General features: G+C 62.8%; 61 protein-coding genes and 1 tRNA gene (1 of these 62 only partly in view). 32 read left to right on the top strand and 30 right to left on the bottom strand.

The window, feature by feature from the left end:
* The 3 genes from rpsA to K3136_RS00300 form a co-directional block, all read left to right on the top strand.
* A protein-coding gene (gene rpsA / locus K3136_RS00310; RefSeq protein ID WP_221430953.1) for a 30S ribosomal protein S1 crosses the window boundary here: on the top strand, positions 1-552 show its 3' portion. The gene continues 1,152 nt to the left of window position 1, outside the view; the window shows 552 of its 1,704 coding nt (coding positions 1,153-1,704); its start codon lies off the left edge, out of view; it ends in the stop codon at positions 550-552.
* A 132-nt stretch (positions 553-684) separates the two neighbouring features.
* Entirely contained in the window at positions 685-1,440 is a 756-nt protein-coding gene (gene gloB / locus K3136_RS00305; RefSeq protein WP_221430952.1) for a hydroxyacylglutathione hydrolase, read from the top strand.
* A 2-nt stretch (positions 1,441-1,442) separates the two neighbouring features.
* Entirely contained in the window at positions 1,443-2,417 is a 975-nt protein-coding gene (locus K3136_RS00300; RefSeq protein ID WP_221430951.1) for an NADPH:quinone oxidoreductase family protein, read from the top strand.
* 66 nt (positions 2,418-2,483) lie between these two features.
* Here the strand turns inward: K3136_RS00300 and K3136_RS00295 are convergent, their stop codons facing one another.
* The 8 genes from K3136_RS00295 to K3136_RS00260 form a co-directional block, all read right to left on the bottom strand.
* The gene (locus K3136_RS00295; protein ID WP_221430950.1) at positions 2,484-3,068 is read right to left on the bottom strand and encodes a F0F1 ATP synthase subunit B; all 585 of its coding nucleotides are present in this window, start codon (positions 3,066-3,068) and stop codon (positions 2,484-2,486) included.
* Complete coding sequence (locus K3136_RS00290; RefSeq protein ID WP_221430949.1) at positions 3,061-3,555, bottom strand: F0F1 ATP synthase subunit B family protein; 495 nt, start codon at positions 3,553-3,555, stop codon at positions 3,061-3,063. Before K3136_RS00290 ends, K3136_RS00295 begins: the two co-directional genes overlap by 8 nt.
* Before the next feature lie 82 nt (positions 3,556-3,637).
* Positions 3,638-3,865, bottom strand: coding sequence for a F0F1 ATP synthase subunit C (locus K3136_RS00285; protein WP_040964046.1), 228 nt, complete (start codon positions 3,863-3,865; stop codon positions 3,638-3,640).
* Positions 3,866-3,901: 36 nt separating this feature from the next.
* A complete protein-coding gene (locus K3136_RS00280; RefSeq protein WP_282099973.1) occupies positions 3,902-4,690 on the bottom strand; it encodes a F0F1 ATP synthase subunit A in 789 nt (262 codons plus the stop codon).
* Between the two features lie 54 nt (positions 4,691-4,744).
* On the bottom strand, positions 4,745-5,065 hold the full coding sequence (locus K3136_RS00275; RefSeq protein ID WP_221430948.1) for an AtpZ/AtpI family protein: 321 nt from the start codon (positions 5,063-5,065) through the stop codon (positions 4,745-4,747).
* A gap of 189 nt (positions 5,066-5,254) precedes the next feature.
* A complete protein-coding gene (locus K3136_RS00270) occupies positions 5,255-5,647 on the bottom strand; it encodes a YdbL family probable chaperone protein (RefSeq protein WP_221430947.1) in 393 nt (130 codons plus the stop codon).
* 11 nt (positions 5,648-5,658) lie between these two features.
* A complete protein-coding gene (locus K3136_RS00265; RefSeq protein WP_247711380.1) occupies positions 5,659-5,844 on the bottom strand; it encodes a YnbE family lipoprotein in 186 nt (61 codons plus the stop codon).
* A 65-nt stretch (positions 5,845-5,909) separates the two neighbouring features.
* Positions 5,910-9,131, bottom strand: a complete 3,222-nt coding sequence (locus tag K3136_RS00260; protein ID WP_221430945.1) for an intermembrane phospholipid transport YdbH family protein — start codon at positions 9,129-9,131, stop codon at positions 5,910-5,912.
* A 73-nt stretch (positions 9,132-9,204) separates the two neighbouring features.
* On the opposite strand from K3136_RS00260, the gene radC reads away from it, so the two are divergent.
* Positions 9,205-9,903, top strand: a complete 699-nt coding sequence (gene radC / locus K3136_RS00255; RefSeq protein WP_221430944.1) for a RadC family protein — start codon at positions 9,205-9,207, stop codon at positions 9,901-9,903.
* Between the two features lie 12 nt (positions 9,904-9,915).
* On the opposite strand, the gene K3136_RS00250 is transcribed toward radC, so the two are convergent.
* Positions 9,916-12,726: a DUF3857 domain-containing protein gene (locus tag K3136_RS00250; RefSeq protein WP_221430943.1), complete on the bottom strand. Its 2,811-nt coding sequence runs from the start codon at positions 12,724-12,726 to the stop codon at positions 9,916-9,918.
* A gap of 427 nt (positions 12,727-13,153) precedes the next feature.
* Between K3136_RS00250 and purB the strand changes: the two genes are divergently transcribed.
* The 5 genes from purB to K3136_RS00225 are packed head-to-tail and all read left to right on the top strand — an operon-like array spanning position 13,154 to position 16,712.
* Positions 13,154-14,464: an adenylosuccinate lyase gene (gene purB / locus K3136_RS00245; protein WP_221430942.1), complete on the top strand. Its 1,311-nt coding sequence runs from the start codon at positions 13,154-13,156 to the stop codon at positions 14,462-14,464.
* Between the two features lie 58 nt (positions 14,465-14,522).
* Positions 14,523-14,882 (top strand): hypothetical protein, encoded by a 360-nt coding sequence (locus K3136_RS00240; RefSeq protein ID WP_221430941.1) that lies wholly within the window; start codon positions 14,523-14,525, stop codon positions 14,880-14,882.
* Positions 14,879-15,553 (top strand): orotidine-5'-phosphate decarboxylase, encoded by a 675-nt coding sequence (pyrF, locus tag K3136_RS00235; RefSeq protein WP_221430940.1) that lies wholly within the window; start codon positions 14,879-14,881, stop codon positions 15,551-15,553. The genes K3136_RS00240 and pyrF overlap by 4 nt, the downstream gene beginning before the upstream one ends.
* Positions 15,550-16,059 carry a GNAT family N-acetyltransferase gene (locus tag K3136_RS00230; protein WP_247711379.1) on the top strand — a complete coding sequence of 170 codons (510 nt, stop codon included), beginning with the start codon at positions 15,550-15,552 and terminating at the stop codon, positions 16,057-16,059. The genes pyrF and K3136_RS00230 overlap by 4 nt, the downstream gene beginning before the upstream one ends.
* Positions 16,060-16,070: 11 nt before the next feature.
* On the top strand, positions 16,071-16,712 hold the full coding sequence (locus K3136_RS00225; RefSeq protein WP_221430939.1) for a phosphoribosylanthranilate isomerase: 642 nt from the start codon (positions 16,071-16,073) through the stop codon (positions 16,710-16,712).
* A gap of 66 nt (positions 16,713-16,778) precedes the next feature.
* Here K3136_RS00225 and K3136_RS00220 read toward each other — a convergent pair whose 3' ends face one another.
* Positions 16,779-17,249 (bottom strand): outer membrane protein, encoded by a 471-nt coding sequence (locus tag K3136_RS00220; protein WP_221430938.1) that lies wholly within the window; start codon positions 17,247-17,249, stop codon positions 16,779-16,781.
* Between the two features lie 371 nt (positions 17,250-17,620).
* On the opposite strand from K3136_RS00220, the gene rpsD reads away from it, so the two are divergent.
* On the top strand, positions 17,621-18,235 hold the full coding sequence (gene rpsD / locus K3136_RS00215; protein WP_221430937.1) for a 30S ribosomal protein S4: 615 nt from the start codon (positions 17,621-17,623) through the stop codon (positions 18,233-18,235).
* 143 nt (positions 18,236-18,378) lie between these two features.
* On the top strand, positions 18,379-18,549 hold the full coding sequence (locus K3136_RS00210; protein ID WP_221430936.1) for a hypothetical protein: 171 nt from the start codon (positions 18,379-18,381) through the stop codon (positions 18,547-18,549).
* Here the strand turns inward: K3136_RS00210 and K3136_RS00205 are convergent.
* The 12 genes from K3136_RS00205 to K3136_RS00150 all read right to left on the bottom strand — a co-directional run bounded on the left by K3136_RS00205 (position 18,546) and on the right by K3136_RS00150 (position 29,399).
* Entirely contained in the window at positions 18,546-19,298 is a 753-nt protein-coding gene (locus tag K3136_RS00205; protein WP_221430935.1) for a M50 family metallopeptidase, read from the bottom strand. The two genes, K3136_RS00210 and K3136_RS00205, sit on opposite strands and share 4 nt — an antisense overlap.
* A gap of 26 nt (positions 19,299-19,324) precedes the next feature.
* Positions 19,325-21,301, bottom strand: a complete 1,977-nt coding sequence (locus K3136_RS00200) for an alpha/beta hydrolase family protein (protein WP_221430934.1) — start codon at positions 21,299-21,301, stop codon at positions 19,325-19,327.
* 73 nt (positions 21,302-21,374) lie between these two features.
* On the bottom strand, positions 21,375-22,070 hold the full coding sequence (locus K3136_RS00195) for an SDR family NAD(P)-dependent oxidoreductase (RefSeq protein WP_221430933.1): 696 nt from the start codon (positions 22,068-22,070) through the stop codon (positions 21,375-21,377).
* Positions 22,070-23,203: a tRNA guanosine(34) transglycosylase Tgt gene (gene tgt, locus K3136_RS00190; protein WP_221430932.1), complete on the bottom strand. Its 1,134-nt coding sequence runs from the start codon at positions 23,201-23,203 to the stop codon at positions 22,070-22,072. Before tgt ends, K3136_RS00195 begins: the two co-directional genes overlap by 1 nt.
* A 5-nt stretch (positions 23,204-23,208) precedes the next feature.
* Positions 23,209-24,162 (bottom strand): DUF481 domain-containing protein, encoded by a 954-nt coding sequence (locus K3136_RS00185; RefSeq protein ID WP_221430931.1) that lies wholly within the window; start codon positions 24,160-24,162, stop codon positions 23,209-23,211.
* 18 nt (positions 24,163-24,180) lie between these two features.
* Positions 24,181-24,945, bottom strand: a complete 765-nt coding sequence (locus K3136_RS00180) for an ABC transporter permease (protein ID WP_221430930.1) — start codon at positions 24,943-24,945, stop codon at positions 24,181-24,183.
* Complete coding sequence (locus K3136_RS00175) at positions 24,942-25,883, bottom strand: ABC transporter ATP-binding protein (RefSeq protein WP_221430929.1); 942 nt, start codon at positions 25,881-25,883, stop codon at positions 24,942-24,944. Before K3136_RS00175 ends, K3136_RS00180 begins: the two co-directional genes overlap by 4 nt.
* A 9-nt stretch (positions 25,884-25,892) precedes the next feature.
* Positions 25,893-26,921, bottom strand: coding sequence for a tRNA preQ1(34) S-adenosylmethionine ribosyltransferase-isomerase QueA (queA, locus tag K3136_RS00170; RefSeq protein WP_221430928.1), 1,029 nt, complete (start codon positions 26,919-26,921; stop codon positions 25,893-25,895).
* A gap of 38 nt (positions 26,922-26,959) precedes the next feature.
* Positions 26,960-27,634, bottom strand: a complete 675-nt coding sequence (locus K3136_RS00165; protein WP_221432156.1) for a peptidylprolyl isomerase — start codon at positions 27,632-27,634, stop codon at positions 26,960-26,962.
* Between the two features lie 86 nt (positions 27,635-27,720).
* Positions 27,721-28,233 (bottom strand): pantetheine-phosphate adenylyltransferase, encoded by a 513-nt coding sequence (gene coaD, locus K3136_RS00160; protein ID WP_221430927.1) that lies wholly within the window; start codon positions 28,231-28,233, stop codon positions 27,721-27,723.
* On the bottom strand, positions 28,233-29,123 hold the full coding sequence (locus K3136_RS00155; RefSeq protein ID WP_221432155.1) for a polyprenyl synthetase family protein: 891 nt from the start codon (positions 29,121-29,123) through the stop codon (positions 28,233-28,235). The genes coaD and K3136_RS00155 overlap by 1 nt, the downstream gene beginning before the upstream one ends.
* 21 nt (positions 29,124-29,144) lie before the next feature.
* Positions 29,145-29,399, bottom strand: coding sequence for an exodeoxyribonuclease VII small subunit (locus K3136_RS00150; protein ID WP_221430926.1), 255 nt, complete (start codon positions 29,397-29,399; stop codon positions 29,145-29,147).
* A gap of 62 nt (positions 29,400-29,461) precedes the next feature.
* Here K3136_RS00150 and K3136_RS00145 point away from each other — a divergent pair, with 62 nt between their 5' ends.
* From K3136_RS00145 to K3136_RS00125, 5 genes are read left to right on the top strand one after another with little or no spacing between them, the layout of a single operon-like run.
* Complete coding sequence (locus K3136_RS00145) at positions 29,462-29,857, top strand: DUF2177 family protein (protein WP_221430925.1); 396 nt, start codon at positions 29,462-29,464, stop codon at positions 29,855-29,857.
* A 15-nt stretch (positions 29,858-29,872) separates the two neighbouring features.
* Positions 29,873-30,553, top strand: a complete 681-nt coding sequence (locus K3136_RS00140; protein ID WP_221430924.1) for a hypothetical protein — start codon at positions 29,873-29,875, stop codon at positions 30,551-30,553.
* A 40-nt stretch (positions 30,554-30,593) separates the two neighbouring features.
* Positions 30,594-32,828 carry a phosphoribosylformylglycinamidine synthase subunit PurL gene (purL, locus tag K3136_RS00135; protein ID WP_221430923.1) on the top strand — a complete coding sequence of 745 codons (2,235 nt, stop codon included), beginning with the start codon at positions 30,594-30,596 and terminating at the stop codon, positions 32,826-32,828.
* Between the two features lie 10 nt (positions 32,829-32,838).
* Positions 32,839-33,168, top strand: a complete 330-nt coding sequence (locus tag K3136_RS00130; protein WP_221430922.1) for a DUF6122 family protein — start codon at positions 32,839-32,841, stop codon at positions 33,166-33,168.
* A gap of 4 nt (positions 33,169-33,172) precedes the next feature.
* On the top strand, positions 33,173-33,580 hold the full coding sequence (locus K3136_RS00125) for a DUF3052 family protein (RefSeq protein ID WP_221430921.1): 408 nt from the start codon (positions 33,173-33,175) through the stop codon (positions 33,578-33,580).
* A 4-nt stretch (positions 33,581-33,584) separates the two neighbouring features.
* On the opposite strand, the gene K3136_RS00120 is transcribed toward K3136_RS00125, so the two are convergent.
* Positions 33,585-34,376, bottom strand: coding sequence for a Coq4 family protein (locus K3136_RS00120; RefSeq protein ID WP_221430920.1), 792 nt, complete (start codon positions 34,374-34,376; stop codon positions 33,585-33,587).
* A gap of 90 nt (positions 34,377-34,466) precedes the next feature.
* On the opposite strand from K3136_RS00120, the gene K3136_RS00115 reads away from it, so the two are divergent.
* Complete coding sequence (locus K3136_RS00115) at positions 34,467-35,138, top strand: nitroreductase family protein (protein WP_221430919.1); 672 nt, start codon at positions 34,467-34,469, stop codon at positions 35,136-35,138.
* Position 35,139: 1 nt separating this feature from the next.
* Here K3136_RS00115 and K3136_RS00110 read toward each other — a convergent pair whose 3' ends face one another.
* Complete coding sequence (locus K3136_RS00110) at positions 35,140-35,955, bottom strand: Coq4 family protein (protein WP_221430918.1); 816 nt, start codon at positions 35,953-35,955, stop codon at positions 35,140-35,142.
* A gap of 87 nt (positions 35,956-36,042) precedes the next feature.
* Entirely contained in the window at positions 36,043-36,927 is an 885-nt protein-coding gene (serB, locus tag K3136_RS00105) for a phosphoserine phosphatase SerB (protein WP_221430917.1), read from the bottom strand.
* On the opposite strand from serB, the gene miaA reads away from it, so the two are divergent.
* From miaA to K3136_RS00050, 11 genes are all read left to right on the top strand, one after another.
* Positions 36,920-37,873, top strand: a complete 954-nt coding sequence (gene miaA, locus K3136_RS00100; RefSeq protein ID WP_221430916.1) for a tRNA (adenosine(37)-N6)-dimethylallyltransferase MiaA — start codon at positions 36,920-36,922, stop codon at positions 37,871-37,873. The genes serB and miaA overlap by 8 nt on opposite strands.
* Before the next feature lie 94 nt (positions 37,874-37,967).
* A complete protein-coding gene (gene ilvB, locus K3136_RS00095; protein WP_221430915.1) occupies positions 37,968-39,716 on the top strand; it encodes a biosynthetic-type acetolactate synthase large subunit in 1,749 nt (582 codons plus the stop codon).
* Positions 39,716-40,015, top strand: a complete 300-nt coding sequence (locus K3136_RS00090; protein ID WP_221430914.1) for a hypothetical protein — start codon at positions 39,716-39,718, stop codon at positions 40,013-40,015. The genes ilvB and K3136_RS00090 overlap by 1 nt, the downstream gene beginning before the upstream one ends.
* On the top strand, positions 40,012-40,527 hold the full coding sequence (ilvN, locus tag K3136_RS00085) for an acetolactate synthase small subunit (RefSeq protein WP_221430913.1): 516 nt from the start codon (positions 40,012-40,014) through the stop codon (positions 40,525-40,527). Before K3136_RS00090 ends, ilvN begins: the two co-directional genes overlap by 4 nt.
* Positions 40,528-40,529: 2 nt before the next feature.
* Complete coding sequence (locus K3136_RS00080) at positions 40,530-40,943, top strand: lysozyme inhibitor LprI family protein (protein ID WP_221430912.1); 414 nt, start codon at positions 40,530-40,532, stop codon at positions 40,941-40,943.
* A 63-nt stretch (positions 40,944-41,006) separates the two neighbouring features.
* Positions 41,007-42,041 (top strand): ketol-acid reductoisomerase, encoded by a 1,035-nt coding sequence (ilvC, locus tag K3136_RS00075; RefSeq protein ID WP_221430911.1) that lies wholly within the window; start codon positions 41,007-41,009, stop codon positions 42,039-42,041.
* Positions 42,042-42,087: 46 nt separating this feature from the next.
* On the top strand, positions 42,088-42,690 hold the full coding sequence (locus K3136_RS00070) for a DUF6151 family protein (protein WP_221430910.1): 603 nt from the start codon (positions 42,088-42,090) through the stop codon (positions 42,688-42,690).
* A gap of 61 nt (positions 42,691-42,751) precedes the next feature.
* Positions 42,752-43,348, top strand: coding sequence for a DUF4329 domain-containing protein (locus K3136_RS00065; RefSeq protein WP_221430909.1), 597 nt, complete (start codon positions 42,752-42,754; stop codon positions 43,346-43,348).
* Complete coding sequence (locus K3136_RS00060; RefSeq protein ID WP_221430908.1) at positions 43,345-44,493, top strand: alpha-hydroxy acid oxidase; 1,149 nt, start codon at positions 43,345-43,347, stop codon at positions 44,491-44,493. Before K3136_RS00065 ends, K3136_RS00060 begins: the two co-directional genes overlap by 4 nt.
* Positions 44,494-44,674: 181 nt before the next feature.
* Complete coding sequence (gene leuA / locus K3136_RS00055; protein ID WP_221430907.1) at positions 44,675-46,351, top strand: 2-isopropylmalate synthase; 1,677 nt, start codon at positions 44,675-44,677, stop codon at positions 46,349-46,351.
* Between the two features lie 142 nt (positions 46,352-46,493).
* Positions 46,494-47,309, top strand: coding sequence for a hypothetical protein (locus K3136_RS00050; protein WP_221430906.1), 816 nt, complete (start codon positions 46,494-46,496; stop codon positions 47,307-47,309).
* On the opposite strand, the gene K3136_RS00045 is transcribed toward K3136_RS00050, so the two are convergent.
* Both K3136_RS00045 and K3136_RS00040 read right to left on the bottom strand, forming a co-directional pair.
* On the bottom strand, positions 47,298-47,672 hold the full coding sequence (locus K3136_RS00045) for a hypothetical protein (RefSeq protein WP_221430905.1): 375 nt from the start codon (positions 47,670-47,672) through the stop codon (positions 47,298-47,300). The two genes, K3136_RS00050 and K3136_RS00045, sit on opposite strands and share 12 nt — an antisense overlap.
* A gap of 2 nt (positions 47,673-47,674) precedes the next feature.
* Positions 47,675-48,538: a M28 family metallopeptidase gene (locus K3136_RS00040; protein ID WP_221430904.1), complete on the bottom strand. Its 864-nt coding sequence runs from the start codon at positions 48,536-48,538 to the stop codon at positions 47,675-47,677.
* A gap of 196 nt (positions 48,539-48,734) precedes the next feature.
* Between K3136_RS00040 and K3136_RS00035 the strand changes: the two genes are divergently transcribed.
* The gene (locus tag K3136_RS00035; RefSeq protein WP_221430903.1) at positions 48,735-49,796 is read left to right on the top strand and encodes an amidohydrolase family protein; all 1,062 of its coding nucleotides are present in this window, start codon (positions 48,735-48,737) and stop codon (positions 49,794-49,796) included.
* Between the two features lie 80 nt (positions 49,797-49,876).
* Complete coding sequence (locus K3136_RS00030; protein ID WP_221430902.1) at positions 49,877-50,845, top strand: NAD(P)H-dependent flavin oxidoreductase; 969 nt, start codon at positions 49,877-49,879, stop codon at positions 50,843-50,845.
* Here K3136_RS00030 and K3136_RS00025 read toward each other — a convergent pair.
* The 3 genes from K3136_RS00025 to K3136_RS00015 all read right to left on the bottom strand — a co-directional run bounded on the left by K3136_RS00025 (position 50,842) and on the right by K3136_RS00015 (position 52,775).
* Positions 50,842-51,363: an AHH domain-containing protein gene (locus K3136_RS00025; protein ID WP_282099968.1), complete on the bottom strand. Its 522-nt coding sequence runs from the start codon at positions 51,361-51,363 to the stop codon at positions 50,842-50,844. The two genes, K3136_RS00030 and K3136_RS00025, sit on opposite strands and share 4 nt — an antisense overlap.
* Before the next feature lie 12 nt (positions 51,364-51,375).
* Positions 51,376-52,197 (bottom strand): hypothetical protein, encoded by an 822-nt coding sequence (locus K3136_RS00020; RefSeq protein WP_221430901.1) that lies wholly within the window; start codon positions 52,195-52,197, stop codon positions 51,376-51,378.
* 92 nt (positions 52,198-52,289) lie between these two features.
* On the bottom strand, positions 52,290-52,775 hold the full coding sequence (locus K3136_RS00015; protein ID WP_221430900.1) for a flavodoxin family protein: 486 nt from the start codon (positions 52,773-52,775) through the stop codon (positions 52,290-52,292).
* Between the two features lie 84 nt (positions 52,776-52,859).
* Between K3136_RS00015 and recJ the strand changes: the two genes are divergently transcribed.
* The gene (gene recJ, locus K3136_RS00010) at positions 52,860-54,644 is read left to right on the top strand and encodes a single-stranded-DNA-specific exonuclease RecJ (RefSeq protein WP_221430899.1); all 1,785 of its coding nucleotides are present in this window, start codon (positions 52,860-52,862) and stop codon (positions 54,642-54,644) included.
* Between the two features lie 85 nt (positions 54,645-54,729).
* Positions 54,730-54,804 (top strand) — tRNA-Glu (locus K3136_RS00005).

Below are 54,804 nucleotides of genomic sequence, written 5' to 3'. Positions count from 1 at the left end.
GAATTCGGCCTCTTCATCGGCCTCGATGGCGACGTCGACGGCATGGTCCACATGTCGGACATCGCTTGGGGCATCTCGGGTGAAGACGCGCTCGCACTGCACCGCAAGGGCGAGCAGGTCGAAGCCGTCGTTCTCGACGTCGACACCGACAAGGAGCGCATCAGCCTCGGCATGAAGCAGCTCGAAAAGGGTGCACCGACCGAAGCCGGCGCACAGAGCGACCTGCGCAAGAACCAGGTTGTCACCGTCACCGTCCTCGAAGTCCGCGATGGCGGCCTCGAAGTCCAGGTCGGCGAAGATGGCGCAACCGGCTTCATCAAGCGTTCGGACCTCGGCCGTGACCGTGACGAGCAGCGCTCGGATCGTTTCCAGCCGGGTGCCAAGGTCGACGCCATGGTCACCGGTTTCGACCGTTCGAAGAAGCCCACCTTCTCGATCAAGGCGCGTCAGATCGCCGAAGAGAAGGAAGCAGTTGCACAGTTCGGTTCGTCGGACTCGGGTGCATCGCTCGGCGACATCCTCGGCGAAGCGCTGAAGAAGAAGGAAGACTAAGCTCTTCCACCCTTCTCAAGGGTAATCAGGAAGGCCCGCTTGCTCACAGGAGCAGGCGGGCCTTTCCCTTTGGCGCTGGCAGGACTAGCCTTGCCGTCCTCGAGTAGCGAAGCGGTAAGACAGACAAAACTCATGCTAGAAGTTCACCAGTTCCCCTGCCTGTCCGACAATTACGGGTTCCTCCTCCACGATCCCGACAGCGGCGAGACCGCTGCGATCGATACGCCTGATGGCGCGGAATACCTCCGCCAGGCTAAGGCCAGGGGCTGGACGATCACGCAGATCTGGAACACCCACTGGCATCCCGACCACACGGGTGGAAACAAGGCCATTGTCGAAGCGACGGGCGCGACGGTGATCGCACCGCAAGAGGTCGAGAAAATCAGCCCTATCGACCGCGTGGTCGGCAATGGCGACAGCGTATCGCTGGGCGACTGGACCGCGCGCGTGATCGACGTGTCGGGCCACACCAACGGCCACATCGCTTATCACATTGCCGAGGCCGATACGGCTTTCGTGGGCGACAGCGTCTTTGCGCTCGGGTGCGGGCGCATGTTCGAAGGCGAGCCGGAACAGTTCTGGCACAGCCTCGACCGCATCCGGCAGCTGCCGGAAAACACGCAGCTCTATTGCGCCCACGAGTATACGGAGGCCAATGCCAGGTTCGCGCTGCACGCCGATCCCGACAATGCAGCGCTCCAGCTGTATGCAGCGCGCGTCGAGGAAAAGCGCGCCAAGGGGCAACCGACGGTGCCCACCCTGCTCTCCCGCGAGCTCGAAACCAACCCGTTCCTGCGCGCCGATAATGCCGATTTGCGTGACCGCTGGGGCGGGACCAATCCGGCAGAAACCTTCGCCGCACTGAGAGCCGCCAAGGACAATTTCTGACCATGAAGGCGCTCCAGGTCGGTAGCCTTAGTCCCGATCTATCGGGGACCGGACTGGTCGACATCCCCTGCCCTTCACGCGGTGCAGGCGAGGTCCTGGTCCGCGTTCGCGCCGCATCGCTCAACTACCCCGACTTGCTGATGACGCGCGGGGACTACCAGTTCAAACCGGAGGTCCCGTTCATTTCCGGGCTGGAAATGGCAGGCGAAGTCATTGCCGCCGATCCCGACAGCGGATTTGCGGAAGGCGACCGTGTGATGGGCGGCGCCAAGACAGGCGCTTTTGCCGAACAGGTCGCGCTTCCCGCCACGTCGCTTCGTGCGATCCCCGAGGGCCTGGACTTTGCGCAGGCGGCCGCAATGGGCGCGGCCTATCACACGGCTTATGTTGCGCTGGTTGAACTGGGTGGCCTTGAGCCGGGTCAGACCGTCCTCGTCCATGGAGCGAGTGGCGGCGTGGGGCTTGCCGCCTGCGATCTCGCCAGGGCTCTCGGTGCCACAGTCATTGCCGCCACGCATCGCGAGGACAAACTCAAGCATCTGCGGGATATTGCCCGGCCCAGCGCCGCAATCCTCAACACCGGCCGTTTCCGTGAAGAGGTTTCCGAGCTGACCGATGGCCGGCTTTGCGATCTCGTCTTCGATCCGGTCGGCGGCGACGTCTTCGACGAGAGCACGCGCTGCGTGACCTTCGGCGCAAAGCTGCTCGTGGTGGGCTTTGTGGCTGGAAGGATTCCCGAAATCGCGGTCAACATTCCGCTCATCAAGGGGTTCTCAGTTGTCGGCGTGCGCGCAGGCGAATACGCGAGGCGCTTCCCCGAGCGCGGGAAGCGTATTGCCGCTGCATTGGACAAGCTCGCTAGCGAGGGAAAGATTACCCCTCACATCGATCGCACCCTGCCCCTTGCCGACTGGCGCGAGGCTTTCGAGGCGATGGAACGGGGCGAGATCATCGGAAAAATCGTGCTCACCCCCTGACACGGGCACGCAAACGAAAAAGGGCGACCCGAAGGCCGCCCTTTCAAATTCGCTTGTGTCCGGAAATCAGATCCCGGCGATCAGCTTGTCGGCCAGCGCCTTGTCGGCCTCGGCATCGTGCTTTTCAGCGATCAGCTTGCGGCTTGCGCCGGTGGCAGCGGCAACGGCGCGGTTGCGCACGTCTTCGACGGCTTCGCGCTCTGCAGCGGCGATCTTGTCTTCGGCCATGCGCTTGCGGCGCTCGACCATTGCCTTGCTGTCGGCTTCCGCCTTCTCGAGGATCGCGTCGGCTTCGACCTGCGCGTTCTCGAGCATCGCTTCTGCGTCCTTTTCGGCGCCAGCGATCTTGTCGGCATATTCCTTGCGCAGCACCTCGGCTTCGGCACGAAGCTGCTTGGCTTCCTCGAGCTGTTCCTTGATCGCAGCGATCTTGCTGTCGAGGCCGCCGGCGATGGTCTTGTGAACCTTGGCGCCGAAGATCGCGAGGACCAGCAGGACGAACATCGAGACCGAGACAACCTGGAAGGGCGCGAGGCCCCACAGCTCGGGTTCGACATGCTTGCCAGCACCGGCGTCGATTTCAGTCGAAGCTTCCGGGGCCTCCGTAGTGAAGACTTCCGGCATCTGGTCGGTATTTGCAGGATTAGCCATGAGCCATCTGCTCCTTCACCGCCTTGGTGGCGACAGGCTTGGTCACCTTCACGCCGGCGAGCGTCTTGACGATGTCCTGCGCAGCTTCGACAGCCACGGTCTCGACTTCGGCCAGCGCCGCGGTGCGTGCTTCGGCGATACGTGCTTCGGCATCGGCAAGTTTCTTGTCGATACGGGTCTGGGCGGCCTTGAGCTTGGTTTCGCTCTTCTTGGCGCCTTCTTCCTTGGCCTTGGCAACGATCGCCTGCGCCGCAGCGCGGTTTTCGTTTTCCTTGACCCGCCAGGCTTCTTCCTGCTCGTCGGCGGCATCGCGCGCGGCCTTGGCAGCGGCGAGGTCGGCGGCGATCTGGCCGTCACGCTGGGCAACGGTGTCCATCACCTTGGGCACCATGCCCTTGCCGATGACGAAGAAGGTAATACCGAAGAAGACCAGCAGCCAGAAGACCTGGCTGGACCATGTATCGGCAAGCTGTGCTATCTGGGGCATTGCAGCTCTCGAAAAGCGGGTGACAGAAAAATTGCGGGCCGGTCAGGCGAACCCGACCGGCTCCGGAACATGATTTCGTCGATTAGGCGACGAAGATCAGGATCATGGCAACGACGAACGCCAGCAGGCCGAGAAGTTCGGCAGCGGCGAAGCCGATGAACAGGCGGCCCTGCTGGCCGTCGGCAGCACCCGGGTTGCGCAGTGCGCTTTCGAGGAACGAACCGAAGACGTTACCAACGCCGATCGCAGCCATACCGGCACCGATTGCAGCGAGACCAGCGCCGACGAGCTTTGCAGCTTCTACTTCCATGACAAACTCCTTTGGAAAAACTTTTGAATTGAAGACTTAGTGAAGGTTCTCGGCGTCGTTGATGTACAGCGACGTCAGAAGAGCGAAAACATAGGCCTGGATGCCCGCCACCAGCAGCTCGAGAGCGCAGATGCCGATCATCAGGATGAAGCTGGGCAGGCCGACCAGGAGGCCGAAACCGGCGCCAGCATTGGTGCCGTCGATCACGAAGCTCGACAGGACTTCCAGCAGCACGTGCCCGGCCATCATGGCCACGAACAGTCGCAGGCCGAGGCTGAAGGGACGCACCATGAAAGAGATGAATTCGATCGGCGCAATCACGGGGATCATCGGCAGCGGCGTGCCGTGCGGCACGAAGAGGCTGAAGAAGTGCAGGCCGTGGCGCCAGAAGCCGACGATCAGGACGATCGAGAAGCTGATGATCGCGAGCACACCGGTCACGGTGAAGTGGCTGGTGAAGGTGAACGGGTGGATCCCGGCGAGACCCAGCGGCAGCAGGCCGAGGAGGTTCGCGAACAGGATGAACATGAACAGGCTGAAGACATAGGGCACGTACTTGCGCCCGGCCTTGCCGATATTCGCTTCGAGCATGTTGTCGATGAATCCGGTGAAGGTCTCCACCATCATCTGCCAGCGCCCGGGAACCAGTTCACGCTTCATGCCGCCAAGCACGAAGAGGAAGAGCACCACCGTGGTGATCAGCATCCACATTGCGGAATTGGTGAAGGCGATATTGTATCCGGCCAGTTCCCAATTTTCCGAACCGGCAAGCGGTTGGATGGTGAACTGATACATCGGATCGACTTTGGCCTGTTCGGCTGCCACGTCTGAAATTCCCTAAATCCTGTAACGAAAGCCCTGCAATGGCCCCCTAAAGGGTCACTCGCCGGGCTTCTGATTTGCCGCGCGGATAATGTTCCTGAAGGCGACGACTATTCCGAGGAACAGGCCGACCAGCAGACCCCAGGGGTTGGTATCGGTGAAATAGCCAATGGCCCACCCGATAACCGTACCACCTAGAAGCCCCCCGAGCAGGTCGGCCAGAACACGGTTGCCGCTGCGATAGTTCGCATCGGCCCCGGAACCGGTCTTGCGGTTGCGTTGATCTTCGCGCTGCTGGGCGGCACTGAGCCGCTTCTCCAGCGCGTCAATCCGCGCATCCTCCTCGATGGGTTTCCGTGCGGGTTCGTCGTCGCTCATGCCTTACTCCTTAAAGGGGGTTGCGCGGCACGCGCAGGGACTTGCCCGCCAAGGGCGCCGCCCCCTTAGAAGGGGGGCATTTTAGAGTCAACATGGAGAGCCGCCCAAATACCCCTCCCCCGTTGCAAAAAAGCCTCCCCCCGGCACGCAGCAGGGGAGAGGCTCTGAATTCATTACGTCCCGATCGCTTCAGGGACAGCGCGAATCGCGCATCGGCGGCGCGGTCGTGCGGGTCTGCCAGCTGCCATCGGGCGCCTGGTATTTTTCGCCCGGTACGGTCTTCGCAATCGCGATGCATCCGGCGGTCAGCGCGTATTCCTCGAGCGTGGCGTTCGATTCCTGCGCTTTTTCCGAATAAACGGCGCGGCGCTTGATATTGATGTCGTTGACGATCCGGCGCAGTTCGGCCGTTTCCGCCACCACGATGCCGAGATAGCCGTCCATCTTCTCGCCCACCTCGCCCGCTGCGCGTGCAGCGGCATAGGCAGGGTCTCGCTGGGCGTAAGCCGGTGCAGCGATACCGCCGAGCGCTGTCGCAATCGCGGCGCCGGTGAGGATAGCCTTGGTAAGTCGCTTGGTCATAAAATCACCCATCAGAAAATATCCGCATTTTCCTCGATCGTATTGCCCGCATCTTCCGCGAGCCGGTAGATCACTTCCTGGCGAATGTTCACATTGAGCTCGATCACGATCGGCTTATCCGGTGCTTCCACCGTGATGCAGCCTGCCAGCGTGAGCGAGGCCACTGCGGCCACCGCCATCTTCCTTATTCCGCGCATGCCCTGTTTTCCCTGCATTATGCCGGTTGTCGCAAGGCCTCCGCGGTCCGTCAATTCATCGCTTGTCATAGGCCTTGTTCGCTTTCCTCGTCCTGAATGGCGGGTTCATCCGGAATCACGTCTTCCGGATCGATATCGGGTTCCACTTCCTCGCCGGTGATCGATCGGCGCAGCAGCCGCTTGCCATCGTCGCTGAGCAGGCCCAGCTCGCGCGGGTCGCGCACCGAGGCCGGGTCGTACATCGACCTGATGGAGGTCAGCAGCTGGTAGAACTGTGCGCGGATATTGATGCGGAACTGGATCGGCAGGTCCGCGATCTGGCGGGTTATGAAATTGGTTTCGGCCTCTTCGCCCTGGCGCACGCCGTCGAAACGCACCTGCGTCACGATCTCGCCGGTGAGCGGCCCGTTCATGACTACGCGCATCTGCGAATAATCGAGGCTGCGCAGCGCATCGAAGGCGAAGTTGGCAATTGCGGAGAGGTCTTCGTAGGTCAGATCGCCGACATAGGAGATATTGCCCCCCGGCGGCCGCGAGATGAGGATGCTGTCCTCGATCCGGCCATTGCCATCGGTGTCGAAGATGATCGGGACGGTGCCGTCGAAGATGCCGGTCGCCGAGATATTCTCAAGCTCCATCTGGGCGATGAATTGCGCCGCATCCAGCCCGACGATCTCGAAGATATAGGCTCGTTCCTCGCTGACACCGAGATTGAGGTCGACCTCGCGCAGGATCAGCTCGCCGCCCATGAACGGCCAGCTGCCACCGCTTACGGCCAGCAATTCGCCATTCTCGAGGCGGAACTCCACCTCTCCGTCGAAGACCTCGATACCCGGATTGACCGACCCGACGCGGATTTTCTGGCCGGGCGCGGTGGTGAGATTGAGCAGGTCGGTAAACTCCACCGTGCCGCTGGCGCCCTTCACCGGCCCGAATGCCGCTGCGAAATCGAGATTGTCGGAGGAGAAAGACCCGGTGCTGGTCACTTCGCCATCCGAAGCCCAGTCAATACGGCCCTCGCCCGTAATCACGCCCTCCGCATTGGCGATGACGCCCAGCGCAAGCTGGCTCAGGTCTTCGGGTTGCAGCAGCTCGTCGAACCGCAGTCCTTCGATGTCGAGGTCTGCATATCCGCTGCTGGTTGCGAGGTTGTGACGGATATCGACATCGGTCACGACCCTGTCGGAACCGGGGTTTCGGAGGGTCGCTTCGGCGTCGATGATATTGTCGAACAGCACAAGCGACGCGTCCCTCGCGACCAATGGCTCGAAACGCTCTTCTTCATTACGGTCGATCAGGCGGAAACTGGCGTCCCCGATCGCCAGCTTGCCGTCGGTGTAGTCCCAATTGCCCGAGGTGTTGACGAGGGTCATCGGAACAGCGGCAAGCGCGATTTCAGCGTCCGCGTAACTGCCCGAGATGTTTTCACCGATCTCGGCGTCCAGATCCGAGATAACGAAGCGGCTCGCGGTGCCGACTGGTCCGAGCGAGATATCGAGATCACGCGCGCGAACCGTGCCGGGATAAGCGAAGCCGACCGGCCCGCTTGCGATGCGTATCGGGGTGTCACCGAGGCTGCCTGCAAGCTCGAGCGACGGCGCTCCGGCGGCGATTTCCAGCCCGCCCGCACCATTGGTGAGAATGGCTCCACCAGTCGGTGGGCACAGCGTGAGGCCCGGACCTTCTATCGCGAGATCGGCAAAGGCAAGACGGCTGAAGGAAACGCGGGTGCATTCGCGCCAGACAGCCAGCCTGCCACCCGGCTCCCACCGCCCCTTTACCGGAAGCGAAAGCCCTTCCACCGCGCCGCCGGGCAGCGGTCCGCTCGCCTCGACATTGCCTGCAAAGCCGAGCGCCCCGCCAGAGGATTGAGCGATGGTTATCCCGGGAATTGCGATGCGCGAAGGACCGGCCTCGTAAGGGGCCATCGACAGGCGGAACACGGCATCGTCCCCACTGGTGCGCTCCATGCGGCCATTGATGCGCGGGATGCCCGGACCGCCGGTGGCGAGATTTCCGGAGAATTGTGCGGCTTCGTCGCCTGCTGCATTCATTTCGAAGCGAGACAGGGACAGGATGCGGGCGCCGCTGCCACCGATCATCTCGACCCGCGGTATCAGCAAGAGCGTATTGTCCGCGTCCGAGCGGTAGGTGAGTTGACCCGACAGCGAACTCCCGCGGGCCTCCGCCTGCAGCGCGTTGCCGATACGCCTGGCTATCGGTTCGAGCAGCGTGCCTTCACCCGAAGACGCAAGGGTCTGGATCGCGGACACGGACTCGCTTCCGAGCCTCAGCCCATTGCCCTCGATATCGCTTTCGACCTCCATCCGCGCGAAGTTCTCTCGCGCACGCAAGACGCCTTCGGCAGTGACCACGGCGGCGAGCACCTGCGGGCTTTCCGCACCGCGTAGCGCAAGCGTGTAACGCGCATTGGCATCCTCGCCGCGCAGTTGGGCGCGGACAGTGCCCGTCAGCGACTGCGCGGAGAAATCGGCATAGCGCGTGTCGCCTGCCTCGATCCGCGCGGTCAGCGAGGGATCGCTCAGCTCAGAAGTCATCTCCAGCTCGATATCGGCAACCATGTCGGCCAAAGCGAGATCCATCGCTGGGCAGGTTACACCCGAAGAGCGCAGCGGCCCTTTAAAAGACGGCTGCCCCGCCGAGGTTTCGAGCTGTCCGTACAGCGTTGTCGCTTCGGCTTCGCATCCCGCGAAATCCAGTTCAGGTGCCGTGGCCGCAAAGATGCCTGCAAACCCGTCATACAGCCCGCCTTTGCCTTCCAGCTTCAGGCCCACCGGTCCGTAGTCGGTTTCGATCAACCCGCGCCCGTCGACGATCTTGAGGTCTATCCGAGGCAGGCCCGGCGGCCCTCCGCTTTCACCGAAGATGACCGGATCGAGCGAACCGAAGCTCAGTTCGCCGTCGACGTAACGTCCGTAGAGCCGCGGGTTGAAAAGCCTGACTTCGCCGATTTCGGGCAGGCCGATCTTGTGCTGGAGCCGGATAACGACACGGTCGGCCGTGAAATCCGGCTGGTCGGGATCGCCCAGCACGAGATTGGAAATGATCTGGGTTCGGCCCCCGACGCGCGCGATATCATATGCCGCGGGAATGTCGTTCGCTGCCAGCTGGTCGCGGATGAGGTCGTCGACGATGCTTTCGCGGCTCGCCCAGGCCACGAGAAAGACAGCCAATAAGACGAGAATCGACAAGCCGGGAATGGCCCAGCGCTTCTTGCGCCAGCGCGGCCTTCCTGTTTTCAAATCAAGATCTTCGGACCCGTCCATTCAACCCCACACTTGCGCCCATCGCGGCAGGAAGGCAATGTAAGGCATTGAAACGCTTGGGGGGAGAAAAAGGTTGCCGGAAGAGGCCAGCAATGCGGCGGCACATGCCGGCACCGGCCATCGGGAGCGCCTGCGGCAACGCCTTCTCAAGGGCGGCGCCGATGCCTTGGCCGATTACGAACTTCTGGAATTCCTCCTGTTCTCGGCCATTCGCCAGGGCGACACGAAGCCGCTGGCGAAACGACTCATCGAACGGTTCGGCAGCTTTGCCAGCGTGCTGGATGCCGACCCGGGCGCGCTCGCGCAGGTCAAGGGCATGGGCATGGCCAGCGCGGCGGCCCTGCACGCCGTTTCCCTTGCCGCACGGCGCAAGGCCCGCGGAACAGTCGAGCAGAAGCCGGTGCTGGGCAGCTGGCAGGCACTGCTCGACTACCTGGCGATCGACATGGGCGATCTGAAACACGAGCGCGTACGCGTCCTCTATCTCGATACCCGCAACCGCCTGATCGACGATCACCTTGCGGCGGAGGGATCGATCGACGAGGCGGCCATCCATCCGCGCGAAGTGATCCGCCGTGCTTTTGACAAGGGCGCGAGCGCGCTGATCCTCGTCCACAATCATCCCAGCGGCGATCCCGAACCGAGCCGGGCGGACATCCAGATCACCAGCCGGATTGCGGAAGCCGGACGCCTGCTGGGCATCACGGTCCACGACCATGTGATCGTGGGCCGCGGCACTCATGTATCGCTCAGGGCAAAGGGCCTGATCTGATAGCAGGCAGGCCTAGTCGACCTTCACCTCGTGCAGGTCGTAGCGTGCCTTGAGTTCGGGCGAGATGCGCAGGGCGATATCGATGTCTTTACGACCACCCTTGTCGCCCATCGCAAGGCGGACGGCGCCGCGAAGGTAGTGCGATGCGGACAGGCCCGGGCTCAGTTCCAGCGCGCTGTCGAGATCGGCCAGCGCAGCGTCGTAATTGCCCATACGATAGTAGACCATCGCTCGGCTATCGAGCATCGGCGCGCTGTTGTTCGCACGTTCGATTGCGCGGGTGCAGACATCGAGTGCGCCTTCGAGCCCGGTGTTGAAGAGCCCGCGGAACCAGCAGTCGGCATTGAGACCGTCGGCATCCTGCGGCTTGTCGGCGGTTTCCTCGGCAAGCGCGGCGAGCGCGGCTGCAGTATCGCCCTTGAGGCCCATTACGGTCGCATAGGTTCCGGCATAGCCCGAACTGTCGTCATCGGAGATCGGGAGGCTTTCCAGCAGCTCGAGCGCCTCGTCATAGCGGCCTTCGTATGCCATCAGCTCGGCGAGCTGCATTGCGGTCCAGTTTTCCGGCTCGATATCGTAGGCGCTCTGGAGATCGGCAATCGCGTCGTCGGCGCGGCCGAGCGAATAGAGGATGCCTGCGCGCCACTGCAGCACGTCTGCGGAAGTGTTCTTTTCCACCAGCACGTCGACATCGGCCAGCGCGTCCTCGAACCGGTAGATATCGTGGAAGAAGCCCGCGCGCGCGGTGAGCGGCGTGTAATCATCCTCTTCCGCGAATTCGATCGCCTTGCCGTATTCGGCAATGATCGGGGCGACCCGCTTGTCGAGTTCCTTGCGGTCGAGTTCCCAGCGCCACACGACGTCTTCGGGAGCCACGAGGCGGCTTTCCTCGCTGGCGTAGCGGCGCACCGCACGCTTCACTTCGGGCAGCTGATCCGGCGCAATCTCTCCAAGGTTCTGGATGATCTCCACCTCGCCCGAGAAACGGTTGCCCTCAAGGCCCGAGAGCCCGGAAATCCGCGTATTCGCGTAGTTCGCCTCGAGCTTTTCGGCCCCTTCGTAAACGAAGCCTGTCATATCGTCGGGCAGGATCAGTTCGCCGATGATGCGATTGCGCATCGGCCCGTTCGTCGCAACGGGGATATCCCGCCATTCCGGCTTGGCACGGTTCGCATTGAAGGCGGCGTTGGGTGCCACGTCGGAATCGACGACGAGACGTCCCTGCTTCCATTCGAAATCGGAATTGGCGATGCCGGTAACGATCAGCGTTCCGACCGCCTCCTCTTCATCGTATTCGAGCGATACTGCGCTGACCGCACCGCCACCATTGTTGGATGCAAAGCTCTTCGCGACCTGCCGCAGCGAATCCTCGTCGGCTTCGTCAGCCATCTTGCGGAAGCCCGCGCCTTGCGGGCCGTAGAACTGCATCTCGAGCGTGAAGAGCGCCGGCAGGTCGATGCCCGCTGAATAATCCGACACGACCGACATCACCATGGTCGGCGACGGCTGGTCGCGCTGGGTCATCTCAACCAGATCATTGCCTTCGGCGGTCAGCGGCAGCGCGTAATAGAAGGGCGGAACGGCGGCCATGTTCGAGACGCGGGTCGCTGCGCTGGTGCCATCCAGCCAGTAATCCTTCCCGTCGATGGTCGCGCGCACGATCATGTGGTCGAAATTGCCCGGCACCGGCAACAATTCGGGAATTGCGTCGCCGCCGCGGGACTTGACCAGCACGGTCTGCGACTGGATGCCCATCTCGCTGAGCAGAGCATGGAGCAGGACCGACTTGGCCTTGCAGTCTCCGTACCGCTTTTCCCAGGTCAGGTCGGCGTCCTGCGGGAGGTAATTGCCGCCATCGAGGCCGTTGAGGAGGTAGCTCACCTCGTCCTGCACCAGCTGGGTCGCCAGCGCGGCGCGGCGTAGCGGATCGTCGGTTTTCGCCATGATGGCGCGGGCCTGCGCCGCGATCTCGCTACCGGGTTCGACCTGCGCAGCCTTGGTGAAATGCGGCTCCATGGTGCGGGAAAGTTCCTGCCAGTCGGCATAGGTGCCGACACGCAGGACCGGAGCGCGCTTGAAACGCGAGGGCGCATCGTAAGGCATCTCCGGCATTTCGGCGAGCGGCAGCGTGACCTCGATCCGCTTTTCGCCGTCCTTGCTTACCGGATCGCCCAGCGCCGCGTGATCTTCCGCGCGCCAGTAGATCTGCTCGTCCTCGGGCCAGCTGACGATGGTACGCGCGAAACCGACCTGCCACGGCTCGGTCCACAGGTATTGGAGGACCTGCATCTCGTCACCCAGCGCCTGGTCATCGATCGTTACCGAGTGCGTTACGCGCAGGATATCGCCAACCTGAAGGCCCGGGACCGCGAGTGTCGCGGTGAGTTGCCCATCGAGCAGGCGCTGCTCGAGGCCCTGCTCACGCCGGATGACATCGAATTCCGCACCCTGCCCGATCACGTCGATGCTTTCACCGGCGCGCTGGATTTCCACGCGGTGGATGGTCAGGTCGCCCTTGTCCGGCAGCCAGCTGAGCGAGATGGTACCATGCTCCATCAACGCCTGCGGGTTGTCGATGCGGGTCGCGGTATCGCTGTAACTGGTAACGACGCCGTCTTCGAGGCGATGCTGCCAGTCCATGATGAGCGCAGCCGGACCTTCGGACGCGGCCTCTGCCTCTAGCGAGGCGGGTTCGACCCATTCCGACGCCTCTCCGTAGAGGACTTCCTCGCCAGCAAAGGCGGGCGCAGCAATGGCATAAAGGCAAACGCTGCTGGTTAAGGCGGCGAGACGTAGTTTCGAGAGGTTCAGTTGATCGATCATGGAGCACAGTCTACCGCAGGCTGCGGCTCAATCAATGGCATTCCGACTAAAAGCGACGAACCGTTTCAGTCGTAAACCACCGATCACTCGCTGATTACCGGCTTTCCTGAAAAAGTACGGTAAATAAGTCCCCTATACCGTGACCGCCTTTGCTGGTCTGAAAACCGAAGATGGCATCTTCTTAAGCCGGCATACCGCCAATTCTATTTATTCCTCACACAAAGCCGGCACAGGAAATTGGTCTCGTTTGCGCGAGTATCGCGGCCACTTCACTCACGATGGCGGTCGACCGGCGCCGCGTCTCGGAATGGCGCATGGATACGGCTGTGTACTGGCTATTCCAGACCGGTTTGCGGGCTTGAATTTCCGGCCTTCCCGCTCTAGCCGCGCAGGTAATTCCCCGCCTCTTCCCATCCCGGAGTCTCCCATGGTCCCCCGTTACGCCCGCCCCGCAATGACTGCCATCTGGGAGCCGGAGGCGCGCTACCGCATCTGGTTCGAAATCGAGGCACATGCGACCGAAAAGCTGGGCGAACTGGGCGTGGTCCCCAAGAGCGCCGCCAAGGCACTATGGGACTGGTGGGCCACCGACCCGGTCATCGACGTTCCCGCCATCGACGCAATCGAGGCAGTCACCAAGCACGACGTCATCGCCTTCCTCACCTGGGTGGCTGAAAACGTGGGCGAGGAGGCGCGCTTCATGCACCAGGGGATGACCAGCTCCGACGTGCTCGACACGACGCTTGCCGTACAACTTGCCCGCTCGACCGACCTGCTGCTTGAAGACCTCGACGACCTCCTCGCCGCGATCAAGCGCCGCGCGGAGGAGCACAAGTATACGCCGACCATCGGCCGCAGCCACGGCATCCACGCAGAGCCGGTCACCTTCGGCCTCAAGCTGGCGCAGGCCTATGCCGAGTTCGACCGCTGCAAGACCCGCCTGATCGCCGCGCGCGAGGAAATCGCCACCTGCGCGATCTCGGGCGCAGTCGGCACCTTCGCCAATATCGACCCGAGCGTTGAAGAGTACGTTGCGGAAAAGCTGGGCCTCAAGCCCGAACCCGTGTCCACGCAGGTCATCCCGCGCGATCGCCACGCCATGTATTTCGCGACGCTCGCCGTAATCGCCGGTTCGATCGAACGCCTTGCGGTGGAAGTCCGTCACCTCCAGCGTACCGAGGTTCTGGAAGCGGAGGAGTTCTTCTCCAAGGGCCAGAAGGGTTCGAGCGCGATGCCGCACAAACGCAACCCGATCCTGACCGAGAACCTCACCGGCCAGGCCCGCATGATCCGCGCCTACGCCCTGCCCGCGCTCGAAAATGTGGCGTTGTGGCACGAGCGCGATATCTCGCACTCTTCGGTCGAACGTTTCATCGGTCCCGATGCCACGATCACGCTCGACTTCGCCCTCGCACGCCTCACCGGCGTGATCGACAAGCTGCTCGTCTACCCTGAGCGCATGCAGGCGAACATGGATCGTATGGGCGGCCTCATCCACTCGCAGCGAGTGCTGCTCGCCCTCACCCAGAACGGCGTAAGCCGCGAGGATGCCTACCGCCTTGTCCAGCGCAACGCGATGAAAGTGTGGGAATCGGACGGCAAGCTGATGCTGCTCGACCTGCTCAAGGCAGACGAGGAAGTGACCGCAGCGCTGACCGAAGAGCAGCTCGAGGAACGCTTCGACCTCGATTACCACTTCAAGCAGGTGGACACGATTTTCGACCGGGTCTTCGGCTAGACGCGCGCAGCTTGTCGGCCTAGCATCGCGCTACAAGACAATCGGGGAGGCACCCATAATGCAAATCGTAAGGACGATCCTGTGGATCCTGCTGTTGGTGGGCGTGATCGCCTTTTCCTTCGGCAACTGGGATCGCCAGATCGATGTGCGCATCTGGCCCGGCATCGTCTGGGACACGCGCGTTCCGGCGCTGGTCATCGTGTCGTTCCTGCTCGGCCTGCTGCCGATGTGGATCTATCACCGCGGTGTGCGCTGGCGGCAGGGACGCCGGATTACCGCGCTCGAAACCGCGACCCAGAAAATGGCATCGCCCAAGCCTGACGCGAGTATCGAGCCTGCACGTCCCTATCCCCCGAAGAAGGACGTGCCGCCCGAAGCCGCCAATCCCGTCGATCCGGAACCCAGCGAGAATTCATGAGCAACCCCGTCTATCTTGCCCTCGACGTTCCGCGTTTGCGCGATGCGGTCGCGCTTGCCGAGCAGGTCAAGGCGCATGTGGGCGGGATCAAGCTGGGTCTGGAATTCTTCTGCGCACACGGCGCGCATGGCGTGCACATGATCGGGCAGCTGGGCCTGCCCATCTTCCTCGACCTGAAACTTTACGACATTCCCAATACGGTCGCGGGCGCGATGCATGCGATCCACAATCTCGAACCGGCCATCATCACCATCCATGCCAGTGGCGGGCGCGCGATGATGGAAGATGCCAAGGCAGCTGCGGGCGAGAATACGAAGGTCGTGGGCGTGACCATGCTGACCAGCATGGATGATCGCGACCTCGAGCGGACCGGCATCAAGGGCAATGCCCACGACCAGGTCATGCGCCTTGCCGATCTTGCGCAGGAAAGCGGCCTCGATGGGATCGTGTGTTCGGGCCACGAGGTGAATTCGGTCCACGACCGCTGGAAAGGCGGTTATTTCGTCGTCCCCGGCCTGCGTCCGGCAGGAAGCGCGGTCGGCGACCAGAAGCGCGTCGTCACTCCGCGCCAGGCGCGCGACGATGGTGCCAGCGTCCTCGTGATCGGACGACCGATCAGCCGCGCCGAAGACCCGGCCGAAGCCGCCCGCGCAATCGAGGCGACGCTTTGACGGCAATCGTGGTGGCGTCGAATGACGACGCCGGAGAGCTCAAGCAGCTGCTCGAGAGCGCCTATCGCGGGGACAGCGCGCGCAAGGGCTGGAACCACGAAGCCGACCTGCTCGACGACGAACGCGTGTCGCTGGAGGAGGTCGAGCGGTTACTTGCCAATCCCGATGTAGCCATGCTGGCCGCTCGCGATGATGCGGGCGCGATCATCGGCTGCGTCGCGGTGACCCGGCGCGACGAGCGGCTCGGTTATCTCGGCATGCTGTGCGTGTCGCCCACCCTGCAGTCGGGCGGACTGGGTGGCCGGTTGCTGCACGCAGCGGAGCGTCAGGCGCAGGATTTCGGCCTCGGTGCGATGGAGATGACCGTCATCTCGCAGCGCGAGACGCTGATCGCCTGGTACGAGCGCCGCGGATACGTGCGAACCGGCGAAAGGCGCCCCTTCCCCGTCCTGCGTGATCCGCCGCTTGAATTCGTCGTGCTGGAAAAGCCGCTCGGCGCTTCCTAGAAAGCATCTCGATGGCAAGCCGGATCAAGATCTGCGGGATATCGACACCCGAAACACTCGACGCGGTTCTGGCGGCGCGCGCCGAATACGTCGGCTTCAACTTCTTCCCGCCCAGTCCGCGCCATGTCTCGTTCGATCGGGTGGCAGCCCTGGCCTCGCGCGCGGGTGACCGGATATCGAAGGTCGGAGTTTTCGTCGATGCCGATGATGCGCTGATTGCCGCCGCCGTGGAAACAGGGAAGCTCGATGCGATCCAGCTTCACGGAGAGGAAGTGCCGAAAAGGGCCAGCGAACTCAAGGCGCGTTTCGGCAAGCCCGTGTGGAAGGTCATCCCGGTCTCTTCCGCCGCAGACATCGCACGGGGCGCAGACTATCGCGGCGCAGCTGATTTCATCCTCTACGATGCGAAGACGCCCAAGGACGCGGCCCTGCCCGGCGGCATGGGACTGCGCTTCGACTGGTCCCTTCTGCGAGAGGAGAAGAGCCGTCTGCCTTGGGGACTGGCCGGAGGCCTGTCAGCCGCGAACGTCGCGGATGCGATAGCGCAGACCGGCGCGCAGATGGTCGATACCTCCTCGGGCGTCGAAACGGCCCCCGGCGCCAAGGACGGCGATGCGATAGCAGCCTTCTGCTCGGCCGTGCGCAAAGCCTGACACGCAAAGAAAAAGGGGCGGAACCGCATCGGCGGCCCGCCCCTTGCAATCATCTTGCGGCAGACCTTAGAAGGTCAGGCCGACAACTGCGTTGACTGCGTCTACATCGACGAAATCGTCGAAGTAGTGACGGTATTCTGCGCCGAGGTAGAGGCTTTCACCCAGCTTGTGGTGATAGCCGGCACCCAGGTGCCATGCGTCGCCGCCATCGTCGTCGAGCGTGAAGTCGTAGCCGCCGGTTGCGAACAGCTTGCCTTCGTCACCGACCTTGAGGCCGAGGCGTGCGGTGGTGCCGATCAGCACGTCCGCGCCTTCGACGAGGATCTTGTCGCCCGACAGTTCGACGCCTGCGAAAGCGGTCTCGCCGAGGTCGAAATCGTAGCCGACAGCAGCGCCGAGGGTGGCTTCGCTGAAGTCTTCGACCCAGATCACGCCGCCACGGACTTCGGCGCGGAATTCGCCGCTTTCGTCTTCTGCTGCTGCCGGGGTGGCGACAGCGGCTGCGGCCACTGCGGCGAGGAGTGCGAACTTACGCATAGTGAGTATTCCTTTTTTGGTTTTATAGTCCCGCATCGGCGGGGGGCGCGGCCTATTGCCGCCCGCACCGATTGGTTCAAGCACTAGTAACGACAGGTGAACCGGTTGATCTAACATGTTGCCATAACGCCACTTATTGTGCGTGCGGCATGTCATTTGTTATAGGGAGCGGAAAGGAAACTTCGGCGCTCTCCTGCCACCTGCGCCGACTCCGCTTGACGCAGTGCAATATCCTGCTATTCGCGCGCTTCGCTAATTGGCCCCGCACCCCGGTGAAGCGGTGGCCGCGTAGAAATCCGAGGATTTCTACGGTGCGATGCCGGGTTGGATGGCTGCCGATGGGGTAGCTCAGCAAATTGAAGGAAAGACTTATGTCGAAGCGCAAGAGCGCCAAGTACAAACTCGACCGCCGGATGGGTGAAAACATCTGGGGTCGTCCGAATTCCCCGGTCAACAAGCGTTCGTATGGCCCCGGCCAGCACGGCCAGCGCCGCAAGGGCAAGATGTCCGACTTCGGCCTGCAGCTGCGCGCCAAGCAGAAGCTCAAGGGCTACTACGGCGACGTGACCGAGAAGCAGTTCAAGCGCACCTACAAAGAAGCGTCGGCCATGAAGGGCGACACCGGTCAGAACCTGATCGGCCTGCTCGAACAGCGTCTCGACATGGTCGTGTACCGCGCCAAGTTCGCACCGACCATCTTCGCAGCCCGCCAGATCGTGAGCCACGGCCACATCTACCTCAACGGCGTGAAGACCAACATCGCATCGGCCCGCGTCAAGGTCGGCGACGTCGTCAGCCTCGGCAGCAAGGCAAAGGAAATGGCTCTCGTCATCGAAGCGCAGAGCCTGCCCGAGCGTGAAATTCCCGATTATGTCGCGCCCGACGGCAACGACAAGATCACCTTCACCCGCGTGCCGAAGCTCGACGAAGTGCCCTACCCGGTCACCATGGAGCCGAACCTCGTGGTCGAGTTCTACTCGCGCTAATCGGTCCGGTAACGGAACAGCAAAGGGCGGTCCTTCGGGGCCGCCCTTTTCGTTTGTCACACCGGAAAACATCCCCAACGGTTCGTCGCATTTTCAGTGACTTGGCGGAAACCCGATGCCGGATGCCGAGTTTCGATGATACTATGACACAATATCGTTTCGTAACCTGCCAGCGCGCGGGGAAATGGTACGCCAGCCTTGCCGAGGCACAGCAGCAGGCGAACCGTATCGGCGCTGGCTTCACCGATGCTCTGGGCCACTTCATAGCCTATCGCGGGACAATCCTCGAAATGCGAGACGCCTCCGCCAGCTAGCGCCGGTGCGCGATCTTCAGCGAGTAGAAGACCATCGCCAGGATTATCGCGGTGATGAGGCCGCCCCAGAACCAATAGGGCAGCAACAGCGCCTGTTCGATATGGCCGGTATCGGAAATCTGCATCTGGCCTTCCAGGTACCCGCCCTGGCTGAACAGGTAGCCGAAGTCGCTATAGATCGAGATGCAGCCCTGTACGCCGAGGAACTGGACCGCAAACCGCCGGTGAGCCTCGCGTCCATAATAGGCAATGGCAAGGCAGGCCGCGCCAAGAGCGGGCAAGATTGCCCAACCGGTCGTCGACCTCACCCAGATCAGCGTGGAACCGATAAGCGCGATGCCGAGCAGGATGAGTGCCGCTTTGGTCGCCCTATGCGTTCGTGAGGCGAGGATAAGGGCGCAGCCGGCAACGGTTGGACCGAGCAGCCCTGCACCGGCGATGACCGCCCGCGACAGGCGTGATGGCTGCCCTTCCGAAACATGCAGCGCATAACCCGACCCGTTCGGAAAGATCACCAGCCGTTCGAAGTCGTTACCGAAGGCCATGGCAGCCAGCCCGTGTCCCATCTCGTGGAACCAGGTGGCGAGGATGCTGAAGGGATAGAGGACATATCCGCCATAGGGCGAATGCCACAGCAGGATCGAGATCACGCCGATCAGGACGAGCAGCGTGATCTCGCGATTGTCAGCTTGCCTGCTGTGGGAGGCGGGCCGGTTGCGCCATGCGCGGGTATTGTCCTTCCAGCCCACTGATCCTCCCTTGCGTGCTCCGGCAGTTAGTTCGCCAGCTGGGTATCGAGGAACTCACCGATACGCTTGAGCATGATCCGGCGAGCCTGACTGTGTTCGAGGTAGTGGTCGAGCCCGTCGAATTCCAGAAGGTCGACCGATTTACCCTCGCCCTGAAGCCGGTCGCGCATGAGCTTGGAGTGTGCTTCGCTGACATTCACGTCGCGCGAACCGTGCACCAGCAGGACAGGTGCCTTGAACTGGTCCGCGTGACGCGCGGGCGAGCCGGCAGCCACGTGAGGCCCCTCGCCGATCTGGCGCCGACGCGCTTCATAGCCCGTGTAGCCGCGCGAATCCTCGAGAAGCAGGTTGAGGTCCGTCACCGGTGCGATCGCCACGACTGCGCCGAAGAGTTCGGGATCGACGACCTGCGAAAGCAGGGCCGCGTAGCCACCGTAGGACCAGCCCACGATGCCCATCTTCGACGGGTCGGCAATGCCTTCGCTGACGAGCCAGCGACCGGCGTCGTTCACATCGCCCACGGCAACGTCCCATTGCTGGTAGCCATTGCGGCCGAACCATTGGTCACCATAGCCTGCCGAACCGCGGAAGTTCGGCTGGAGGACGGCATAGCCGCGGGCAGCGAAAAACTGTGCGAGCCAGTCGAAGCCCCATTCGTCGCGTGCGGCGGGGCCGCCGTGCGGCATGACGATGGCGGGCAGGTTCTTGCCGTCGCTGCCGACCGGAAGCGTGAGGTAACCCGGGATCTGCGTGCCGTCCGATGCCGAATAGGTCACCGGCTTCATCTCGGCGAGTTGGTAGCCATCGAGCTGGTCACGGATCGGGAGCAGCTCGGAAAGCTGGCCGCTCGCCTTCTCGTAGAGATAGAGCATGCCGGGATTGTCATCGCTCGACGCCTGGATCAGCAGCACGCTTTCATCGTCGCTGGCATCGACGATGCGGATTTGCGGCGATCCGGGCAGTGCCTTGTTCAGCCCCTTGGCGAGACGGTCGATCTCCGGATCGAAATATTCGGCATAGCGCGCGTCAGTCACATAGGTGACGCCGATCACCCGGTTGCTGCGCCCGATGCGAATGAGGCCGTTGACGTCCACACCGTCGACCTGCTTGACCAGCGTCTTGTTGCCCGAGCCATCGAGCGGCATCGAATAGAGGTTGTAGAAGCCGTTCTCGCGCTCGAAACCGTAGACCACGTTCTTCGCGCTATCGACAGCGGTCGGAACGAACCCGTCAAGACGGCTGCCTTCGACTTCGACTTCCGACAGAGGCTGCCACTCATCCGATCCCTGCGGACGATAGAGGTAGCGGATGTCCGAACCTTCGAACCCGCCGCTGCGATCGCTGACCGACATGACACGCACACGGCCGTGTTCGTCGGCAAGGTAGCGATCAGCCATCTTGTTCGGCTTTTCGACCGAACGGCTGCGACCACTTGCGACATCGACCAGGTCGACACCGAGGCCTTCCTTGTTGTTGGCAAGGCGAGTGTTTGCCTTGTCTTCCTTCACATAGTCGCGGGTCATGAGGATGCGGCCGTCTTCACCCTCGATGTCGAGCGCGAGCACGGTCCCGCCGTCCTGCATCAGGCCCCGTGCGTTGTGCGTATCTGCAGACAGGCGGGTCACATCGCTACCATCCGATTTCATGCCGATCACACGGCTGAAGGGCAGGATGTAGGTGCCGACTTTCTGCATTCCGAAGATGTCGCAAACGATGCGCTCTTCATTGGCCCATTGGCAATCGGTGATGCGCGCCATCGCCTCGTTCGAAGTGGTGATTGGCTCGGGCGCAGCCCCGCCCGACAGATCGACCACATAGATGGTCTGGTCGGCCCCGTCGCCCGGCGACACATAAAGCATTTTCGTGCCCGACGGCGAAAGCGCCGAAATCTCGACCGATTCCAGCGCGCCAAAGCGAGCGGCGGTTTCAGCCAGCTCCTCTGCAGAGAGCGCAACGGGAGAAAGCGCCGCGCACATGGCGGCGAGCGAAGTCAGAATACGCATTTGAGCAACCCCTCAAAATCCAAGAACCCAAGTTTAGAGTATTGATAAGGAGTATCAAGGAGAGTCTGTGCTTTCAGGGAAGGATCTCTTCACCATCCCACGCGAATTGCCGGCCGCTTTGTTCGGGGCCGAGATCGCCCAGAACTTCCAGCAGGCGCTCGGCGGAATATTCGGGAGTGAACAGTTTTCCTTCAGGTACATTTCGCTGGAAGGGCTTGCTCAGCGCCGTACCGACGGTGCCGGGGTGGAGCGCGGCACAGAAGGCGTCGGGCTTCTTGCGCGCCAGTTCGACCGAAAGCGTCCGGATGAGCATTACCAGCGCGGCCTTGCTCGCGCGGTAGGAATACCAGCCACCAAGGCGATTGTCCCCGATGCTTCCGACCCGCGCAGCGAGCGCGGCAAAGCCCGCCCTGCCCTCGTCGGGAAGAAGCGGAAGGAAGTGCTTGGCGACCAGTGCCGGTCCTGTGGCGTTGATCGCGAAATTGCGGGCAAGAGCCTCCGCATCCAGCTGTCGCCAGTCCTTCTCGGGCCCCGAGTTCTCACCATGCAGATAGCCGGTCGCCACGAATACGAGATCGACCGGGGCGCCACCACCGATGCGCTCGGCTGCTGCAGCTATGCTTGCCTCGTCCTCCAGGTCCAGATGCGCGTCGCCATCGGCACTGCGCGAGAGCGTGATCGTGTCTGTACCCGCCGCTTCAAGTTGGTTGGCAAGCGCTGCACCGATCCCGCCAGAGGCGCCGATGACAACAGCCCGCCGCCACCGCATCAGGCGCTGGCCCCGAGATAATCGCGCCGGAAGTCTTTCGCGAAACCGGCGAAACGCCCCTCGCCGATCGCATCGCGCATGGCCTGCATGAGTTGCTGGTAGAAGGCGATATTGTGCTCGGTCATCAGCATCGCACCGAGGATTTCCTGCGACTTCACGAGGTGGTGCAGATAGGCGCGGCTGTAAGTGCCGCAAGTGTCGCATTTGCAGCGGCTGTCGAGCGGTTCCTGATCCTCTGCGAACCGCGCATTGCGCAGGTTGATCGGGCCATTCCAGGTAAAGGCCTGCCCGTTCCGCCCCGACCGGCTCGGCAACACGCAGTCGAACATGTCGACCCCGCGCTCCACCGCACCGACGAGGTCGTCGGGCTTGCCCACACCCATCAGGTAGCGCGGGCGATCCTCGGGCAATTGTCCCGGCGCGAAATCCAGTGTGGCGAACATCGCCTCCTGTCCTTCGCCCACGGCAAGGCCGCCGATCGCATAGCCGTCGAATCCGATGTCAGTCAGCTTCTCCGCACTGATCTTGCGCAATTCCTCGTCGAGCGCGCCCTGCTGTATCCCGAACAGCGCAGAACGCTCGGCATGTTCGCCGCCGGCATCGAAGCCGTCACGGCTGCGCTTGGCCCAGCGCATCGACATTTCCATGCTCGCGGCAATCTCGTCACGCGGACGGTCTGCACGCGGGCATTCGTCGAAGGCCATCACGATATCGCTGCCGAGCAGGCGCTGGATTTCCATACTGCGTTCCGGCGTGAGCATGTGCTTCGAACCGTCGATGTGGCTGCGGAACTCGACGCCCTTCTCGGTCAGCTTCCTGAGGTCGGACAGGCTCATGACCTGGTAGCCGCCGCTATCGGTCAGGATCGGGCGATCCCAGTTCATGAACTTGTGCAGACCGCCAAGCTTGGCCACCCGCTCCGCACCCGGGCGCAGCATCAGGTGGTAGGTATTGCCGAGGATGATGTCCGCGCCTGTCTTGCGAACGGTTTCCGGCTTCATGGCCTTCACCGTGGCAGCCGTGCCGACGGGCATGAAGGCAGGCGTGCGGATATCGCCGCGCATCATCGAAATGGTGCCGGTGCGCGCAGCCCCGTCGCGGGCATGGATGTCGAAGGCGAAACGTGTCGTCATGGGTGTCAGAAGCCGTAAATCACGGTGAAGCGGGTGAGCGTATCCGTCGATACCGCTCCAGCAGGCGGGTTGCTGTCATATTCGACGGCATAGGAAAGGCGCGACTTCAGCTTTTCCGAAATCGCGAAATCGAGACCGCTCACAAGGTTGAGGCTGGTGTTGGAGCCATCGACGATGATCTGCACCTCGCCACCCGTTTCGGCGAGCGCATTGGCATCCTGAGTGAAGGTCAGCCCGTCGAAAATTTCCCAGTCGAAATCGGCACCGAACAGCCCGGCCACACGGCTGGCGCTGGTGCCATCGGCGAATTCGGTGATCCGGTAGGCCGGACCGGCCTTGACCGACAGCTTGAGGCCTTCGCGGTCGAAGACCTTGTAGCCAAGGCCGCCGGAGACCGAATACCGCGCATCGAAACCCTGCAATTCGTCGCGCTCGAACTGGGCGAGGCCGTAGATGAAGAGGTTCTCGTCGAACTGCCAGCGCGGCTCGTAGGCGGCGAGGAACTGCTCACGGCTCGTCTCGCCGTTCTGGCGCTGGTAGTCGACGCGCCCACGGATGAGGTGTGTCCAGTCGATGCCTTCGCGCTTCAGCTTGATGCCAGCCGCGACACCGACGGAATCGGTATTGCCCGAGGACTGGAACGCGCCGATCTCGCCCTCGCCGCTCCACAGTTCCAAGATACCGGCCTCGCGAATGGCCTGCTCTTTCGCAGCAGCAGCCTCGGCAGCGGCGGCGGTCTGGGCGGCAGTCCATTCAGCTTCGATGGCGTCGAGCGTTGCAGTCTCGTCCGGATTGGTCGCGCGGGCGAGTTCGAGCACGGTTGCAACCTTGGCCGGATCGCCTGTCGCGATGGCGGCATCGATCATGTCCTGAACGCCTTCGGGCAGTTCTGCAGCAGCAGGCACGGCGCAGGACAGCGCCAGCGCAGGGACGAGGAAACGGATCGGTCGAATAGTCATGACGCGCCGCCTAGCGTGTCAGGCGCGCAGTCGCCACCCTGTCTTGAAGATGTAGGCAATCACGCCGACGCAAGCGGTGAGGAATGCGAGCGTAATCCCGAAGCTGACCCAGATGTTCACATCGCTCGTACCGTAGAAGGTCCAGCGCAATCCGCTGACGAGGTAGACGATGGGATTCGCCAGCGCGATCGTGTCCCAGGGCGCGGGCAACATGTCGATCGAATAGAAGGTCCCGCCGAGGAATGTCAGCGGGGTAAGGAACAGCATCGGAATGATGCCCAGCTTTTCGAAATTGTCGGCCCAGATGCCGAGTATGAAGCCGAACAGGCTGAAGGCGGCGGCTACCAGCATGATGTAGAGCACCGCGAGCAGCGGATGCGCGATGCTGTAATCGACGAACAACCGAGCAGTCAGCAGGATGATCGCAGCAAGGATCAGGCTCTTGGTCATCGCCGCCCCGACGAAGCCGATCAGCGTCTCGGCCACGCCCACAGGTGCGCTCAGCAGCTCGTAAATCGTGCCGGTGAAGCGCGGCATGTAGATGCCGAAGCTGGAATTGCTGGTGGTCTCGCCCAAGAGGGTGAGCATCAGCAGGCCGGGGATGATGAAGGCACCGTAGTCGACGCCGCCAAGATCGGGCATCCGCCCGCCGATGGCCGCACCAAACACGATGAAATAGAGCGAGGTCGTCAGCACCGGCGCCAGCACAGACTGGAAGGCCGTGCGCAGGAAACGCATCAATTCGCGGGTGTAGATTGCCCAGGTGGAACGCCAGCCGATCATGCTGCAGCCTCCTCGCCAAGCAGCGACACGAAGATGTCCTCCAGACTGCTCTCGCGAACATCGATACCGGTGTAATCGACGCCCGCTACGATCAGGGCCTTGGTGATATTGGCAACGTCCGCCTTGCCTTGCCCGGTCCCGTCGCCGCCGCGGTAACAAAGCGACTTTCCGCCCTCCTCGATCTCGATCGGGTAGGCAGCCAGTGAGGCGGGCATTTCGGAAATCGGCTCGGCAAGCGCGATATGCGCTTCGGTCCGGCCCAGCCGCGCCATCATGGCCTCTTTCTCGTCGACCATCAGCAGCTTGCCGCCGTTGATGATGCCCACGCGGTCGGCCATCAGTTCGGCCTCTTCGATGTAATGGGTGGTGAGGATGATGGTGACGCCGCGCCCGCGCATCTCGTCCACGATCGCCCACATGCCCTTTCGCAGTTCGACGTCCACGCCCGCAGTCGGTTCGTCGAGAAACAGCAGGTCGGGTTCGTGCGCCAACGCCTTGGCGATCAGCACGCGCCGTTTCATTCCGCCCGACAGCGCCATGATGCGCTCGTCACGCTTGTCCCACAGGCTGAGCGAGCGCAGGATTTCTTCGATCCGCTTGGGGTCGGGAGCCAGTCCGAACAGGCCGCGCGAATAGGACACCGCACGGTGCACCGGCTCGAACATGTCGGTCGAGAGTTCCTGCGGCACCAGCCCGATCCGCGCCCGCGCCTTGCGCCAGTTCTTCGCAAGGTCATGGCCGAATGCAGTGATAGTGCCGCTGCTGGGGCGCACGAGGCCGCAAACCGCACCGATCAGCGTGGTCTTGCCCGCGCCGTTCGGCCCCAGAAGCGCGAAAATCTCGCCCTTGCGGATAGTCAGGTCGACATCGTCGAGCGCCTTCAGCCCGCCGGGATAGACCTTGGTCAGGCCGTCGAGCTCGAGGATCGTTTCACTCATTTCACCGGCCTAAGGCAGGAGCAGCGAGGAGTCACCATAGGAATAGAAGCGGTACTCGTTCGCGATGGCATGGGCATAAGCTTCCTGCATCCGCTCCCGTCCCATCAGCGCGCTGACGAGCATGAAAAGCGTCGACTTGGGCAGGTGGAAATTGGTCATCAATCCGTCGATTGCGCGGAAGGTGTAGCCGGGGGTGATGAAAATGTCCGTGTCGCCCGCGAAGGGCCGGATCACCTTGTCCTCGCCCGTCGCGCTTTCGAGCAGGCGCAGGCTTGTCGTGCCCACGGCAATGACACGATTGCCGCGAGCACGGGCCTCGTTGAGGCGGTCGGCGACATCCTGCTCGATGCGGCCCCATTCGGAGTGCATCTTGTGGTTCTCGGTGTCCTCGGCCTTCACGGGTAGGAAGGTACCGGCGCCGACATGCAGCGTGAGCGTTTCGGTCGCGATCCCGCGTTCCGCGATCTTCGCCATCAGGCGGTCGGTGAAGTGAAGCGCGGCCGTGGGAGCGGCGACAGCGCCGTCCTCTTTCGCGAACATCGTCTGGTAGTCTTTCTGGTCCCGTTCGTCGGTCGCGCGCTTGCCCGCGATATAGGGCGGTAGCGGCATCGTGCCGGCACGATCCAGGAGCACCTCGACCGGCTCGTCGCCTTCGAAGAATAGGACGAAGCTTCCGTCTTCGAGCCGCTCCTCGGCAATTGCGGTGACGCCGCCGCCGAAAGTAGCCACATCGCCGACACGAAGACGCTTCGCATTGCGGATGAAGGCTTGCCAGCGGCGCAGGTCCACGCGCTTGTGCAGGGTCGCGCCGATCTTGGCCTCGCCACGCCGTCCCTCCAGCTGTGCCGGGATCACCCGCGTGTCGTTGAAGACCAGAACATCGCCCGGCTCCAGCAGGTCGGGCAGGTCGAGCACGGTCTTGTCGGCAAGCCCTTCCTGTCCACGCACCAAAAGCATGCACGCAGCATCGCGCGGGCGCGCCGGACGCAGGGCGATACGCTCGTTGGGAAGCTCGAAATCGAAAAGGTCTACACGCATGGCCGCGCCTTTAGACGCAGCGACGCCGCGAGCAAATCCTAGTTTTCGATCGGTGCGCTCAGCTCGTCGAGGCCGATGACAGGCTCTGCCTCGATCCGCGGCGCTGCGGGAACCGGCTTGTTGTCCGCGGCGATCGATGCCTGCAGGATGCGGGTCGGGTTCGCGGGCGGTTCGCCGCGGTTGATCGCATCTACCCCACCCATGTTCGAGATCACGCGTCCGAAATTGGTGTAGCGCTTGTCGAGGCTGAAACGCGGGTAGAAGACGATGAAGAACTGGCTGTTTGCGCTGTCTTCGGTCTGCGCGCGGGCCATCGACACGGTGCCGCGAACGTGCGGCATCGGGTTGAACTCTTCCTCGAGGTCGGGAAGCGGCGAGCCGCCCTGCCCGGTGCCCGTCGGATCGCCGGTCTGCGCCATGAAGCCATCGATCACGCGGTGGAAAATGATCCCGTCGTAAAAGCCCTGGCGGGTCAGCGTCTTCACGCGCTCGACATGGTCGGGCGCCCATTCGGGCATCAGGCGGATCGAAACGCGCTCGCCATTGGAAAGGTCGAGGACGAGGATATTCTCGAGATCTTCGTTCGCGTCGTAATTGATCGGCACAAAGGTGCGGCGCGGCTCTGCAGGGATCTCTGCATCCTGCGCGCTGGCAGCAATCGGGGCAATCGCGGTGAGGGCCGCGGCAGCAAGGGCAAGCGAAGACTTGAGCATCATATTTCCGTCGAATTGTCCTGTATGTGCCACGCCCTAGCGAGGCGGCGCTGTCGGTTCAATGAATGGTTCGATTTAGTCGACGGTTAGTAATCGCCGAGGCGACCCTTTTCCTCGACCCGCGCGATCACGTCCTCGCACACGTCTTTGCTGACGAAAGGCGATATATCGCCGCCGAACAGCGCGATTTCCTTCACCAGACGCGACGCGATCGGCTGGAGCGAGACATCGGCCATCAGGAACACCGTTTCGATATCATCGTCGAGCTGCTGGTTCATGCCCGCCATCTGGTATTCATATTCGAAGTCCGCCACGGCGCGCAGGCCGCGGATCAGTACCGAAGCCCCCATCTTCTGCGCGAACTTCACCAGCAGGGCGTTGAAACCTTCGACCTCGACATTTTCGAGACCCAAGTTGGCAATCTCGCGCTCGACCATGGCGAAGCGCTCTTCGGTCGAGAACATCGGGTTCTTGGAGGGATTGGTGGTAACGCCAATAATCAGCTTGTCGACCAACTTGCTGCCTCGCCGGATGATGTCGGCATGGCCCAGCGTAATGGGGTCGAATGTCCCGGGGTAAATTCCGATGCGTTCAGTCATCAATGATCCCTCTTCACCACGAAATGCGCCAGTTCGACCAGAACCTGTGCGTCATTTCCGTAGCTGGCAAGGTGCTCTCCGGCCTGGTCGACCAGCATCTTCGCCTGTGCGCGAGCTTTGTCGCGGCCCATCAGCGTGACGAACGTCTGCTTGCCCTGCCCTTCGTCCTTGCGCAGCGCCTTCCCAGCCTTTGCCTCATCGCCTTCGACATCGAGCAGGTCATCGGCGATCTGGAACGCGAGGCCGATGTCGCGGGCGTAGGCGCGCAAATGCGTGCGGCCTTCGGGCGGAACCTTGCCGAGAACCGCGCCCATCTCGACACTGGCGGCCAGAAGCGCGCCGGTCTTGAGTTGCTGCAGGCGTGTCACCTGCCGCAGGTCGTATTCTTCCTCGTCCGAGACGATATCCATCATCTGGCCGCCAGCCATGCCTTCATGGCCGCTGGCCCTGGCGAGCGTCGCCACCAGTTCGGCGCGCACGAAAGGATCGCTGCTGGTGCCGGGCATGGTCAGGATATCGAAGGCGAGCGCATGGAGGCAGTCGCCCGCCAGCACGGCCGTCGCCTCGTCATAGACCTTGTGCAGCGTGGGCTTGCCGTGGCGCAAATCGTCGTCGTCCATGCAGGGAAGATCGTCATGGATCAGCGAATAGGCATGGATCGCCTCGACCGCGCATCCGGCGGCAACGGCCGCATCGCGGTCAACGCCGAACAGCTTGGCCGTCGCGCAAACCAGCAGCGGCCGCACGCGCTTGCCGCCACCGATCACCGCATAGCGCATCGCTTCGACCAACCGGGCGCGCGTGTCCTGCGGAACGGGGAGAAAAGCATCGAAGGCAGCATCGACATCGCGCTGCACCTGCTCGAAGGCATCGGAAAGCAGCTCTGGCATAGCGGTCATCGCGTTCACGCCTCAGCCCTGCGCATCGAAAGGCTCGGTGCCCTGCGGCCTGCCGTCGGCGCCCGACACGATCTTCTCGATCTTGGCCTGCGCCGCATCCAGCCGCGCCTGGCATGCCTTGCGCAATTCCTCGCCGCGTTCGTAAAGCGAAATGCTGTCGTCGAGCGGCACGTCGCCGCTTTCCAGACTGCGGACCACGCCTTCCAGCGCGCGCAGCGCCTCTTCGAAGCTCATGTCCGCGATCGGTTTGTCTTGACCCTCTGCCATGGGGCCGAGCATTGACGGGGCGCGGGCGCGCGGTCAAGAAGGTCAAACAGTGGGGAGCTGATATGACGTGGATTGTCGCCTTTATCGCGGCTGCTCTGGCCTTCGGCCTGCTCGATGCGATGTGGCTCGGCTGGGCCGGAGAGAATTTCTACCGCCCCCGCCTTGGTGACATGCTGGCCGACAGCTTCCGCATGGGCCCCGCCCTCGTTTTCTACGCTGCCTACATCGCCGCGATCGTCTGGTTCGCGGTTCGCCCCGGCCTTGCCGGCGGGCTTGGCGCGGCTGCACTCAATGGCGCGCTTCTCGGCGCCATCTGTTATGCGACGTACGACCTGACCAACCAGGCGACGCTCAAGCAATGGTCCACAACGGTGACCATCACGGACATCTGCTGGGGCGCTTTTGCAACGGCGGTTGCCGCCACCGTCGCGACCTTCGCTGCCAGCAAACTCGCCTGACGGGGAACTTCTGACATGTTTATCGGGCACTTCGCGCCAGCCTTTGCCGCGGGCGCTGTAACGCAGGAAGCACCCAAGCTCGGCCTGCTGTTCGTCGCGGCACAGCTGGTGGACTGGGTCTTTTTCGTCTTTGCACTGGTCGGTATCGAAAGCCTTCGGCTGGTCCCCGGCATTACCGCAATGAACCCGCTCGATTTCTACGACTACCCGATAACACACAGCCTTGTCGGAACCGCGGGTTTCGCGGTGGGCTTCGGAATCCTCGTCGCGATGATCACGCGCAATTCGGTCGCCGCTGTGTGGGCGGCGCTGGTCGTCTTGTCGCACTGGGTGCTCGACTGGATTTCGCATCGCCCCGACCTCACCATTGCAGGGGGCGAACACAGGATCGGCCTTGGCCTGTGGAATTATCCGCTGGCGGCGATGGCGGTAGAACTCGCGCTCCTCGGCCTTGCCATGTGGTGGTACCTGAAGCGGACCAAGGGACCTGTCGGCCCGATCGCCATCCTCATCACCGTTATGCTTGTGTTCCAGGCCATCAACTGGTTCGGCCCCGAACCCAAGGATGTGGGCGCGCCGTTCCTCCTGCTTGGACTGTTTGCCCTGGGTGTCCTCACCGCCATCGCATTCTGGGTCGGACGCACGCGCTGGCACCGCGACGAAATCGGTTTGGGAGTGGCCAGCCCGCCGCTCTAGATATTGCGCCCGCGCGCGCCTGCCGATAAGGGCGCGGGCCATGAGCGAAATCACCCCCGACATCGTCGCCCAGCACGGCCTCTCCGAAGAAGAATACGACCGCGTCCTGCACGCACTCGGTCGCGAGCCCAACCTTGTGGAACTGGGCATCTTCTCGGTCATGTGGAGCGAGCACTGCTCATACAAGTCCAGCCGCCTTCACCTGAAGAAGCTGCCGACCGAAGCGCCATGGGTGATTTGCGGACCGGGCGAAAACGCGGGCGTCATAGATATCGGCGACGGACAGGCTGCCATCTTCAAGATGGAGAGCCACAACCACCCGAGCTACATCGAACCTTACCAGGGCGCGGCGACGGGCGTCGGCGGCATCCTGCGCGATGTCTTCACCATGGGCGCGCGTCCGGTGGCCAATGCCAACGCTCTGCGCTTCGGCCGTCCCGAGCACCCCAAGATGAAGCACCTCGTGCAGGGCGTGGTCGCGGGCATCGGCGGCTATGGCAACTGCGTCGGCGTGCCGACCGTGTGCGGCGAAACCAATTTCAACCCGGCCTATGACGGCAACATACTCGTCAACGCGATGACCGTTGGCGTCGCCGATGCCGACAAGATATTCTATAGCGCGGCGACCGGCGTCGGAAACCCGATCGTCTATGTCGGCTCCAAGACCGGCCGCGACGGTATCCACGGTGCGACCATGGCGAGCGCGGATTTCGAGGAAGACGCCGAGGCCAAGCGCCCCACAGTGCAGGTGGGCGACCCCTTCACCGAAAAGCTGCTTATTGAGGCCTGCCTCGAACTGATGGCGACCGACGCCATCGTCGCGATCCAGGACATGGGAGCAGCGGGCCTCACTTCGTCGAGCGTCGAAATGGCGACCAACGGCAAGGCTGGCATCCGCCTCGACATGGACAAGGTGCCGTGCCGCGAAGAGGGCATGACGCCTTACGAAATGATGCTGAGCGAAAGCCAGGAGCGCATGCTCATGGTGCTGAAGCCCGGCAAGGAAGAGATGGCAGCCGCCATCTTCGAAAAGTGGGAGCTCGATTTCGCAGTGATCGGCGAAGTCACCGATACGCAGCACATGGTGCTCACCTTCGGCGGCGAAGTGGTCTGCGACATTCCGCTCGGCCCCCTCGCGGCCGATGCTCCCGAGTACGACCGCCCTTACCTCTCAAAGGAAGACTACACCGCCTGGGCCGGAATCGCCCCGATGACCAATCGCCCGGACACGGACGATGTCGGCGGCGACCTGATCAAGCTGCTCGCCTCGCCCAACCTGTCCTCGCGCAAGTGGATTAGCGAGCAGTACGACAGCCAGGTCGGCGCGGACACGCTGCAGACCGGCGGCGATGCGGGCGTGGTGCGCGTCCACGGCACGAAGAAGGCGCTGGCGATCAGCACCGACTGCACGCCGCGCTATGTCCATGCCGACCCCTATGAAGGCGGCAAGCAGGCGATTGCCGAGGCCTATCGCAACCTCTGCGCAGTGGGCGCGCGCCCGCTGGCAGTTACCAACTGCCTCAACTTCGCCAACCCGCAGCGCCCCGAAATCATGAGCCAGTTCGTCCACGCGCTGGAAGGCATGGGCCGCGCGTGCCGCGTGCTCGACTTCCCGATCGTGAGCGGCAACGTCAGCCTCTATAACGAGAGCAAGGCAACCGGCGGCGGCAGCGCGATCCTGCCCACGCCTGCCATCGGCGGCGTCGGCCTGATCGACGATTACGACCACATGATGACCATGCAGTTCAAGGCCGAGGGTGAGGCGATCTATCTCATCCACGCCGAGGAATGGGCAACCGCAGATCCGGAACGCTCGCACCTCGGCAAGTCGCTGTGGCTGTCGGAAATCCACGGCCGCGACGAAGGCCGCACCCCGCCGACCGACCTCACGGTCGAAAAGAACGCGGGCAAGATCGTGCTCCAGCTGATCGCCGATTGCCTCGTCAGCGCGGTCCACGACGTGTCGGATGGCGGCCTCGCCATCGCGCTGGCCGAAATGGCCATGGCGGGAGGTATCGGCGCCGATGTCGAGTGGAACGAGGAATATTCGAAGGCCGCGTGGTGGTTCGGTGAAGACCAGGGCCGTTACGTCGTCACCGTCCCCGATACGCAGGCGCTCAACGAAGCGCTCGCCAAGGGCACCGAGAACGACGAGACCGCCTCGATCGGTTTCCGCCGCATCGGCAAGACCGGCGGCACCACGCTGTTCGGCAAGTCTATCGACGAAATGCGCGCCGCCCACCGCAGCTTCTTCGAAGAATGGATGGAAGCCTGAGGCATAGCTGATGGCGATGCTCCAGTTCGCGCTGCATTATGGCGCGCACTGGCTCGCCCCGTTCCTCATCGCGCGGCTGCTGTGGGCCGAGAACTGGCTGCGTGCCGGCCTTGTGATGCTGGCCGCGAACCTGATCGATCTCGACCATTTGCTGGCCGATCCGATTTTCGATCCGAACCGCTGCAGCATCGGGTTCCACCCGCTGCACGGCTGGATTGCGGCGCTTGTCTACCTCGCCATGCTGCTCGTTCCGCGCTGGTGGGTTCGCGCCTTCGGGCTTGGTGCGCTATGGCATCTCGCGGTGGATTGGGGCGATTGCATGATGCAGGGCTGGAATTGAGATTATGAGCACAGGCTATTCGGACACACCGCTCGCCAAGAAACTGAACCTGCGCGACGGGCAGCGGGTGTGGTTCGATGCCATGCCGGAAGACGTGATCGACGAGATCGACGAATATGCGCTGGAGCTGACCTTCGTCGGCGGTCCGGAAGACAATCCCGATGCGAGCCATATTTTCGTGACCGAACGTGCTCCGCTCGAAGAAAAGCTCGCCGTACTACGCGACACGATGGCGAAGGATGGTCACGTCTGGGTCAGCTGGCCCAAGAAGGCTTCGGGCGTGGAAAGCGAAATCACCGAGGATACGATCCGGGAAATCGCCCTGCCGATGGGGCTGGTCGACACCAAGGTATGCGCGGTGGACGAGACCTGGTCGGGCCTCAAGCTGGTGATCCGCAAGGAACTGCGCTGACGCGTCAGGCGGCCTGCGCTTCGGGCGGCATGAAGTCGTCCTCGGAGAGACCCTCGGCCTTCATGATTTCGAGGCACTGGAAGTAGGTCGTCGGCCTGCCGACGCCGAGACGTTCGCGTGCAGCTGCCAGGTCTTCGCGCATCACGCGCTCCACATCCATATGAGCGAGCTTCTGCGCTGCCTTGCCCAGCCTGCGCCCTTCGTTGATCGCGGCGAAGATCGGTGCCGAGGTGCCGGTTTCCTTCTTGATCTGCCGCGCGCCGGCATAGGCAATGAAGAGGATGCCGGGATTGTGGTTCTGCTCGTAGCTGAAGCCGAGCAGCGACGCCTCGCCCAGCGCGTCGCGGCCATAGCCGGTCAGGATGTGAAACAGGTCATGCGTGTCACGCAGCCGGTTGAAATACCACTCGGTCAAATCTTCGTGGCGCTTCTCGCGCGGAAGGAACTTGTAGCTTTCCGCGACCAGCCCCGCAGCAGACAGGCCTTCGCGCTTCATGAAGGATATGTAGGTCGCCGCGACCGTTTCGGGGCCACAATCCGCCCAGCGGTCATGGTCGTCGAGCATGGCGGGAATGTCCGTGCCATCGGCCAGGAATGACTGCCCCTGCTCCGACCGGATGAAGTCCCACGCCTGCTGGTGGCTACGCTTTCCCTTCATCGATTCGATGATGTGAAAGACCTGCGCTGTGTCTTCCTTGTCTTCGACGAGCTTGCGAAAATGCTGCCACGCCTTGATCGGACGCATGCGGCTGGTCTTGCGGGCGGGATGCACGAGCGGGAGATCGGTGTGGGACATGACGTAGCTCCGTATTTCATCGCAACTTACATAAGTGTAAATTGCCTGTCCATCTTGCGGTTCCGCTCCCGCAGTCTAGGAGATCGGGCCATGAGAGAGCACGACACGGTTCCCTATAGACTTGAACGCCTGACAGACGGCCAATCCATCCAGCGCGCGCAGGCGATGCGGGACCGCCTGAAAGAACGCCGCACCTGCCGCTATTTCTCGGATGAACCCGTCCCTCGCGAAGTCATCGAAGCCGCGATCGAGGCGGCCGGAACCGCGCCCAATGGTGCGAACCACCAGCCTTGGCATTTCGCCGTCGTCTCCTCGCCGGACAAGAAGAAGGCGATCCGCGAGGCAGCCGAAGCCGAAGAACGCAATTTCTACGCAGGCAAGGCGAGTGAGGAATGGCTCGAAGCCCTCGCCCCGCTGGGCACCGATGATGAAAAGCCCTTTCTCGAAACGGCGCCGTGGCTGATTGTCGTGTTCGCCCAGCGCAAGGGCGGTATCGAGGAAGACGGCAAGACGCAGAACTATTACGTCAACGAGAGCGTCGGCATCGCCTGCGGCATGCTGATCTCGACCCTGCACGAAGCCGGGCTCGCGACCTTGACGCACACGCCCTCGCCCATGGGTTTCCTGCGCGAGCTTTGCGGCAGGCCCGAATACGAAAAGCCGCTGATGGTGGTTGTGGTCGGTCATCCTGCCGAGGATGCGACCGTGCCGGTACATGCCCTGGAAAAGAAACCGCTGGAGAAAATTTCCAGCTGGCTGTGAGCTAGGCCTTCGGCGCCAGCAGATCGTAAGGGTCGATGCCCTCGGTCCGCCAGATGCTGTGGCAGCGTTCGTACAAACGGGGCCGCGCGATGCCGAGAGCTTCGCGCGCATCCTCCAGATTGAGTTGGAGCAGTTCGCGGATCGACAGCTGCACCAGCGGCGGGCAATTGCGGCCGAGGATTTGCGCTTCCCGCACCGCACGCATGACAGGGGCCTTGCTCCTGACCTGCTTCTTCATGTTAATGGCACCGGCATAGCCGAGCAGCAGGTGCGCGTGGCTCGGGCTCTGGCCGTGGGTGAACAGCAGCACGCACTGCTCGCCCAGCGCATCGCGGCCGTAGCCGGTCAGGACATGCATCAGATCATGCGTGTCGCGCTGGCGGAAACCGAACCATTCGATCAGGTCGCCATATTTCGGGCGGCCCATCTTGTCCGCTTCGGCAACGAGACCGGCGGCGCTCAGCCCTTCGCTCTCCATGAAGTCGCAATAGGCGTGAGCGACCGAACCTTTCGGCGTCTTGCGAAGCGTATCGTGATCGTCGAGCAGGTCGGGCAGGTAGCCTTCGTCCATGCGCAGGCGTTCACCGCGTTCGCTAAGCGTCAGGGAACGGGCGCGCGGAATGAAGCTTTTCGATGGAAGCGCGTCGTAGATATGGAAAACCTGTTCGGTATCTTCCTTGTCCTTGACCAGCTCGCGGAAGTGCCGGAGTGCACGGCGGACGCTGCGCCTGGGCTGCGGACGAGCAGGATCGCGGAACAGCGTTCCGTCACGGGCGCATTCCACGCCATCCTCGATCCTGATCGAATTGCCCTTCATCGTCGTCTGTGCCTTTTGTTAAACACAGACTACGCATTTCTATTCGAAACCGATTGTAAGCAGCCGTCAAAAACCGGCAATTAAGGGCTAACCCTCGACCCAGTCGCTGCGCGGGATTCCAAGAAGAGACAGGATCACGGTCAGGTCTTCGCTGGCGATGCGACCGTTGGCTGCGTCGCGGGCCTTGGGCTTTGCTCGATAGGCGATGCCATAATCCGCGGCCTCGATCATCGGGATGTCGTTCGCACCATCGCCGGTGGCGAGCACGCGGGCACCTTCGCCAAGGCTGGCCCGCTCCTCGACCAGTGTCGCAAGCTTGGTCGATGCATCGCTGACGGGGCCTGCGAGCTGGCCCGTCAACTGACCGTTGGCCACAGCAAGGCGATTGCCGACCACGCGCTCGAAGCCGAGCTGTTCGGCAACCCGGTCCGCGAAATGATGGAATCCGCCGGTGACGAGGACGGTTCGGCAGCCCTTTGCCTTCAGCGTCTGCACCAGCGTGCGCGCGCCCGGCACCGGAGCGATCCGTTCGGCTAGGCAATTGTCGATGGCCCGTTCGCCCAGACCCTCGAGCAGTCCGACGCGTTCGCGGAGCGCGCTCTCGAACTCCAGCTCGCCGCGCATCGCACGCTCGGTGATGTCGGCCACCTTTTCCTTGATGCCGGCGAAATCGGCGAGTTCGTCGATACACTCCTGGCCGATCATGGTGGAATCCATGTCGGACACGAAGAGGCGCGGGATTTCGATGTCGTGATCGGCAACCAGCATGTCGATATCGCCGAAGTGCCCGGCGAGGATCGCTGCGGCCTGTTTGCGATCACCATGCGGCACCGAAATCTGAAGGACGTCGCCGCAAAAATCGAGCATCGTTGCCGCTGCAACCGGCATGCCCGCCTCTTCCAGCGCCTTGCTGGCCGCATCGAGGCGGGTTTCCAGACCGGTCGCCTCTGCTATCAGCCGGGCGATGAGCATTGATAATTCCCCTGAATTGCCACCACTGGCGCTCATTGCAGGGCCGACCGCAAGCGGCAAGAGCGATCTCGCGGTGCGGCTGGCACAACGCCTTGAAGCCCAAGGCAGGCAGGCAGTCGTGATCAATGCCGACAGCGCGCAGGTCTATGCCGATTTGCAGGTCCTGTCCGCGCGGCCGAGCGAGGAAGAAATGGGCGGTATCGAGCACCGCCTTTTCGGAGCCTGGGACGGGGCAACCGCATGTTCGGCGGCAGACTGGGCCGCAGCGGCGAAGCGCGAGATTGCGCGGTTGCAAGAGGATGGCGCCGTTCCGATCCTGTGTGGCGGGACCGGCCTCTATATGCGCACCCTGCTCGAAGGGATTGCCCCGGTACCGCAAATCGATCCGGCAGTCCGCGAAGAGGTGCGCGCCTTGTCGCAAGGTGAAGCCCGCGCTGCGCTGGAAGCAGAGGATCCGGAAGCCGCCGGCCGTCTCGCTCCTGCGGATACGTCGCGAACCTCGCGCGCGCTGGAGGTGGTACGCTCGACCGGGCGGACGCTGAAGGAGTGGCAGGCGCACAAGACTGGCGGGATTGGCGACATGGTCTCGCTGTATCCGCTGGTGCTACTGCCCGAGCGCGAGTGTCTCTACGAGCGATGCGACCGGCGTTTCGAAATGATGCTGAACTGCGGCGCGATAGAGGAGGTCGAGGCACTTATCGCCCGCAATCTCGACCCCAGCCTGCCGGTCATGCGCGCCATCGGCGTTCCGGAGATATCCGCCCTCCTCCAAGGCGAACTATCGCGTGATCAAGCCATCGTCGCTGGCCAGACGGCCACGCGGCGCTACGCCAAGCGGCAATACACCTGGTTCAGGCACCAGCCACCGGGATCGTGGCCGCGCGACGATAACAAAACTATCGATGAATACGATATTTTTGTTTCTTTGTTGCGTGAGAACGGTTGACAGGACACATTTCGTTTCTCATACGGAAGGTCCAGTCGGCCCGGCGCTACGACCCCAGCGCCGGGCCGATTTGTGCCTAAGGATGGAGGAAACAGTGTCGGAAGAGCGCAGCGGAGCTGCCATATTGATCGAATGCCTCAAGCGGCAGGGTGTCGAATTCGTGTTCGGCTATCCCGGCGGCGCGGTCCTGCCGATCTATGACGAACTCTTTGCAGACAGCGATATCCGCCACATCCTCGTGCGCCATGAAGCAGGCGCTGCGCATGCGGCGGAAGGCTATGCCCGCTCGACCGGCAAACCCGGCGTCGTGCTCGTCACCAGCGGCCCCGGTGCCACCAATGCGGTGACCGGCATTGCCGATGCCTACATGGACTCGATCCCCATGGTGGTCATCACCGGACAGGTTGCCACGGGCCTCATCGGCACCGATGCCTTCCAGGAAGCCGATACAGTCGGCCTCACCCGCCACTGCTCGAAACACAATTACCTCGTGAAGGACCCCGAGCGGCTGCGCGCTACGATCGAGGAAGCCTTCCGTATCGCGACGACGGGTCGCCCCGGCCCCGTGGTCGTCGACATCCCCAAGGACGTGCAGATCGCGCTCGCCGAATGGAGCGAGCAGGACGAGGCGCCCCTTCCCTCGCACCGCTACCAGCCGCGCATGGTCGGCGCAGCAGACGAGATTGCCGAAGCGGTCGAAATGCTGGCTGCAGCGGAACGTCCGGTCTTCTATACCGGCGGCGGTGTGATCAACGCGGGACCGCGCGCCTCCGATCTGCTGCGCAAGTTGCAGCATGCCACAGGCGCGCCGGTGACCAGCACGCTCATGGGCCTCGGCGCCTTTCCGGCAAGCCATCCCGACTGGCTCGGCATGCTGGGCATGCACGGGACCTATGAAGCCAATATGGCGATGAACCGCGCCGATCTGATCGTCGCCATCGGCTCGCGCTTCGATGACCGTGTCACCGGCCGCCTCGATGCCTTCGCGCCGCAAGCGAAGAAAATCCACATCGACATCGACCGCGCACAGATCAACAAGATTGTGCCGGTCGACCTCGGCATCGTGGGCGACTGCGGCCACGTGCTCGAACAGCTTCTCGAGGGCTTGAGCAGCCGCAAGGGCCGCGACCTCTCGGAATGGAAAGCGCGCATCCTTGGCTGGAAGGCCCGCGATTGCCTCGCTTATCCCGACCGCAAGGATGCGATCATGCCGCAGAAGAGCATCGAGCGCCTCTTCGCGCTGACAAAAGACCGCGACCCGATCATCACCACCGAAGTCGGTCAGCACCAGATGTGGGCGGCGCAATATTTCGGCTTCATGGGCCCGAACAAGTGGCTCACGAGTGGCGGCCTCGGCACGATGGGTTACGGCCTGCCTGCCGCCATCGGGGCGCAGCTGGGCAATCCGGACAGCCTCGTCATCGACATTGCGGGCGAGGCGAGCATCCAGATGAACATCCAGGAACTCGGCACGGCGAGCCAGTTCCGCTTGCCGGTGAAGGTCTTCATCCTCAACAACGAATATATGGGCATGGTCCGCCAGTGGCAGGAACTGACCTATGAGAGCCGCTATTCGAACAGCTATTCGGACAGCCTGCCCGACTTCGTGAAACTGGCCGAAGCATATGGCTGGAAGGGCATCCGTATCGAGGATGAGAGCCAGCTCGACGCAGGCATCGAAGCCATGCTGGCCCATGACGGCCCGGTGATGGTGGATTGCCAGGTGGCGAAAGACGCAAACTGCTTCCCGATGATCCCCAGCGGCGCGGCGCATACCGAAATGCTGCTCTACGGCGACAAGGTCAGCGGCACGATGGACGACGAAGCAAAGGCACTGGTGTGATGGTTATCTCGAAAGAACTTCCCGCTGATCTCGCGGCCAAGGCAGAACGTCGCAGCTGGTACCAGCGCAGCGATGCCGACCGCGTGCTCGACTGGATCGAGGAAAGCGGCCAGCGATTTCTCGGCGTCGACGTTGCCCAGAAGCAGGCCGATGGCACGTGGATCCTGATCGACGAAGGTCTCGACCTCCATCGCCAGACCGAGAATTTCGAGGCCGTGCGCCGTGGTCGCCAATTCGTAGACGAATATGACGGCAAGGGACGTATGTTCGCGCCCGTCTGGCAGGATCGCGGCGAATGAAGATCGCCCAGCAATCCAGCGAGCGGCACGTCCTCAATGTGATCGTCGACAACGAGGCGGGTATCCTTGCGAAGATATCCGGCCTCTTCACCGCGCGCGGTTACAATATCGACAGCCTGACCGTGGCCGATATTTCCGAGGACCACGCCATCAGCCGCATCACCGTGGTAACGCGCGGGCCGGAGCCGGTCATCGACCAGATCCGCGCCCAGCTGGAACGGCTGGTGCCGGTCCACCGCGTCATCGACCTCACCGAAAGCGGCGCGCATGTCGAGCGCGAGCTGGCGCTGGTGAAGGTCGCGGGGAAAGGGGACGCGCGCGTCGAGGCGCTGCGCATCGCCGAACTGTTCCGCGCCAATGTCGTCGATACGACCACCGAAAGCTTCGTGTTCGAGCTCACCGGCTCGCCCGACAAGGTGGACAGCTTCATCGCCCTGATGCGTGAATTGGGTCTTGTGGAAGTCGGACGTTCAGGCATCGTAGGAATGATGCGTGGACCTCAAGGTGACTAAACATGGCGGTGATTGAATTACTTATTGCAACAGCAGCGGCGGCGGCTCCTGTTCCGCAACCGGCCTATGAGCTGGCATTCGAACAATGCGCTGAGACGGCTGTCACCGACCCACAGATCGCGGACTGCTATTGGGCAGCGGTCGAAGGGGCAGACCGGGTCCTCAACGCTCGCTGGCGTGAAGTGTACGCTATGCTCACGGAAGATGATTTTCCCGGCGCAAAGGCGAAGCTTCTCGCTGAGCAGCGCGCCTGGATTACCTTCAAGGAATCGGCCTGCGACTTCTACGACGGCAATGGCTTCGGATCGATGCACCGTGTCATGGCAAAACCGCAATGCCAGAAGGAAATCATCGAGCACCGCACCGCCCAGCTCGAAGCGATCATCACGTGGATATCTCCCTTCGAGGGGGGATGAAACTCCAACGCCCGAATAACGCAACTACTCCCCAGACCGCCGGGACGACGAACGAGGATACCAATGCAAGTCTATTACGATGCCGATTGCGACCAACAGCTGATCAAGGACAAGAAGGTCGCGATCGTCGGCTATGGCAGCCAGGGCCACGCCCACGCCCAGAACCTGCGCGACAGCGGGGTCGGCGAGGTCGTCATCGCGCTGCGCGAAGGCTCGGCCACGGCGAAGAAAGCGGAAGGCGCGGGCTTCACGGTGAAGACTGTGGCCGAAGCTGCCGAGTGGGCAGACGTCCTCATGATCCTCGCCCCCGACGAGCATCAGGCGGCGATTTACGCCGATGAGGTCGCGGGCAAGATGCGCCCCGGCACCGCCCTCGCCTTTGCGCACGGCCTCAACATCCATTTCGGCCTCATCGACCCGCCCGCAGATGTCGACGTCATCATGATCGCGCCCAAGGGGCCGGGCCACACCGTGCGCGGCGAATACATCAAGGGCGGCGGCGTGCCCTGCCTCATCGCGGTCCATCAGGAGAGCAACCAGTCAGGCGGCAACGGTTTCGCCAAGCAGCTCGCCCTGTCCTATGCCAGCGCTGTCGGTGGCGGCCGTTCGGGCATCATCGAAACCGATTTCAAGGAAGAGTGCGAAACCGACCTCTTCGGCGAACAGGCGGTGCTGTGCGGCGGCATCACCCACCTCATCCAGGCTGGCTTCGAAACGCTGGTCGAGGCCGGATACGCGCCCGAAATGGCTTACTTCGAATGCCTCCACGAAACCAAGCTGATCGTCGACCTGCTCTATGAAGGCGGCATCGCGAACATGCGCTATTCGATCTCGAACACCGCCGAATACGGCGACATCAAGACCGGCCCGCGCATCATCACCGAAGAGACCAAGGCCGAGATGGGTCGCGTCTTGAAGGACATCCAGTCGGGCCGCTTCGTGAAGGACTTCGTGCTCGACAACCAGGCGGGCCAGCCCGAACTCAAAGCCAGCCGCAAGGCCGCAGCCGCTCACCCGATCGAGAAGACCGGCGCGCAGCTTCGCGCGATGATGCCCTGGATCGGCGCCAACAAGCTGGTCGACAAGGACAAGAACTGAGCTAGGTTCGCGCCCATCCGACCAGTCTTTGGGAGAGGATGCGAAGATGGGCGCGACCGACAATCTGGAATTTGAATGCCGATGCGGCGCGGTCTCGGGCGAATTGCGCAACGTCGGCCCGTCGAAGGGTGACCGCTACACCTGCTACTGCAAGGATTGCCGGGGCCTGGCACGCTATCTGGAGCGCGAGGACACTCTCGACGAGGCGGGTGGAGCTTCGGTTTACCAGACCCGCGTCGGCAATCTCTCGATAGAGCGCGGTCTCGATCACCTCGCCTCTGTCAATCTGGCAGGAAAGCAGACCCTTCGTTGGTTCTGCAAGGATTGTCGAACGCCGCTGTTCAACACCATGGACAACGGCCGCTGGCCCTTCCTCAGCATGATCACCGCCTCGATCGATCCGAACGAGCGGAATCGCGTCTTGGGGCCACCGCGCGGAAGCGTTTTCGCGCAATTCGCAACGGGACCCAACGTCGTCACCCCGCCGGTTTCGGCCTTCACCATGATACGGCGGGTGGTGGTCCGGCTTTTTGCCGACAAGCTATCGGGGGCAAGAAAGCGCTACCCACTGTTCGATGCGGAAACTTCCGCACCGATTGCGGTCCCTCGAAAGCTCACGCCCGAAGAATACCGGGACATCACCCGGTAAACCAAAAAGGCAGTCGACAAGCGCACCTAGGCACTTCATGTCTTCGCGCATGACGGGGCAAATGGATCGCAACAAGCTGCTCTACGCTTTGTGCGGCGCCGCCTTCCTGGTGGTGATGTTCAACCTGTTGACGAAAGAGCGCGCCCCGCCCCGCGAACGGGTGGTAAGTCTCTCCGTCCTGACCGACTATGCGAAGAAGACGCTGTCGGACATCCAGGGCCGGTCACTGGCCAATAGCCAGGAATATTGCGGCGTCATTTTCGAAGACGAAGAAGGCAATCTCCAGACCTCCACCATCTATCCCGGAGAGCGCGCCGAGTGTGCTTTCGACTGGGGTGTGCCACTAGGCTACCATGTCGTCGCCAGCTTCCACTCGCATGGCGGGTTCGACACGCAATATGCGTCCGAAATCCCGTCCAGCGTCGATCTTGCGACCGACATCGATGCGCGTATCGACGGTTTCGTCGGCACACCGGGCGGCCGGATCTGGCATAACCAATGGGAGAAAGAGGCAACCGAGATGCTGTGCGGCGAAGGCTGTCTCGAAGTCGACCCTCGCTACACGCGGTTCAAGCAAGAGACGGGTGCACGAAGCAATATCGCGCAAAGATATTCGATGGATGAGCTCAACGCGATATTCGGTACAACGGGGCCATGAGGGTTTCCGACTGCCATAATATCGATGACTTCCGCCGGCTCGCAAAAGCGCGGCTGCCGTGGCCGGTATTCGACTATATCGACGGCGCTGCCGATGACGAGCTGACCAAGGCGCGCAACACTTCGGCCTTCGACGATGTGGACCTCGTGCCCGATGTGCTCGCGGGCGTGGAAACCATCGACACGAGCTGCACGATCATGGGCTGCCGGAGCGAGCTTCCCCTGATGCTCAGCCCGACTGCGCTGCAACGCGCCTTCCACCGCGATGGCGAGCGGGCGGTTGCGAGGGCGGCAGAGAAGTTCGGCGTATGGTTCGGCATTTCCAGCCTCGCCACCCATTCGATCGAGGAGATCGCAGCGCTCACCAGCGCGCCCAAGCTGTTCCAGCTCTACGTTCACAAGGACAAGGGGCTGAACGCCAGCATGATCGAGCGCTGCAAGGCGGCCGATTTCGACGCACTGGCGCTGACCGTCGACACGATCGTTTCGGGCAAGCGCGAGCGGTGCCTGCGTTCAGGCTTCACCACCCCGCCGCGTTTTTCCGCCAGCTCGCTATGGAGCTACGCGACGAGGCCGCGCTGGACGCTGGACTATGTCTTCGGGCCAAAATTCCGCCTGCCCAATCTCGACAGCTACGTGGCCGAAGGCTCCGGCAAGGCGGTGAGCATCCAGGAATATTTCAACACCATGCTCGACACCGGCATGGACTGGGATACCGCCGCTCGCATCCGTCAGGACTGGGGCGGGACATTCGCCTTGAAGGGCGTGATGAGCGTCGCCGATGCCCGGCGCGCGGTGGATATCGGAGCCGATGCGATCTGGATTTCGAACCATGGCGGCAGGCAGCTCGATGGCAGCCGCGCTCCCTTCGACCAGCTGAAGGAAATCGTCGATGCCGTCGGCGGAGAGATCGAGATCATCCTCGACGGCGGCGTGCGGCGCGGGACGCATGTGATGAAAAGCCTCGCCATGGGCGCCACGGCAGCTTCGGGCGGACGGCTCTATCTCTACGCACTTGCCGCTGCAGGCCAGGACGGCGTCGAGAGGGCGCTCACCATCCTCAAGGAAGAGATCGAGCGGGCCATGCGCCTGATGGGCGTCACCAACGTGCAACAATTGAACCGCGAGCGGCTGCGCTTTCGGTAATTATGCAAACTCACGCTTGAACTTGCCGCAAGATTGCGCAATGCAGCATGGCATGACCCGCATCGGACTAATTCTGCGACTTACCCGCCCTTGGGCGTGACCTTGGCGTGCCAATGAAGGTGCGCCGCGCACCCAAGGGCCGACCGACCTGAAAGCAGCCACCGATACGAGTACTCCCGAAATGCCCATGCTCACCGACCCGAGCGTCAAATATTCGCCCTTCCCGCAGGTCCCGCTGACCGACCGGCAATGGCCTTCGCGCACGATCACCGCCCCGCCCCGCTGGCTGTCTACCGACTTGCGCGATGGCAACCAGGCGATCGTCGACCCGATGGACGCACACAAGAAGAACCGCTTCTTCGACCTGCTTGTCGAAGTCGGCGTTAAAGAGATCGAGGTCGGCTTCCCCAGCGCAGGCGCGACCGAGTTCGATTTCATCTCCGGCCTCGTGAAGTCGGGCCGCATTCCCGACGATGTGATGGTGCAGGTTCTCACGCAAAGCCGCGAAGACCTGATCCGCACCAGCTTTGCCAGCCTCACCGGCGCGCGCGCAGCCATCGTCCATCTCTACAACGCCGTCAGCCCCGCATGGCGCGAGGTCGTCTTCGGCATGACCAAGGACCAGGTCCGCGACATCGCGGTCCACGGCGCCAAGGTGATGCGAGACGAGGCGGCGAAACAGCCCGATACCGACTGGCATTTCGAATATTCGCCAGAGACCTTCTCGACCGCCGAACTCGATTTCAGCCTCGAGGTTTGCGAAGCTGTGATGGAAGTGCTTGCGCCCACGCCCGAGCACCCGATCATCTTCAACCTGCCTGCGACCGTCGAGGCGGCAACGCCCAATATCTACGCCGACCAGGTCGAATATTTCATCCGCAACCTGCCCAACCGCGATAGCGCGGTGATTAGCCTGCACACCCATAACGACCGCGGTACAGGTGTAGCGGCAGCCGAGCTTGCGCTGATGGCCGGCGCCGACCGTGTGGAGGGCTGCCTGTTCGGCAATGGCGAGCGCACGGGCAATTGCTGCCTCGTGACCATGGCATTGAACATGTACACGCAGGGCGTCGACCCGAAGCTCGACTTCTCCGACATCGACCGCGTGATCGAGACGGTCGAATACTGCAACGAACTGCCCGTCCACCAGCGCCATCCCTATGGCGGCGAGCTGGTCTACACGGCCTTTTCCGGCAGCCACCAGGACGCGATCAAGAAAGGCTTCGCCGCGCACGAGGTCCAGAACGACCCGCACTGGCGCGTGCCTTACCTGCCGATCGACCCCGCCGATCTCGGCCGCAGCTACGAGGCCGTCATCCGTGTGAACTCGCAATCCGGCAAGGGCGGCTTTGCCTGGGTGCTGGAGCAGGACCAGGGCCTCAAGCTGCCCAAGAAGATGCAGGCCGATTTCTCACCCCACGTCCAGCGCATGGCAGACCGGCTTGGCCGCGAACTCGGCGCTGCAGACATCTGGGACGCGTTCAAGTCCGCCTATCACGTCCAGACCGAGGAAAAGCATTTCCAGCTGGTCGATTACGAGGAGCGCCGCGCCACGGACGGCACACGCCTCTTCAGCGGTACGATTGCCGTTAACGGACAGGAACAGAGCGTCTCGGGACGCGGCAACGGCCTGATCTCCAGCGTCCTGTCCACCATCGAGGAAAGCTTCGGCCTCGCTCTGGAAATCGTCGATTACACCGAGCACGCGCTGACCACAGGCCGCGATAGCCGCGCAGCCGCCTATCTCGAATGCCGGACACCGGAAGGCCGGACCATCTGGGGTGTGGGAATCGACGAGGACGTGGCGACCGCAAGCGTTCGCGCCGTGCTGAGCGCTGCGAACTCCGCTGTCGCCTGAGTACAAGCTTGGCGAGGCGATGTTCGGGCCTCAGTGCCGACCAACTTTCAAGAAACGCCAGAAAAAGGGCCTTTCCGTAGCGAAAAGAGAAGTGAACTAATCAGGTTTTGTCAATTAGTTGCTTTTGCGGTAACCGTACGGAATGGGCGAAGCAGGGGAAATTACGCACGGCTACGTCGTGAAGGCGGAAGAGCTCCCGGCTCTTTACTACCTCGACGATGCTCATCCTCGCCCGGTTTCGCTCGAATGGATCAATCGCGGGACCGACCAGGCGCTTCGCCGGACGACCGTCGAAATGCTGCTGAGGACGCTGTTCGGTCCGGTCAAGACGCCAAGCGTGAAGAAGCTGCACCGCTCTGCCGGCCTTCGCGCCACCTTCCGCAGCGAACGTGAGCGCGCCCGATTTGCGCAGACATTCCAGCAAGCCGTCGACGAGATGAACCGTTCACGCGAACATGTCGCAACGGCGGTGTTCGAGAAGCAGGAAACCGCCCGCAAGGCTGTCGGGAAGCTGACGATCGAGGGCGTGCCCGAAGAAGCGATCTCGATGGTCTGGCGCGCCAGCGAATACCTCGCCGAGAAATACGAACCGATCGAGGGCCACGGGCCAGGCGGTATTGCAGGCGCTGTGGCCGGTGCCGGTCTTGCAGGCGCGGTGCTGGGTGTTGCGATCCTCGCCATCCCCGGTGTCGGCCCGGTAGCGGTAGCGGGCGCCATGGCCGCGCAGGCAATTCCTTCGGTGGCGGCGGTCAGCAGCGTCATCGGCGCGACCGGCGGCGCCATCGCGAAAATGCTCACCGACGCCGACGTGGATGGCGTATCGGCCACGCTCTATGAACGCGAGATCGCGCGCGGGCGCATCTTCCTGTCGGTCAATACCGAGGGGCTGGGAATCCCGCTTGAAAAGATCGAGAAAATCCTCAGCGCAGGTGGCGGAAAGAGCTCGTCAGACGACTGACCTGGCGCCCTCCCGCTCGGCCAGCAAAGGCGGCCGGATCATCAGCCACACACCGCCCAGCAGGTAGAATGCGCTCGCGGCGAAATACGGGACCGTAAGGACCTCGATAGCGTGCTGGGAGACCGGCGGTCCCCAGTGGAGGGCAATCGCGAGCGCGAACCTTGCAAGGCCGATCAAGCAGATGAGGAGTCCCCAGACCCTCAACACCCTCGGCCACGCGTCTCCCTTCTTTAAGATGCCCCAACCTATCAACGCCAGGCCGACCGCCAGGAAAGCGGCTGGAGCGAAACTGTCGAGCAAGGCGACTTCAGCCGCGCGCCACACCCACAGCAGGAGGCTGAGGACAAGAATTCCCCACGCCACCTTCACTGTTCAAGCAGGCGCTTCATGACGGCCGCAACGAGGTCGATGCCGCTTTGCATATATTCGCGGTCGATCGTCTTGTCGCCGCGGCGATGGTAGGTGGGATTGATGTCCTTGTGAGAGAAATCTTCCGACAGGCAGACGGCACGGAATCCGAATTTGCGGAAGCTCGCGTGATCGGAGCTATTGAAGGTATCGCGGGCGATCGGAATGCCGAGCGCCTCCGCCTCCTCGAGATAGATTTCGGCAAGCTCTCCTTCGGGCACATCGAGGTCGAAACGCCCGTCACCGTTTCCGTCGAAACCGATCATGTCGATATTGTGCATGGAGTGCAGCGCAAGCCCGCTCGCCTTCCAGTTCGCAGCGAAGATCTTGCTGCCGACCAGCCCGATTTCTTCCTGGTCGAACCAGACGAAGACCACGTTCATGCGCCGCATGGGCATTTCCGACACGCGCTTCGCCAGCTCGATGACAGCATAGGTGCCGCTGGCGTTATCGTCTGCCCCGGGACTGCCCTTTACGGTGTCGTAGTGCGCGCCGATGACGATGGTCTGCTCGCTCGGCTCGGTCGAGGGGATCTCTACGGCGACATTGGCACCCAAAACCGGCGGCAGGACGAGGTCGAGAGCCCAGTTCGTATTGCCGGTGTCATAGGACTGCAGCCTCGCCTCGATCCCGGCCTCGGCCAGTTCCGACATGATCCGAACTGCCGCAGTCCGGCGCTGTTCGGTAGTGACGCGTTCGCCGATGAAAGCTTCGAGACCTGTCGCATATTCCGTCGCGCGCAACGCCTGCGTGTTGCCCGCAATGATCAGGAATCCCGCAAGACCTGCCGCGGCAATCCCGAGCTTACCCCTCAATCCCATTCCCTACCTCCCTTGCGGCACAGTAATGCCAAGCCCTGACCGCGCAAGCATTCCCGACCATCATTCATCGCAAGAGCGCAGCGCCGGGGAAGACGCGTTTTCCTTGCATGAACCGTGTTCCATGTGTTCCAAGCTGTAGGGAGATTGCAGGGGCGGACCCAACCGCGACCCGCACCGACAATGGGGAGACGAGAAGATGAGCGAAACGATACTCGAGCCCGACCTGCCGATCATCGATCCGCATCACCATCTTTGGGACCTGCGCCCATTGATCCCCGCCTTTCCCGAACCGCGTCACGACTTCATCGAAGCGATCGCCGGAGCCGCCTATTACACCTTCGACGAGCTGCAACAGGACACGCGCGGCGGGCTGGAGGGCGGCCACAACATCGTCGGCACCGTCTTCATGGAATGCGGCGCCTTCTACGATGCCAGCCGCGGCGACGACATGAAGAGCGTCGGTGAAGTCGAGTTCGTGAACGGCGTCGCCGCCCAGGGCGCTAGCGGGCTCTATGGCGATTATCGACCCTGTGCAGGGATCGTGGGCCACGCCGACCTCACGCTGGGCGACAAGGTCCATCCGGTGATCGAGGCGCTGGTTGCCGCGGGCAATGGCCGTTTTCGCGGTATCCGCCATGCGGCCGCGTGGGACGCCGATCCCGAAGTGCTCGGCCCTCCGTTCCATGCCCCCGAAGGCCTCTACCTGTCCGACGCATTCCGCGCAGGCTTCGCGGCCTATGCCAAGCATGGCCTGACCTTCGATGCCTGGCTGCTCGAACCGCAGCTTGGCGATGTGCTCGATCTCGCCAAGGCCTTTCCCGACCAGACCATCGTTCTCGACCATTGCGGAACGCCACTGAATATCGCCTGCTATCGTGGAAAACTGCACGAGAACTTCGATCGCTGGCGACGTTCGATCCATGCCCTGGCCGAATGCGACAACGTGCACTTGAAGCTGGGCGGCTTGGCGATGGCATTCTGCGGCCTGCCCGAAGACGGTCCGATGACGGGCCATACCTCGGAGCACCTGGCAGGCCTGTGGCGCCCCTATATCGAAACCTGCATCGAAAGCTTCGGTCCGGATCGCGCGATGTTCGAATCGAACTACCCGGTCGACCGCTGGGGCGCGAGCTACGAAGTTCTCTGGAACACCTTCAAGCGCCTGGCGCAGGGGCATTCGGCAGACGAGAAGCATGCGCTGTTCGCCGGCACCGCAGCGCGGGTTTACGGGATCGAACACGTGCTCCCCGCAGGCTGACGTTTACGTAACGTCACTCTCGACAAGTCCGCTTGCGCGCCATACGCACCCGCCAACATTCTGAGAGGAGCCGCCTGCCCATGACCCTGCCCGCCCCCTTCGACAAGCTGCGCATCCCCGTCATCGGATCGCCCCTTTTCATCGTTTCGGGACCGGAACTGGTCATCGCGCAGTGCAAGGCAGGTATCGTCGGCAGCTTCCCTGCCCTCAATGCCCGACCGCAGAGTGAACTCGACGAGTGGCTCCACCGGATCACCGAGGAACTGGCCACGCATAACCGCGACAATCCCGACAGTCCGGCAGCGCCCTTCGCAGTCAACCAGATCGTGCACCGGTCGAACGACCGGATCGAAGCCGACATGGCGACTTGCGCCAAGTGGCAGGTGCCGCTGGTCATCACCTCGCTCGGCGCGCGTGAGGAAATCTTCAACGCCGTGCGCGGCTGGGGTGGGATCACCATGCATGACGTGATCAACAACCGCTTCGCGCACAAGGCGATCGAAAAGGGTGCCGACGGCCTTATTCCCGTTGCTGCGGGCGCCGGAGGCCATGCCGGCACGCTCAGCCCCTTTGCGCTGATGCAGGAAATCCGTGAATGGTTCGACGGACTGGTCGCGCTGTCGGGCTCGATCGCGCATGGCCGTTCGATCCTCGCGGCACAGGCGCTTGGCGCGGATTTCGCCTATATCGGGTCGCCATGGATCGCGACCGAGGAAGCCAATGCTGTCGAAGGCTACAAGCAGGGCATCGTCGAGGGCAGCGCCGACGGGATCGTCTATTCGAACCTCTTCACCGGGGTGCACGGCAATTACCTGCGTTCCAGCATTGAGAACGCCGGCCTCGACCCGGAAAACCTGCCGCAAAGCGATCCGAGCAAGATGAATTTCGGGAGCGGCGGCAACACCAAGGCCAAGGCTTGGAAAGACATCTGGGGTTCGGGCCAGGGTATCGGCACCGTCAAGAGCGTCGGGCCGGTCGCGGACATGGTTGCGCGTCTCGAGAACGAATACATCGCCGCCAAGGAAGCGCTGGCGAAGGCTACCGCCTAGGTCGCATGCCATAGCTGTTCTGCAAGCGCATCGAGCTCGGTGAAATCGGGCTTGCTCGCGCTTGGATCGCGCCGGTTGAGCAAGAAGGGCCTCGCCCCGTCGAGCAACCGTTTGCGCAGCGCCGCCTGTAACAGGCCGAGCCGCATCAGCGCGTGTTCGCGTGCCATCTTCGGATCGCTTGCGCGCTTTCGCGACCAGCAGCTCTCGATATGCCCGACGCGTTCGATGACCATATCGTTATAGTCACGGTGCGGCCCGCGATGCATCGGCAGAGCCATGCGCAATGCAGCATCTTCCTGCGCCGGAAGCAGCATCCCGTTGGCGCGGAAGTCGTCGAAACCGATGTGAAGCCGCCCGATCGCATCGAACATCTTGCCGAAGCACCCCTGTGCGAGAAGCTGACAGGGTAACAGGTGATGGCGCTGGAGGCCCGGAACATGGCCCGGTGCGCCGCGGCGATTGACCGCGCGAAACGCCAGCCTCGTGCGGCCGGATAGCTTAATCGAGCGCCCCTCCAACCCAGTGTCCGCCTACATCAGCGAAACCTCGAGGGTGACGCCATCATCAAGCGGGGTCAGCATGAGCGAGATGCCGGTATCGGTGACGAAACTTCGTGCATCCTCGACCCGGCCTGTGCCCACGATTTCGTGAACCAGCCGTGCCCCCAGCTGCGTTGCTGCCACCGGATTGGCGGCAAGCTCGGGTGTGAGAGACAATTCCTGGCCGACGAAATAGGACAGCCCTTCGCTGACCAGCCGGCCACCTTGCTGTTGCGCAAAGCCGGCAAGTCCCAGCGCGGGAAATGGTCCGCCCGAAAGCCACGCGGCAACCGTGCGAGCAAAAAGCGGTGCCCCGATGGCGCTGCGGGCAGGCGACCAGCAAACTGCTTCTACCTGTGGCAATGTCTGGGCAAGGTGCGATGCGAGGTCGAGCATTGCTCGGACGATCGGGAGACTGTTGGCCCCGTCGATAAGATGAGGCCCAGGCACAAGCGCCATTGCGCCCGTATGACTATCCGGGACATTCACCGCGCAGCCGAAACGATACCCGATATCGGGCAAACCTACCCCCGGCCCGGGAGCGATGCCGAGCAGGTCGAACGTCATCCCCCACTGCAAGATTTCGACCCAGTCTCCTGCATGAGCGGTTGCGCCACGATCCCCCTTGGGTTCTCGATCGATAGGGATCATCAAGGGGTCGTGCGAGATCGACGCCGATTGAGAATCCTCAATGGCGTTCAATACATCGAGCCGTTTAGGCCGCATATCCGACGCAAAGAGCAGGAAGATGCCCGGAGGCAAATCCTGCGACGCGCGCCTTTCTGCAAAATCAGATGGTACGTCCCTACCCATCCAAGCAGTCCCCTTCCCGTCCCTGCTTGACGGGTTGCGGCCACTTCGTCGAGTCTGCTTGACGGCTATTGAACCGTTTCGGACGAGAAAACCTAGAAAATTCCGGCATCAAGCCCTTGGGCGAGCCCTTCCCCAATGTCTCTGGCAAGCTGCAGATCGGATTGCGAAACGGTCTTCGGAGCCAGAATCCGCTCCGGCGTTTGCGCGTCGGTATTCACGATCATGGGATCCGCCACACGCTTCAGCCGCCATCCGGTTGCGATCCGATCCAGCTGGCGCTGCGCCCCCTCCCCGTCCGAACCGGCCGCGATGATCGTCGCATAGGCACGGCCCTCGATCTTCCCGAGGACGGGGTAATAGAGCCGGTCGAACATCTCTTTCATCATCCCGCTCATGGTGGCGAGGTTTTCCGGACAAGCGAACAGGTATCCACGGGCCGCGAGCATGTGCTCCTCCCGTACTTCGCTTGCCTCGATCATCTCTGCAAGGTCGCCGGCGCCTTCCAGAGCGGCCCTGGCGAGTGCCTCGCTCGTTCCGGTGCGGCTGTGCCAGGCAATCAGGAGGGGGAGCTCGGTCATGACGCGGTACTCATCGCAAGCGGCTGTCGATTGTCAACGTCGCCGCGCTTGTCGCACCGCCCTTGCGCGCTGTAGAAAGAACGCATGGCCACAACCGCACTTCCTCACGTCTATGGCGTATCGCAGTCGCTTACCGGACGCGCATGGCGCTGGCGGGGCGGCAATATGGACCTTGGTCAGGGCCACGTGGGCGACGACGAGGCCATCGTCCGCCAGCTGCTGTTGGCGCGCGGTGTCGCTGCCGAGGATGTGCCGCGCCACCTCACGCCGACCTTGCGCGAATTCCTGCCCGACCCGTCCGAGTTCAACGATATGGAGACCGCGGCAGATCGTATCGCCCAGGCGATCCTGAGCCGGGAAAAGATCACGATCTACGGCGATTACGACGTCGATGGTGCCACCAGTTCCGCGTTGCTGATCCGCCTTCTGCGAGAGCTTGGCGTGGATGCCGACTACTACATTCCCGACCGCCTTCTCGAAGGCTACGGCCCGTCGGGAGAGGCGTTGGTCAAGCTTGGCGAGAGCGGGTCGAGCCTGATCGTGACCGTCGACTGCGGCGCGATGGCGCACGAGGCGCTCGCGATGGCGAGCGACGCCGGGATCGATGTGATCGTGGTCGATCACCACAAGTGCTCACCGGAGCTTCCAAGGGCAGCGGCACTGGTCAATCCCAACCGCCTCGACGAGAACGACCTCGCTGCGGCGCACGGGCATCTTGCGGCAGTCGGCGTGGCCTTCCTGTTGGCGATTGCGCTTGTTCGCACCTTGCGTGCGCGAGGGTTCTTCGAGGACCGCAAGGAGCCCGACCTGTTTGCGCTGCTGGACATTGTCGCCCTGGGCACCGTGGCCGATGTGGCGGCCCTGCACGGTCTCAACCGCGCATTCGTGGCGCAGGGTCTCAAGGTCATGGGCCGGCGGGACAATATCGGCATGTCTGCCCTTATCGACGCCAGCCGCCTGAAGCGGGCACCGATCTGTTCGGACCTCGGCTTTGCGCTTGGTCCGCGGATCAATGCCGGTGGCCGGGTCGGCGAATCGACGCTCGGCGTCCGCCTGCTGACCACCGAGGATGCAGAGGAAGCGCGCGAGATCGCTGCGCAATTGTCCGCTCTCAACGAGGAACGCCGGGCTATCGAGGCCGAGGTGCAGCAAGCGGCGGAAGAGCAGCTGGCCGGCCAGCACAACCGTGCAGTCCACGTGGTGGCGGCGCGCGGTTGGCATCCGGGCGTAATCGGTATCGTCGCCGGACGGATCAAGGAAAAGACCGGCAAACCGTCTCTCGTCATTGCGCTCGACGAGACCGGCGAAGGAAAGGGTTCGGGCCGCTCGATCGCCGGTGTCGACCTCGGTGCTGCGATCATCCGAGCTCGCGAGGAAGGCCTACTCGTCAAAGGCGGCGGCCACGCGATGGCTGCAGGCCTGACAGTCGAAGAATCGCGCCTCGAGGATTTTGCCGACTGGCTCGATACGCATCTCGAAGCAGCGGTTTCTCGCGCAGACGCCAATCGCGAGATGCTGCTCGACCTCGCAGTTGCGCCAGGCGGGCTTACCCCCGCGCTGGTCGATGCGCTCGAACGGGGCGGCCCCTATGGAATGGGTTGGCCGGGACCGCGCGTTGCAGTCGGTCCCGTCAGGCTGGTGAAGTGCGATATCGTCGGCACCGACCACGTCCGGCTGATTGCCAGCGGGGACGATGGCAAGAGCTTCAAGGGAATCGCCTTCCGCGCTGCGGACAGCGACATGGGGCAGGCTTTGCTGCATGGATCGCGCGGGCGCAGGCTGTGGCTGGCAGGCCGTGTGAAGATCGACGACTGGGGCAGCCGTCCGCAGGCCGAACTGCACCTTGAAGACGCTGCATTTGCAGATTGATCGCAAACTTGCCGAATTGAGGGTTGACGCTTCCGGCGACCACGCCTAATTGCGCCGCCACGCCACCGAGCCCCCAAGGGCCCGTGGCCCGTTCGTCTAGCGGTTAGGACGCGGCCCTTTCACGGCTGAAACACGGGTTCGATTCCCGTACGGGTCACCA

It is taken from the genome of Qipengyuania gelatinilytica (genome assembly GCF_019711315.1).
Lineage (GTDB): Bacteria > Pseudomonadota > Alphaproteobacteria > Sphingomonadales > Sphingomonadaceae > Qipengyuania > Qipengyuania gelatinilytica.
Note: the sequence above shows the minus strand (reverse complement) of the source record. Positions and strands in the feature narration are given on the sequence as shown.

Excerpts from the sequence above, each read along its gene's own strand:
- K3136_RS00130 (WP_221430922.1), top strand. The coding sequence starts at position 32,839 with ATGGCGATGCTCCAGTTCGCGCTGCATTATGGCGCGCACTGGCTCGCC.
- K3136_RS00285 (WP_040964046.1), bottom strand. The coding sequence starts at position 3,865 with ATGGAAGTAGAAGCTGCAAAGCTCGTCGGCGCTGGTCTCGCTGCAATC.
- K3136_RS00220 (WP_221430938.1), bottom strand. The coding sequence starts at position 17,249 with ATGCGTAAGTTCGCACTCCTCGCCGCAGTGGCCGCAGCCGCTGTCGCC.
- K3136_RS00050 (WP_221430906.1), top strand. The coding sequence starts at position 46,494 with ATGGGCGAAGCAGGGGAAATTACGCACGGCTACGTCGTGAAGGCGGAA.
- K3136_RS00115 (WP_221430919.1), top strand. The coding sequence starts at position 34,467 with ATGAGAGAGCACGACACGGTTCCCTATAGACTTGAACGCCTGACAGAC.
- K3136_RS00080 (WP_221430912.1), top strand. The coding sequence starts at position 40,530 with ATGGCGGTGATTGAATTACTTATTGCAACAGCAGCGGCGGCGGCTCCT.
- ilvN (WP_221430913.1), top strand. The coding sequence starts at position 40,012 with ATGAAGATCGCCCAGCAATCCAGCGAGCGGCACGTCCTCAATGTGATC.
- K3136_RS00065 (WP_221430909.1), top strand. The coding sequence starts at position 42,752 with ATGGATCGCAACAAGCTGCTCTACGCTTTGTGCGGCGCCGCCTTCCTG.
- ilvC (WP_221430911.1), top strand. The coding sequence starts at position 41,007 with ATGCAAGTCTATTACGATGCCGATTGCGACCAACAGCTGATCAAGGAC.
- K3136_RS00145 (WP_221430925.1), top strand. The coding sequence starts at position 29,462 with ATGACGTGGATTGTCGCCTTTATCGCGGCTGCTCTGGCCTTCGGCCTG.
- rpsD (WP_221430937.1), top strand. The coding sequence starts at position 17,621 with ATGTCGAAGCGCAAGAGCGCCAAGTACAAACTCGACCGCCGGATGGGT.
- recJ (WP_221430899.1), top strand. The coding sequence starts at position 52,860 with ATGGCCACAACCGCACTTCCTCACGTCTATGGCGTATCGCAGTCGCTT.
- K3136_RS00090 (WP_221430914.1), top strand. The coding sequence starts at position 39,716 with ATGGTTATCTCGAAAGAACTTCCCGCTGATCTCGCGGCCAAGGCAGAA.
- K3136_RS00270 (WP_221430947.1), bottom strand. The coding sequence starts at position 5,647 with ATGACCAAGCGACTTACCAAGGCTATCCTCACCGGCGCCGCGATTGCG.
- K3136_RS00225 (WP_221430939.1), top strand. The coding sequence starts at position 16,071 with ATGGCAAGCCGGATCAAGATCTGCGGGATATCGACACCCGAAACACTC.
- K3136_RS00155 (WP_221432155.1), bottom strand. The coding sequence starts at position 29,123 with ATGCCAGAGCTGCTTTCCGATGCCTTCGAGCAGGTGCAGCGCGATGTC.
- K3136_RS00210 (WP_221430936.1), top strand. The coding sequence starts at position 18,379 with ATGACACAATATCGTTTCGTAACCTGCCAGCGCGCGGGGAAATGGTAC.
- tgt (WP_221430932.1), bottom strand. The coding sequence starts at position 23,203 with ATGACGACACGTTTCGCCTTCGACATCCATGCCCGCGACGGGGCTGCG.
- K3136_RS00030 (WP_221430902.1), top strand. The coding sequence starts at position 49,877 with ATGACCCTGCCCGCCCCCTTCGACAAGCTGCGCATCCCCGTCATCGGA.
- K3136_RS00020 (WP_221430901.1), bottom strand. The coding sequence starts at position 52,197 with ATGGGTAGGGACGTACCATCTGATTTTGCAGAAAGGCGCGCGTCGCAG.
- K3136_RS00240 (WP_221430941.1), top strand. The coding sequence starts at position 14,523 with ATGCAAATCGTAAGGACGATCCTGTGGATCCTGCTGTTGGTGGGCGTG.
- K3136_RS00165 (WP_221432156.1), bottom strand. The coding sequence starts at position 27,634 with ATGCTCAAGTCTTCGCTTGCCCTTGCTGCCGCGGCCCTCACCGCGATT.
- serB (WP_221430917.1), bottom strand. The coding sequence starts at position 36,927 with ATGCTCATCGCCCGGCTGATAGCAGAGGCGACCGGTCTGGAAACCCGC.
- purL (WP_221430923.1), top strand. The coding sequence starts at position 30,594 with ATGAGCGAAATCACCCCCGACATCGTCGCCCAGCACGGCCTCTCCGAA.
- K3136_RS00265 (WP_247711380.1), bottom strand. The coding sequence starts at position 5,844 with ATGCGCGGAATAAGGAAGATGGCGGTGGCCGCAGTGGCCTCGCTCACG.
- K3136_RS00185 (WP_221430931.1), bottom strand. The coding sequence starts at position 24,162 with ATGACTATTCGACCGATCCGTTTCCTCGTCCCTGCGCTGGCGCTGTCC.
- coaD (WP_221430927.1), bottom strand. The coding sequence starts at position 28,233 with ATGACTGAACGCATCGGAATTTACCCCGGGACATTCGACCCCATTACG.
- K3136_RS00295 (WP_221430950.1), bottom strand. The coding sequence starts at position 3,068 with ATGGCTAATCCTGCAAATACCGACCAGATGCCGGAAGTCTTCACTACG.
- leuA (WP_221430907.1), top strand. The coding sequence starts at position 44,675 with ATGCCCATGCTCACCGACCCGAGCGTCAAATATTCGCCCTTCCCGCAG.
- K3136_RS00180 (WP_221430930.1), bottom strand. The coding sequence starts at position 24,945 with ATGATCGGCTGGCGTTCCACCTGGGCAATCTACACCCGCGAATTGATG.
- gloB (WP_221430952.1), top strand. The coding sequence starts at position 685 with ATGCTAGAAGTTCACCAGTTCCCCTGCCTGTCCGACAATTACGGGTTC.
- K3136_RS00275 (WP_221430948.1), bottom strand. The coding sequence starts at position 5,065 with ATGAGCGACGACGAACCCGCACGGAAACCCATCGAGGAGGATGCGCGG.
- queA (WP_221430928.1), bottom strand. The coding sequence starts at position 26,921 with ATGCGTGTAGACCTTTTCGATTTCGAGCTTCCCAACGAGCGTATCGCC.
- K3136_RS00150 (WP_221430926.1), bottom strand. The coding sequence starts at position 29,399 with ATGGCAGAGGGTCAAGACAAACCGATCGCGGACATGAGCTTCGAAGAG.
- K3136_RS00175 (WP_221430929.1), bottom strand. The coding sequence starts at position 25,883 with ATGAGTGAAACGATCCTCGAGCTCGACGGCCTGACCAAGGTCTATCCC.
- K3136_RS00140 (WP_221430924.1), top strand. The coding sequence starts at position 29,873 with ATGTTTATCGGGCACTTCGCGCCAGCCTTTGCCGCGGGCGCTGTAACG.
- K3136_RS00260 (WP_221430945.1), bottom strand. The coding sequence starts at position 9,131 with ATGGACGGGTCCGAAGATCTTGATTTGAAAACAGGAAGGCCGCGCTGG.
- K3136_RS00015 (WP_221430900.1), bottom strand. The coding sequence starts at position 52,775 with ATGACCGAGCTCCCCCTCCTGATTGCCTGGCACAGCCGCACCGGAACG.
- K3136_RS00125 (WP_221430921.1), top strand. The coding sequence starts at position 33,173 with ATGAGCACAGGCTATTCGGACACACCGCTCGCCAAGAAACTGAACCTG.
- K3136_RS00195 (WP_221430933.1), bottom strand. The coding sequence starts at position 22,070 with ATGCGGTGGCGGCGGGCTGTTGTCATCGGCGCCTCTGGCGGGATCGGT.
- K3136_RS00300 (WP_221430951.1), top strand. The coding sequence starts at position 1,443 with ATGAAGGCGCTCCAGGTCGGTAGCCTTAGTCCCGATCTATCGGGGACC.
- K3136_RS00070 (WP_221430910.1), top strand. The coding sequence starts at position 42,088 with ATGGGCGCGACCGACAATCTGGAATTTGAATGCCGATGCGGCGCGGTC.
- K3136_RS00060 (WP_221430908.1), top strand. The coding sequence starts at position 43,345 with ATGAGGGTTTCCGACTGCCATAATATCGATGACTTCCGCCGGCTCGCA.
- K3136_RS00200 (WP_221430934.1), bottom strand. The coding sequence starts at position 21,301 with ATGCGTATTCTGACTTCGCTCGCCGCCATGTGCGCGGCGCTTTCTCCC.
- pyrF (WP_221430940.1), top strand. The coding sequence starts at position 14,879 with ATGAGCAACCCCGTCTATCTTGCCCTCGACGTTCCGCGTTTGCGCGAT.
- K3136_RS00040 (WP_221430904.1), bottom strand. The coding sequence starts at position 48,538 with ATGGGATTGAGGGGTAAGCTCGGGATTGCCGCGGCAGGTCTTGCGGGA.
- K3136_RS00035 (WP_221430903.1), top strand. The coding sequence starts at position 48,735 with ATGAGCGAAACGATACTCGAGCCCGACCTGCCGATCATCGATCCGCAT.
- K3136_RS00290 (WP_221430949.1), bottom strand. The coding sequence starts at position 3,555 with ATGCCCCAGATAGCACAGCTTGCCGATACATGGTCCAGCCAGGTCTTC.
- miaA (WP_221430916.1), top strand. The coding sequence starts at position 36,920 with ATGAGCATTGATAATTCCCCTGAATTGCCACCACTGGCGCTCATTGCA.
- purB (WP_221430942.1), top strand. The coding sequence starts at position 13,154 with ATGGTCCCCCGTTACGCCCGCCCCGCAATGACTGCCATCTGGGAGCCG.
- K3136_RS00110 (WP_221430918.1), bottom strand. The coding sequence starts at position 35,955 with ATGAAGGGCAATTCGATCAGGATCGAGGATGGCGTGGAATGCGCCCGT.
- K3136_RS00120 (WP_221430920.1), bottom strand. The coding sequence starts at position 34,376 with ATGTCCCACACCGATCTCCCGCTCGTGCATCCCGCCCGCAAGACCAGC.
- K3136_RS00250 (WP_221430943.1), bottom strand. The coding sequence starts at position 12,726 with ATGATCGATCAACTGAACCTCTCGAAACTACGTCTCGCCGCCTTAACC.